This window comes from Actinomadura harenae (assembly GCF_003696215.1).
Classification (GTDB): Bacteria; Actinomycetota; Actinomycetes; order Streptosporangiales; family Streptosporangiaceae; genus Spirillospora; species Spirillospora harenae.
In genome coordinates, this window is the sequence record NZ_RFFG01000051.1 from 1 (window position 1) to 55,834 (window position 55,834).

The 55,834-nt window shown below is 72.6% G+C and carries 55 protein-coding genes, 2 tRNA genes and 1 pseudogene (1 of these 58 cut by a window edge); 35 read left to right on the forward strand and 23 right to left on the reverse strand.

Annotated elements, in window-relative coordinates:
- Positions 1-348, reverse strand: a pseudogene (locus EBO15_RS25550) (hypothetical protein); the annotation flags it as partial.
- The gene (locus EBO15_RS25555; RefSeq protein WP_233616429.1) at positions 345-1,592 is read right to left on the reverse strand and encodes a hypothetical protein; all 1,248 of its coding nucleotides are present in this window, start codon (positions 1,590-1,592) and stop codon (positions 345-347) included. The gene EBO15_RS25555 and the pseudogene EBO15_RS25550, both read right to left, overlap by 4 nt.
- 496 nt (positions 1,593-2,088) lie before the next feature.
- On the opposite strand from EBO15_RS25555, the gene EBO15_RS25560 reads away from it, so the two are divergent.
- The 4 genes from EBO15_RS25560 (at position 2,089) to EBO15_RS25575 (ending at position 8,285) form a co-directional block, all read left to right on the forward strand.
- Positions 2,089-3,594, forward strand: a complete 1,506-nt coding sequence (locus EBO15_RS25560) for a hemolysin family protein (protein WP_122196989.1) — start codon at positions 2,089-2,091, stop codon at positions 3,592-3,594.
- Positions 3,582-4,604 carry a hemolysin family protein gene (locus tag EBO15_RS25565; RefSeq protein WP_122196990.1) on the forward strand — a complete coding sequence of 341 codons (1,023 nt, stop codon included), beginning with the start codon at positions 3,582-3,584 and terminating at the stop codon, positions 4,602-4,604. The genes EBO15_RS25560 and EBO15_RS25565 overlap by 13 nt, the downstream gene beginning before the upstream one ends.
- Positions 4,605-4,791: 187 nt before the next feature.
- On the forward strand, positions 4,792-5,757 hold the full coding sequence (locus EBO15_RS25570; protein WP_233616430.1) for a cation diffusion facilitator family transporter: 966 nt from the start codon (positions 4,792-4,794) through the stop codon (positions 5,755-5,757).
- A 95-nt stretch (positions 5,758-5,852) separates the two neighbouring features.
- The gene (locus EBO15_RS25575) at positions 5,853-8,285 is read left to right on the forward strand and encodes a coiled-coil domain-containing protein (RefSeq protein WP_122196992.1); all 2,433 of its coding nucleotides are present in this window, start codon (positions 5,853-5,855) and stop codon (positions 8,283-8,285) included.
- Positions 8,286-8,361: 76 nt separating this feature from the next.
- Here EBO15_RS25575 and EBO15_RS25580 read toward each other — a convergent pair whose 3' ends face one another.
- Together EBO15_RS25580 and EBO15_RS25585 are read right to left on the reverse strand one after the other, a co-directional pair.
- Positions 8,362-8,742, reverse strand: coding sequence for a phage holin family protein (locus tag EBO15_RS25580; RefSeq protein WP_122196993.1), 381 nt, complete (start codon positions 8,740-8,742; stop codon positions 8,362-8,364).
- Between the two features lie 97 nt (positions 8,743-8,839).
- Positions 8,840-9,451: a hypothetical protein gene (locus tag EBO15_RS25585; RefSeq protein WP_122196994.1), complete on the reverse strand. Its 612-nt coding sequence runs from the start codon at positions 9,449-9,451 to the stop codon at positions 8,840-8,842.
- Positions 9,452-9,689: 238 nt separating this feature from the next.
- Between EBO15_RS25585 and EBO15_RS25590 the strand changes: the two genes are divergently transcribed.
- Both EBO15_RS25590 and recQ read left to right on the forward strand, forming a co-directional pair.
- Positions 9,690-10,361 carry an HAD family hydrolase gene (locus EBO15_RS25590; RefSeq protein WP_122196995.1) on the forward strand — a complete coding sequence of 224 codons (672 nt, stop codon included), beginning with the start codon at positions 9,690-9,692 and terminating at the stop codon, positions 10,359-10,361.
- 72 nt (positions 10,362-10,433) lie between these two features.
- The gene (gene recQ / locus EBO15_RS25595; RefSeq protein WP_267898432.1) at positions 10,434-12,446 is read left to right on the forward strand and encodes a DNA helicase RecQ; all 2,013 of its coding nucleotides are present in this window, start codon (positions 10,434-10,436) and stop codon (positions 12,444-12,446) included.
- A 39-nt stretch (positions 12,447-12,485) separates the two neighbouring features.
- Here the strand turns inward: recQ and EBO15_RS25600 are convergent, their stop codons facing one another.
- Genes EBO15_RS25600 through add form a run of 3 tightly spaced genes read right to left on the reverse strand, consistent with a single transcriptional unit; the run spans position 12,486 to position 16,576 of the window.
- Positions 12,486-13,244, reverse strand: a complete 759-nt coding sequence (locus tag EBO15_RS25600; protein WP_122196996.1) for an MBL fold metallo-hydrolase — start codon at positions 13,242-13,244, stop codon at positions 12,486-12,488.
- Entirely contained in the window at positions 13,241-15,544 is a 2,304-nt protein-coding gene (locus EBO15_RS25605) for a phage holin family protein (protein ID WP_199744804.1), read from the reverse strand. The genes EBO15_RS25600 and EBO15_RS25605 overlap by 4 nt, the downstream gene beginning before the upstream one ends.
- Positions 15,545-15,571: 27 nt before the next feature.
- On the reverse strand, positions 15,572-16,576 hold the full coding sequence (gene add, locus EBO15_RS25610; protein WP_233616431.1) for an adenosine deaminase: 1,005 nt from the start codon (positions 16,574-16,576) through the stop codon (positions 15,572-15,574).
- A 209-nt stretch (positions 16,577-16,785) separates the two neighbouring features.
- On the opposite strand from add, the gene EBO15_RS25615 reads away from it, so the two are divergent.
- The 3 genes from EBO15_RS25615 (at position 16,786) to EBO15_RS25625 (ending at position 19,540) form a co-directional block, all read left to right on the forward strand.
- Positions 16,786-17,286 (forward strand): hypothetical protein, encoded by a 501-nt coding sequence (locus tag EBO15_RS25615; protein ID WP_147481642.1) that lies wholly within the window; start codon positions 16,786-16,788, stop codon positions 17,284-17,286.
- A gap of 135 nt (positions 17,287-17,421) precedes the next feature.
- Complete coding sequence (locus EBO15_RS25620; RefSeq protein ID WP_122196999.1) at positions 17,422-18,108, forward strand: response regulator transcription factor; 687 nt, start codon at positions 17,422-17,424, stop codon at positions 18,106-18,108.
- 22 nt (positions 18,109-18,130) lie between these two features.
- Positions 18,131-19,540, forward strand: a complete 1,410-nt coding sequence (locus EBO15_RS25625) for a sensor histidine kinase (RefSeq protein WP_122197000.1) — start codon at positions 18,131-18,133, stop codon at positions 19,538-19,540.
- Here EBO15_RS25625 and EBO15_RS25630 read toward each other — a convergent pair.
- Both EBO15_RS25630 and EBO15_RS25635 read right to left on the reverse strand, forming a co-directional pair.
- Positions 19,525-20,001: a macro domain-containing protein gene (locus tag EBO15_RS25630; protein WP_122197039.1), complete on the reverse strand. Its 477-nt coding sequence runs from the start codon at positions 19,999-20,001 to the stop codon at positions 19,525-19,527. The genes EBO15_RS25625 and EBO15_RS25630 overlap by 16 nt on opposite strands.
- A 33-nt stretch (positions 20,002-20,034) precedes the next feature.
- Positions 20,035-20,892 carry a DUF6923 family protein gene (locus tag EBO15_RS25635; protein ID WP_147481643.1) on the reverse strand — a complete coding sequence of 286 codons (858 nt, stop codon included), beginning with the start codon at positions 20,890-20,892 and terminating at the stop codon, positions 20,035-20,037.
- 225 nt (positions 20,893-21,117) lie between these two features.
- Between EBO15_RS25635 and EBO15_RS25640 the strand changes: the two genes are divergently transcribed.
- The 3 genes from EBO15_RS25640 to EBO15_RS25650 all read left to right on the forward strand — a co-directional run bounded on the left by EBO15_RS25640 (position 21,118) and on the right by EBO15_RS25650 (position 24,563).
- Complete coding sequence (locus EBO15_RS25640) at positions 21,118-22,530, forward strand: LCP family protein (RefSeq protein ID WP_122197002.1); 1,413 nt, start codon at positions 21,118-21,120, stop codon at positions 22,528-22,530.
- A 29-nt stretch (positions 22,531-22,559) separates the two neighbouring features.
- Positions 22,560-23,183 carry an SMI1/KNR4 family protein gene (locus tag EBO15_RS25645; RefSeq protein ID WP_122197003.1) on the forward strand — a complete coding sequence of 208 codons (624 nt, stop codon included), beginning with the start codon at positions 22,560-22,562 and terminating at the stop codon, positions 23,181-23,183.
- A 264-nt stretch (positions 23,184-23,447) separates the two neighbouring features.
- Positions 23,448-24,563, forward strand: coding sequence for a hypothetical protein (locus EBO15_RS25650; protein ID WP_122197004.1), 1,116 nt, complete (start codon positions 23,448-23,450; stop codon positions 24,561-24,563).
- A 172-nt stretch (positions 24,564-24,735) separates the two neighbouring features.
- On the opposite strand, the gene EBO15_RS25655 is transcribed toward EBO15_RS25650, so the two are convergent.
- Positions 24,736-24,808: transfer RNA gene (locus tag EBO15_RS25655), tRNA-Arg, on the reverse strand.
- A gap of 256 nt (positions 24,809-25,064) precedes the next feature.
- On the opposite strand from EBO15_RS25655, the gene EBO15_RS25660 reads away from it, so the two are divergent.
- Entirely contained in the window at positions 25,065-25,493 is a 429-nt protein-coding gene (locus EBO15_RS25660) for a hypothetical protein (protein ID WP_122197005.1), read from the forward strand.
- A 90-nt stretch (positions 25,494-25,583) separates the two neighbouring features.
- Positions 25,584-25,673, forward strand: a tRNA-Ser gene (locus EBO15_RS25665).
- 341 nt (positions 25,674-26,014) lie between these two features.
- On the opposite strand, the gene EBO15_RS25670 is transcribed toward EBO15_RS25665, so the two are convergent.
- Positions 26,015-27,409, reverse strand: coding sequence for a type I glutamate--ammonia ligase (locus tag EBO15_RS25670; protein ID WP_122197006.1), 1,395 nt, complete (start codon positions 27,407-27,409; stop codon positions 26,015-26,017).
- A 115-nt stretch (positions 27,410-27,524) separates the two neighbouring features.
- On the opposite strand from EBO15_RS25670, the gene EBO15_RS25675 reads away from it, so the two are divergent.
- The 3 genes from EBO15_RS25675 to EBO15_RS25685 all read left to right on the forward strand — a co-directional run bounded on the left by EBO15_RS25675 (position 27,525) and on the right by EBO15_RS25685 (position 29,314).
- The gene (locus EBO15_RS25675) at positions 27,525-27,899 is read left to right on the forward strand and encodes a BlaI/MecI/CopY family transcriptional regulator (protein WP_122197007.1); all 375 of its coding nucleotides are present in this window, start codon (positions 27,525-27,527) and stop codon (positions 27,897-27,899) included.
- The gene (locus EBO15_RS25680) at positions 27,896-28,777 is read left to right on the forward strand and encodes a M56 family metallopeptidase (protein ID WP_122197008.1); all 882 of its coding nucleotides are present in this window, start codon (positions 27,896-27,898) and stop codon (positions 28,775-28,777) included. Before EBO15_RS25675 ends, EBO15_RS25680 begins: the two co-directional genes overlap by 4 nt.
- A gap of 72 nt (positions 28,778-28,849) precedes the next feature.
- Complete coding sequence (locus EBO15_RS25685; RefSeq protein WP_199744805.1) at positions 28,850-29,314, forward strand: hypothetical protein; 465 nt, start codon at positions 28,850-28,852, stop codon at positions 29,312-29,314.
- A gap of 161 nt (positions 29,315-29,475) precedes the next feature.
- Here EBO15_RS25685 and EBO15_RS25690 read toward each other — a convergent pair whose 3' ends face one another.
- Positions 29,476-31,182 (reverse strand): DUF1003 domain-containing protein, encoded by a 1,707-nt coding sequence (locus EBO15_RS25690; protein ID WP_158628355.1) that lies wholly within the window; start codon positions 31,180-31,182, stop codon positions 29,476-29,478.
- 276 nt (positions 31,183-31,458) lie between these two features.
- On the opposite strand from EBO15_RS25690, the gene EBO15_RS25695 reads away from it, so the two are divergent.
- A complete protein-coding gene (locus tag EBO15_RS25695) occupies positions 31,459-32,004 on the forward strand; it encodes an EF-hand domain-containing protein (protein ID WP_122197040.1) in 546 nt (181 codons plus the stop codon).
- A 689-nt stretch (positions 32,005-32,693) separates the two neighbouring features.
- On the opposite strand, the gene EBO15_RS25700 is transcribed toward EBO15_RS25695, so the two are convergent.
- Together EBO15_RS25700 and EBO15_RS25705 are read right to left on the reverse strand one after the other, a co-directional pair.
- Positions 32,694-33,092 carry an ATP-binding protein gene (locus EBO15_RS25700; RefSeq protein ID WP_158628356.1) on the reverse strand — a complete coding sequence of 133 codons (399 nt, stop codon included), beginning with the start codon at positions 33,090-33,092 and terminating at the stop codon, positions 32,694-32,696.
- A gap of 4 nt (positions 33,093-33,096) precedes the next feature.
- Positions 33,097-33,456, reverse strand: a complete 360-nt coding sequence (locus EBO15_RS25705; RefSeq protein ID WP_122197011.1) for a hypothetical protein — start codon at positions 33,454-33,456, stop codon at positions 33,097-33,099.
- Between the two features lie 332 nt (positions 33,457-33,788).
- Here EBO15_RS25705 and EBO15_RS25710 point away from each other — a divergent pair, with 332 nt between their 5' ends.
- The 3 genes from EBO15_RS25710 (at position 33,789) to EBO15_RS25720 (ending at position 36,072) form a co-directional block, all read left to right on the forward strand.
- Positions 33,789-34,652, forward strand: a complete 864-nt coding sequence (locus EBO15_RS25710; RefSeq protein ID WP_122197012.1) for a helix-turn-helix domain-containing protein — start codon at positions 33,789-33,791, stop codon at positions 34,650-34,652.
- A 5-nt stretch (positions 34,653-34,657) separates the two neighbouring features.
- Complete coding sequence (locus tag EBO15_RS25715) at positions 34,658-34,879, forward strand: DUF397 domain-containing protein (protein ID WP_199744806.1); 222 nt, start codon at positions 34,658-34,660, stop codon at positions 34,877-34,879.
- A 170-nt stretch (positions 34,880-35,049) separates the two neighbouring features.
- The gene (locus tag EBO15_RS25720; RefSeq protein WP_147481644.1) at positions 35,050-36,072 is read left to right on the forward strand and encodes a CinY protein; all 1,023 of its coding nucleotides are present in this window, start codon (positions 35,050-35,052) and stop codon (positions 36,070-36,072) included.
- Positions 36,073-36,103: 31 nt separating this feature from the next.
- On the opposite strand, the gene EBO15_RS25725 is transcribed toward EBO15_RS25720, so the two are convergent.
- Both EBO15_RS25725 and EBO15_RS25730 read right to left on the reverse strand, forming a co-directional pair.
- Positions 36,104-36,571, reverse strand: coding sequence for a carboxymuconolactone decarboxylase family protein (locus EBO15_RS25725; RefSeq protein ID WP_122197015.1), 468 nt, complete (start codon positions 36,569-36,571; stop codon positions 36,104-36,106).
- 96 nt (positions 36,572-36,667) lie between these two features.
- Positions 36,668-37,516, reverse strand: coding sequence for an SDR family oxidoreductase (locus tag EBO15_RS25730; RefSeq protein WP_122197016.1), 849 nt, complete (start codon positions 37,514-37,516; stop codon positions 36,668-36,670).
- An 88-nt stretch (positions 37,517-37,604) separates the two neighbouring features.
- On the opposite strand from EBO15_RS25730, the gene EBO15_RS25735 reads away from it, so the two are divergent.
- On the forward strand, positions 37,605-38,270 hold the full coding sequence (locus EBO15_RS25735) for a TetR/AcrR family transcriptional regulator (protein ID WP_122197017.1): 666 nt from the start codon (positions 37,605-37,607) through the stop codon (positions 38,268-38,270).
- A gap of 3 nt (positions 38,271-38,273) precedes the next feature.
- Here EBO15_RS25735 and EBO15_RS25740 read toward each other — a convergent pair whose 3' ends face one another.
- From EBO15_RS25740 to EBO15_RS25760, 5 genes are all read right to left on the reverse strand, one after another.
- Positions 38,274-38,528, reverse strand: a complete 255-nt coding sequence (locus tag EBO15_RS25740; protein WP_122197018.1) for a cell division protein SepF — start codon at positions 38,526-38,528, stop codon at positions 38,274-38,276.
- A 79-nt stretch (positions 38,529-38,607) separates the two neighbouring features.
- Entirely contained in the window at positions 38,608-39,471 is an 864-nt protein-coding gene (locus EBO15_RS25745) for an NAD(P)-dependent oxidoreductase (protein ID WP_122197019.1), read from the reverse strand.
- A 92-nt stretch (positions 39,472-39,563) separates the two neighbouring features.
- The gene (locus EBO15_RS25750) at positions 39,564-40,142 is read right to left on the reverse strand and encodes a TetR/AcrR family transcriptional regulator (protein WP_122197020.1); all 579 of its coding nucleotides are present in this window, start codon (positions 40,140-40,142) and stop codon (positions 39,564-39,566) included.
- 33 nt (positions 40,143-40,175) lie between these two features.
- Positions 40,176-41,081, reverse strand: a complete 906-nt coding sequence (locus EBO15_RS25755) for a 2OG-Fe(II) oxygenase family protein (protein WP_122197021.1) — start codon at positions 41,079-41,081, stop codon at positions 40,176-40,178.
- A gap of 301 nt (positions 41,082-41,382) precedes the next feature.
- Positions 41,383-41,946 (reverse strand): XRE family transcriptional regulator, encoded by a 564-nt coding sequence (locus EBO15_RS25760; protein ID WP_122197022.1) that lies wholly within the window; start codon positions 41,944-41,946, stop codon positions 41,383-41,385.
- A gap of 65 nt (positions 41,947-42,011) precedes the next feature.
- On the opposite strand from EBO15_RS25760, the gene EBO15_RS25765 reads away from it, so the two are divergent.
- From EBO15_RS25765 to EBO15_RS25780, 4 genes are all read left to right on the forward strand, one after another.
- Positions 42,012-42,683, forward strand: a complete 672-nt coding sequence (locus tag EBO15_RS25765) for an AzlC family ABC transporter permease (protein WP_122197041.1) — start codon at positions 42,012-42,014, stop codon at positions 42,681-42,683.
- Between the two features lie 11 nt (positions 42,684-42,694).
- Positions 42,695-42,979 (forward strand): AzlD domain-containing protein, encoded by a 285-nt coding sequence (locus EBO15_RS25770; protein ID WP_233616432.1) that lies wholly within the window; start codon positions 42,695-42,697, stop codon positions 42,977-42,979.
- A gap of 109 nt (positions 42,980-43,088) precedes the next feature.
- The gene (locus EBO15_RS25775) at positions 43,089-43,544 is read left to right on the forward strand and encodes a MaoC family dehydratase (RefSeq protein ID WP_122197024.1); all 456 of its coding nucleotides are present in this window, start codon (positions 43,089-43,091) and stop codon (positions 43,542-43,544) included.
- Positions 43,545-43,587: 43 nt separating this feature from the next.
- Positions 43,588-44,097 (forward strand): DinB family protein, encoded by a 510-nt coding sequence (locus EBO15_RS25780; RefSeq protein ID WP_122197025.1) that lies wholly within the window; start codon positions 43,588-43,590, stop codon positions 44,095-44,097.
- 59 nt (positions 44,098-44,156) lie between these two features.
- On the opposite strand, the gene EBO15_RS25785 is transcribed toward EBO15_RS25780, so the two are convergent.
- Both EBO15_RS25785 and EBO15_RS25790 read right to left on the reverse strand, forming a co-directional pair.
- Positions 44,157-44,648 (reverse strand): DinB family protein, encoded by a 492-nt coding sequence (locus tag EBO15_RS25785; RefSeq protein WP_233616433.1) that lies wholly within the window; start codon positions 44,646-44,648, stop codon positions 44,157-44,159.
- Positions 44,645-45,226 carry a TetR/AcrR family transcriptional regulator gene (locus tag EBO15_RS25790; RefSeq protein WP_233616434.1) on the reverse strand — a complete coding sequence of 194 codons (582 nt, stop codon included), beginning with the start codon at positions 45,224-45,226 and terminating at the stop codon, positions 44,645-44,647. Before EBO15_RS25790 ends, EBO15_RS25785 begins: the two co-directional genes overlap by 4 nt.
- Before the next feature lie 81 nt (positions 45,227-45,307).
- On the opposite strand from EBO15_RS25790, the gene EBO15_RS25795 reads away from it, so the two are divergent.
- The 9 genes from EBO15_RS25795 to EBO15_RS25835 form a co-directional block, all read left to right on the forward strand.
- The gene (locus tag EBO15_RS25795; RefSeq protein ID WP_122197027.1) at positions 45,308-46,450 is read left to right on the forward strand and encodes an FAD-dependent monooxygenase; all 1,143 of its coding nucleotides are present in this window, start codon (positions 45,308-45,310) and stop codon (positions 46,448-46,450) included.
- Between the two features lie 134 nt (positions 46,451-46,584).
- On the forward strand, positions 46,585-47,151 hold the full coding sequence (locus EBO15_RS25800) for an NADPH-dependent FMN reductase (RefSeq protein WP_122197043.1): 567 nt from the start codon (positions 46,585-46,587) through the stop codon (positions 47,149-47,151).
- Positions 47,152-47,153: 2 nt separating this feature from the next.
- Positions 47,154-48,641 (forward strand): DHA2 family efflux MFS transporter permease subunit, encoded by a 1,488-nt coding sequence (locus tag EBO15_RS25805; RefSeq protein WP_233616435.1) that lies wholly within the window; start codon positions 47,154-47,156, stop codon positions 48,639-48,641.
- A complete protein-coding gene (locus tag EBO15_RS25810) occupies positions 48,638-49,243 on the forward strand; it encodes a DsbA family oxidoreductase (RefSeq protein ID WP_122197028.1) in 606 nt (201 codons plus the stop codon). The genes EBO15_RS25805 and EBO15_RS25810 overlap by 4 nt, the downstream gene beginning before the upstream one ends.
- A gap of 82 nt (positions 49,244-49,325) precedes the next feature.
- Positions 49,326-51,365, forward strand: a complete 2,040-nt coding sequence (locus EBO15_RS25815) for a WD40 repeat domain-containing serine/threonine protein kinase (protein WP_122197029.1) — start codon at positions 49,326-49,328, stop codon at positions 51,363-51,365.
- Positions 51,365-53,308, forward strand: coding sequence for a WD40 repeat domain-containing serine/threonine protein kinase (locus EBO15_RS25820; RefSeq protein ID WP_122197030.1), 1,944 nt, complete (start codon positions 51,365-51,367; stop codon positions 53,306-53,308). The genes EBO15_RS25815 and EBO15_RS25820 overlap by 1 nt, the downstream gene beginning before the upstream one ends.
- Positions 53,309-53,411: 103 nt before the next feature.
- The gene (gene rodA / locus EBO15_RS25825) at positions 53,412-54,554 is read left to right on the forward strand and encodes a rod shape-determining protein RodA (protein ID WP_122197031.1); all 1,143 of its coding nucleotides are present in this window, start codon (positions 53,412-53,414) and stop codon (positions 54,552-54,554) included.
- Between the two features lie 55 nt (positions 54,555-54,609).
- A complete protein-coding gene (locus EBO15_RS25830) occupies positions 54,610-55,176 on the forward strand; it encodes a PadR family transcriptional regulator (RefSeq protein WP_122197032.1) in 567 nt (188 codons plus the stop codon).
- Between the two features lie 5 nt (positions 55,177-55,181).
- Positions 55,182-55,834 carry the 5' portion of an SGNH/GDSL hydrolase family protein gene (locus EBO15_RS25835; RefSeq protein WP_199744807.1) on the forward strand. It continues 127 nt past the right edge of the window, so only the first 653 of its 780 coding nucleotides appear in the window; the start codon lies at positions 55,182-55,184; the stop codon falls past the right edge of the window.

Here is a 55,834-nt window from a genome sequence, read left to right on the forward strand (position 1 = left end):
TGCGTCGCCCGATCCGCCGCCCGACCCGCCTGCGTCGCCCGATCCGCCGCCCGACCCGCCTGCGTCGCCCGCCCCGCCGCCCGAGCCGCCGCCGGACGTCCCGTTCCCGGGAGGCGCCTCGCCCGCCGGGCCCTCGACGCGTCCTCCGGCCATCATCGACCAGTCCGGCCCCCGGTTCGCCCGCCCGCCCGGGACCGTCGGCAGCGCCCCCACGTCCGGCCCCGGGGCCTCCCGCTCCGCGGGCGGCGTCAGCCCGCAGAGATCGCAGAAGCCGTCCGCCTGGACGGTCCCGGAGCAGTCGGGCTGGGCGCAGGGCGACGGCGTACTGGGCGGCTGGCTTGCGGTCATCCGCGGGTTCCCGTCTCGCTCTCGCACGCCCGGATGGCGCGCTGGTACTCGGCGACGGCGGCGGTCGCCGCGCGCAGGTCACAGGGGGCCGTCCACAGCAGGTCCCGCGCCCGGTCGTGCAGGACCGACAGCCCCGCCTCCTCGGCGAGACCGAGGCGCCCGGCCTTCGCCTGGTACGCCTGGAGCCGGCCGCGCAGCTCCGACCGGCGGTCGAGCAGCCCCGAGCTGAGCGCGTGATCGGCCTGGACGCGGTCCAGCGCCGTCGCGACCGCCCGGTCCAGCTCCGCCGACCGGACGGCCAGCTCCCGCCACCGGCTCTCGGCGCACAGCGTCGCGAGCGCGGCCAGCCGGTCCCGGAGCCCCGCGGACGGCTCGACCGGGTCCGGCAGGCCCGGCGAGTCGATCTTGGTGAGGACGGTCTCCCGGGACGTCCACGCCGCCCGCTCGGCCTCGGCGACCCCGTCGATCGCCGCGGTCAGCCGGTCGACGAGGGCGGTGTGCCCGTCCCGCGCCGCGACCGCGTCCGCCAGCTCCACGCGGACCCGGTCGAGCGCGGCGCGCAGGACCTCCAGCCGCGAGGTGTCCGCCTTAGCCTCGCTGCCCGAGCCCGTGACCAGCGACAACGGATCGGTCCGGACGGTCCGTCCGAGCGCGGTCAGCTCCCGGCCGATGCGGTCGAGCTCCGGATGCCGGACGCCGTCCAGCTCGTGCGCGACGCGCGCGGCGTCCCGCCAGCCGTCCTCCACCTCGTCCAGGGGCAGGAGCAGGGCCGTCCAGGCGTTGTCGGCCGCGACCACCACGGCCGCCGCCTCCTCGTAGGCGTCCGACATCAGCCGGACGGCCTCGTCGAGCGACACGCGCCTGCGGTCCGGCCCGAGCAGCGACCGCTGGTCGAGCGGGACCTCGCCGTCCGGAAGATCGACCGACGGCCCCGTCAGCATCCCCGAGAGGATCAGCAGCGCGTCGGCGTCCGGACGGGACGACTCGCCGCGCAGCGCGGACGCCTGGTCCAGCACCCGGCTGTAGGCGTCGAACAGCTTCCACAGCGTCGCGGCCCGGCGCTGCGCCTCGTCCCAGCGCCGCCAGGTCTCCCCGGTCAGCCGCGCGCCCTTCAGAAGCCTCGACCCCGCGTGCGCGTCCAGATCGAGAAGCGCCGACGAGATCCTCTCCGCGTCCGCGCGCAGCTGGGCGAGGGCGTGGTCGACGCCCTCGCGGCTCATGGGCGCCGCCCCGGTCCCGCTCACGTTCACCTCGGCCCCGTGTCCCTGCCCGTCCTCGCACCGGCACCGTCTCGGCACCGGACGCACCCGACACCGTCTTCGATTCGCGCCGCGGCCCGCGGGTTCCCGACCCGCGCTCCGGCCGCCGTCCGTCCAGGATCGGGCCTCCGCCTTCCGTTCAGTGTGATCCGGGGCACTTTCCGGCACAAGCGCGTTCGCCGCTCCCGACATTCCGGGAGCTTCGCGAGTCACCTGGGTGAAGCAGGAGGAAATCGGGATACGTCCGCCGCGCCGCGCCGTCCGGGGCGGCCCCGCTGGCCGCCTTCGGCCACCTCAGAGCGGTCGCGTCCGTTAGCAAAAACACACAGAGTCACGGCAGGACGACTTGTGCGCGGGGAACGTCGTGGTGTGAAGTGACGTTCTGTAGATGACGTCTCCCCGCGGGGGACGTGGGCTGAGCAGTCGATCGAGAGGAGTGAGTGTCCGCAGTGTCGGACCCCAGTCATAGACCCGGTGCACCGTGCTGACCGCCGCACTGGGCCTTTTCGCCGTCATCCTGCTCACCGCCGCGACGGGCTACTTCGTCGCCCAGGAGTTCGCGTTCGTCGCCGTCGACCGGGCCCGCCTCTCCGCGGCCGCCGACAACGGCGACCCCGCCGCACGCCGCGCCCTCAGGGTCGTCGGACGGCTCTCCTTCATGCTGTCCGGCGCGCAACTCGGCATCACCATGACCACCCTGGTGGTCGGGTTCATCGCCAAACCCGCCCTCGCCGGGCTGATCGAACCGCTGCTCCCGCCGGCCGGCGTCCCGTCCGGCGCGGTCGACGCGGTCGCGCTCGCCGCCGGGTTCGTCCTCGCCACGCTGATCCAGATGCTGCTGGGCGAGCTGTTCCCCAAGAACCTCGCGCTCGCCCGGGCCGAGGGCCTCGCCCGCGCGCTCGCCGGGTCCACGCTGGCCTACCTGACCGTGGCCGGGCCGCTGATCAGGCTGTTCGACCGGGCCGCGGAGAAGCTGCTGCGCGCCGTCGGCGTCGAGCCCGTCGAGGAACTGCACAGCGGCGCGACCCTGGAGGAGCTCGGCGACATCATCGACCGCTCCGCCGGGGCCGGGCACCTGCCCGCCGACCTGTCCCGCCTCCTCGACCGCGCGCTGTCGTTCGGCGACCGGACGGCCGACGAGGTCATGGTGCCGCGCCCGCAGGTCCGGTCGCTCGCCTCGGACGCCACGGTCGCCGAGCTGATCACCCTGATCCGGGAGAACGGCAACTCCAACTACCCGGTCTACGGCCAGGACATGGACGACGTCATCGGCGTCGTCGGCGCCCGCGAGGCCGCGGCCGAGCGGCTCGCGCCGTCCACGCCGGTGTCGGCGATCGCCCGTCCCGCGCTCATGATCCCCGGCAGCCAGCCGCTGTACGGGGTGATCGACCGGATGCGCGAGGCGGGCGAGGAGTTCGCCTGCGTCGTCGACGAGTACGGCGGCCTCGCCGGGATCCTCACCTTCGAGGACGTCGCGGAGGAGCTCGTCGGCGAGATCACCGACGAGAACGACGCCCGCGAGGAGGCCCCGGTCGGCTCCGCCGACGGCTCCTGGCTGCTGGACGCCGGGCTCCGCGTCGACGAGATCGAGCTGACCACCGGCCTCGCCCTCCCCGAGGGCGACTCCTACGACACGGTCGGCGGCCTGGTCATGGCCGAGCTCCGCCGCCTCCCCCGGCCCGGCGACCGCCTGGTCGTCCCGCTGGGCGAGGACCCGGCCGAGCCCGACGGGCACGCCGAGATCGAGGTCGTCTCCGTCGCCCGCCGCGTGGCCCGCCACGTCCGCGTCCGTGCCCTGACCACCCCCGACGCCGTGAGCACGGCCGCGTCCGACGGGGCGACCGGGGATGCCGTGGGCCCGGCTGAGCGCGAGAACGTTCAGGTTCCGGCGCAGGGGCGGGCGGACGACGCGTCGCCGCCGTCCGCGGTGGCCGGGGACGACGAGGGCGCCATGGCGGCGTCCGGGGAGGGACCGTGGACCCGCTGACCTCGCTTCTGATCACGGTGCTGCTGCTGGTCGGGAACGGGTTCTTCGTGGCGGCCGAGTTCGCGCTCGTCGCCGCGCCCCGCCCGCAGCTGGAGCGCGCCGCCGCCCGCGGCAGCCGCCCGGCGGCCGCCGCGCTCGCCGGGACCCGGGAGCTGTCCCTGATGCTCGCCGGGGCCCAGTTCGGCATCACGATGTGCTCGCTGGGCCTCGCGATCGTCACCGAACCGGCGTTCGAGCACGTCCTGGAGCCGCCGCTGCACGCGCTCGGCGCCCCGGACGCGGTCGCCAAGACGATCGCGCTCGGCTTCGCGCTCGGGGTCGTGACGTTCCTGCACATGGTCATCGGCGAGATGGCCCCCAAGTCGTGGGCCATCGCGCATCCGCGCAGGTCGGCGCTGCTGCTGGCGCTGCCGTTCCGGGCGTTCGCGAAGGTGTCGCGGCCGGTGCTCGCGGCGCTCAACACGCTCACCAACGGGCTGCTGCGGCTCTGCCGGATCACCCCGCGCGACGAGCTGGACGCCCCGGCCGACGTCCGCTCGCTCGGCCACCTGGTCGGCGAGTCCCGGCGGCTCGGCCTGATCGGGCGGCACGACCACGAGCTGCTGCGCCGGGCGATCTCGGCGCGGGAGGTCACGGTCGCGCACCTGGTCGTCCCGGCCGCCGAGGTCGCCATGGTGCCGTCCGACGCGACGGCCGCGGACGTGCGGCGGGTCGCGACGGCGAGCGGGCACAACCGGCTGGTCGTCCTCGGCGCGGACGGCGCGGGCCCCGGCATCGTGCACGTCCGGGCCGCCGTCGCCGAGCCGGACGCCGGGCGCCGCGCCGCCGAGCTGGCGCACCCGGCGCCCGTCCTGACCGGCGCGACGACCGTCCTGTCGGCGGTGTCGCTGATGCGCCGCTCGCGGGCCCAGCTCGCCGTCGTCGGCGGGCCCGGCGAGGGCGACGCGATCGCCGGGATCGTCACCCTGGACGACCTGCTCGCCGAGCTCCTGGCCGCCAACCCGCACTAACGACCACGCATCCGCAGTCGCGACCCCGTCGCGGCTGCGGATGATGCGTTTCTGTCGAGGTGCTGCAACGGATTTCGTGGTCCATGGTGGGGTCATGGGCACCCAACACGGTCATGGCCATGGGCACGGCCACGGGCATCCGCATCCGCATCCGGGTGGGCGCGGGCTCCGGGGTCGGGTCGCGCATGTGGTCCGGCCGCACTCGCACGAGGCGGCGGACAAGGTGGACGCGGCGCTGGAGGCGAGCGCCGAGGGCATGCGGGCCCTGTGGATCTCGCTGCTGGCGCTGGCCGCGACGGCCGTCCTCCAGGCGGTGGTCGCCGTCCTCTCCGGGTCGGTCGCGCTGCTCGGCGACACGCTGCACAACGCGGCGGACGCGCTGACGGCCGTCCCGCTGGGGATCGCGTTCCTGCTCGGCCGCCGTCCGCCCACGCGGCGCTACACCTACGGGTTCGGGCGGGCCGAGGACCTCGCGGGCGTGGTGGTCGTCCTGGCGATCGCGGCGTCCTCGGCGGCGGCCGGGTACGCGGCGCTCCAGCGGCTCGCCCATCCCCAGGCCGTGACGCACCTGTGGACGGTCGCGGCGGCGGCCTTGATCGGCTTCGCCGGGAACGAACTGGTCGCCCGCCACCGGATCCGGGTCGGCCGCCGCATCGGGTCGGCCGCCCTCGTCGCGGACGGCCTGCACGCGCGCACCGACGGGTTCACGTCGCTGGCCGTCCTGCTGGGCGCGGCGGGCGCCGCCCTCGGCTGGACGTGGGCGGACCCGGTGGTCGGGCTGCTGATCACCGCCGCGATCCTGGCCGTCCTGTGGCAGGCGGCCCGCGAGGTGTGGCGGCGGCTCATGGACGCCGTCGACCCCGAGCTCGTCGCGACCGCCGAGCACGCGTTGCTGCACGTCCCGGGCGTTCTGGGGGTCGGGACCGTCCGGCTGCGGTGGATCGGGCACCGGCTGCGCGCCGAGTGCGACGTCCTCGTCGATCCGGGCTCCACGCTGGTCGCGGCGCACGACACGTCCGTCCGCGCCGAACACGCTCTGTTGCACGCCCTGCCCCGGCTGACCGGCGCCCTCGTCCACCCGGATCCGCAGCCGCGCGACGGTGTCGATCATCACGCGGTGCTCGCTCGGCACCGGAGCGCTCCCGGCCTGTGAGACGTTAGACATGGACGGAGAGGGAGAAAACCGGAGGGGACCGGTCCCCTCGCGGAGCGACCGGATACCGGGATGGCACAACGGTGGAGCAGGCTGTGGACGAGACGGAGCGGCTGCGCGAGCGGGTCGGCGAGCTGTGCGCGACGCTGACCGAGCGTTACGAGCGCCTGGAGGCCGAGCTGCTCGAGGCGGTCCCGCCGGAGGCCGAGCAGCCGCTGGGCTGGTCCGGGCGGATCGCGACGCTGCGCGTGTTCGCGATGCGCGAGCCGACCGACGACTGGACGGACCTGGCCCGCCTCATGGTCGAGCCGGAGACGCTCGACGAGCGCGTCGCGTCGATGATCGACCTGTCCGGCGAGGACGCCGGGGCCGCGGTCCGGCAGATCACCGACGCCCTGGACGGCCGCATCCTGCTGCTCGCGCCGTCCCGGGACGAGGCCGCCGAACTCCTGGAGGCGCTCGCCGGCCGGGAGCTCCCGCTGATGCTGGAGGAGGTCGTCCCGCCGCCGCCGTTCCGCCGCCGCGTGCACAACGGGACCGTCGAGTTCCGGTCGATGACCGAGAGCGCCACCGAGGCCCTGCGACCGGTGCCGGACGATCCGGACGTCACGGTCAGTGACCTCGGCACCCTGCGCCTGGAGGTGATCCCGGACGCCGTCGCCGACGCGCTGGACGGCACCCGGGCGGATCCGGTCCCGGCCGCGGAGAAGACCCGTCCCAACAAGATCGTCTCGGACGAGGCGCTCGCGTCCGCGGTCCCCGTGGCTCCTGAGGTCCCCGGGCCTGAGGAGGAGGCGGCGGCGGACGATCGTCCGGTGGAGGAGGTCGTCCGGCGGATCGTGGTCCGGCCCGTCGGGGGCGTGTGGCGGGAGGACTGGGAGCGCGAGCTCCGCGGGCTCCAGCTCGGCCTGCTGTGGCTGGAGCAGTGGCCCCGGGACGTCGCGACGGTCGAGCGGCTCGAGGTGGAGGGCGTCCAGCGGCGCGAGGAGCGGCGCGCCGACATCGCGGCGCTGGAGGCCGCGCTCGTCGACCGCCGCGCCGAGCTCGTGACCGCCGGGGAGGCCGTGACCGCCGCCGAGGCTGAGCGCGAGCGGACGGCCGCCGAGGAGGAGCAGGTCGCCGGGGAGGCCGTGGAGCCCCGGCAGGAGGCCGTCCGGCTCCGGGCCGAGGCGGACGGGATCGCGGCGAAGGCCGCCGAGGCCGCGGGCGTCGCGGACGAGGCGTACGCGCGCGTCACGGCCATCGACCAGCGGGCGTCCCAGGCCCAGTACGAGCTGAGCACGGCCAGGCAGCAGGAGCAGCAGCTGATCGCCGACCTCGCGCGGGCGCGCGAGGAACTGCCCGCCGCCCAGGCCGAGACCGAGCGGCTGGTGTCGGAGGACAGCACCGCCATGGCGGAGGGGCACGCGTCCTACTACCGCGTCCGGGCGGCGGAGTCGGCGGTCGCGGCCGTCCGGGGCAAGATGACGCTGACGCAGCGCCTGCACGTCGCGCCCGGCCCGCCCGAGCTGAAGCAGCTGCGCGCCGACCTGAAGGCCAAGGTGCAGCAGGCGGACGACGCGGTGAAGCGCGCGCACGAGACCAAGGAGGCGGCCGAGCGCGCCGCCCACCACCAGGCCGGACTCGAGCATTTCCTGGAGAACGGGGCCGAGCGGCTCGCGGCGGCCAAGCACGCGCAGGTGCGCCTCGCGGACGAGCTGACCCGCCTCGCCGAGGAACGCGAGGGCGCCGTCGAGACCCATCGCGAGCAGGCGCGGACCGCCGCCGAGGCCGCCGACCGGGCGACGCAGGCGGGGGCGTCGGCCCGCTACGCCGAGCAGACGGCCCGCGCCGCCGAGGAGCGCCTCGCCGTCGCCCGCACGGCGAGGGAGATCGCCGAGGCCGCGCTCGAACGGGCCGAGTCGGACGTCGCGTCGTCCACGAACCGGATCTCGCAGGGTGAGACGGCGCTGGCCGAGCGCCGGGCGAACACCGAGACCGAGAACGCCGAGGACGAGACCGACCTCGCCGTCGCCATCGAGGCCGAGGCCCGCTCGCGGGACCAGGTCGCGGCGATCAGCGGCGAGGACGAGCCGGACACCGGCGGCCTGCCGGACGTCCAGGCGCGCGCGATGACCCGGATCGAGGAGCTGACCGGCCTCCTCGCCGCGCTCGCCGACAGCCCGCACGACGCGGAGTCCGCCTTCGCGCGCACGCTCCTCGGCCGGGCCAGCGTCGTGGGCGGCTCTCCGTTCGCGATCTCGTCCGGCGACCCCGGGCAGTTCGACGAGCTGGTCGTCAGCGGCACCGAGCGCCTCGGCCCGGACGACCTGCTCATCGGCGCCACCCACGCCCGCCGCTGGACGCTCCTCACGACGCCCACCACCCCTGAGCCCGCCCCGGAGCCCGCGGCGAACCCTCTGGAGGAGACGGTCACCGACCCCGTCGAGGACACCGTCACGGACGCGCCGTCCGAGCCGACGTCGGTCCCCGAGGAGCATCCGCAGAACGACGCCCCGAAGCCGGATCCCGCGGACGAGACGGCCTGACACGGCGAAAGGAAAACCCGCGCGGCCCTGATCCGCAGGGCCCACGCGGGTTCTCTCATGCTTGAGGGGGCGGGGATCAGTCGTCGTCGTCACCCGGGATCAGGATGTGCAGGACCCAGCCGACGACGCCCACGACGATGGCGCCCCAGAAGGCGGGCCAGAAGCCTGCGACGTGGAACGGGAGGTCGAACCTGCCGGCCAGGAAGCTGGTCAGCAGCAGCAGCAGGGCGTTCACGACCAGGCCGATGAGGCCGAGGGTGAGGATGTAGAACGCGCACCCGAACGTCTTGATGATGGGCTTGAGGACGGCGTTCACCACGCCGAAGATCACCGCGACGCCGAGCAGCGTCAGCACCCGCCTCCCGGCCGTGTCGCCGGTGACGGTGATCCCGTGGACGAGCAGTTTCGCCACCCACAGCGCGGCCGCCGTGATCGCAACCTTGATGATGATTCGCACGGTTACGATCCTCCGTCCTGGGACACCTCGCGGTCATCCCTCCGCACGGCGATATCCAGGGCTCCCGTCTCGTCTCCTAGGACGACCCGGACCCCCATCAGTCGGCCCTGTCGAAGAACGGCGAGGCGGCGTCGATGCGCGGCCCGCCCGACCCGCCTGGTCCCCCCGGTCCAGCGGGGCCGCCTGGACGCGACGGCACGCCGCGTCCGCCGGTGCGGGTGGCGGCGGGCTCACGCGGCGGAACGGGCGTGGGACCGGTGCGTCCGCGAACGGGGCCGGCTCCCGCGGGCACGGGAACGGTGACGTCAGGGCGCCGCGCACCGGTACCCGGGTCCTTCCGGGGGGCGTTGTCGCGGGGACCGGCGTCGTCGTGGGGGCGGGGCCGGGGTGGGGCGGCGGGGGCGGCGCCTCGGCGGGCGCTGGCCAGCTGCTCCTGGAGCTCCTTCTTCTCCATCTCCAGGGTGGTCAGCGAGTCGCGCAGGTCGCGGCGGTTGGTCAGCATCCGGCCGAACCCGACCCACAGCATGATCATCGCGACGACGAACAGCGCGGCGGTGACCGCGCCGGCGAGGAAGACCTGCCAGACCGAGGTGATTCCGGGGACCTGCTGGTCGAACAGGGTCAGGTGCGCGGGGCCGGTGTCGAAGATGACGACCGCCACCGCGACGGCGACGACCGCCGCGGCGAGGATCAGTCCGAAGAACAGCATCTGGGCGTTCTCCTCTCCAGTAGCGGGGGGCTGCCCCGCCCTGTCTCCAGAGGCGGGGGTGCCCCGCCCTGTTTCCAGAAGCGGGGGGTGCCCCACCCTGCCAGAGTCGCCTGATTTATGCCTGTTTTCGACTAACAGTGCAGGTCAACCGGGTTCGCCCGTGCTCCGGAGGGGTAAAGATCGTCCGCGAACGCCCGCTGCCGCCGGCCGCTCACGGCCGGGAAGGAGGAGCCCCCAGATGACGACCCCGCAGGCCATCGTCTTCGACCTGGACGGAGTGCTGGTCGACTCCGAGCCCGTGTGGGAGGAGGTCCGCCGCGGCTATGTGGCCGACATGGGCGGCACCTGGCGTCCCGACACGCAGGACCGGCTCATGGGCATGAGCACCGACGAGTGGGCCGACTACCTGGCCGGTGACCTGATCGGCGGTGACGTCACGTCCGACCAGGTCGCCTACGAGGTCGTGGACCGGATGTCCCGCCGGTACGCCGTGGAGGTCCCGATCATGCCGGGCGCGGTCGAGGCCGTCCGGCGGATGGCGGACTTCCGGCCGCTCGGCCTCGCCAGTTCGTCGCCGCGCGCCCTGATCGACCTCGTGCTCGGCCGTCTCGGCATCGCGGGACTGTTCCGCACCACGGTCTCCACCGAGGAGGTCGACCTGGGCAAGCCCGCTCCGGACGGCTATCTCGCCGCCGCCGCGCGGCTGGAGGTCCCGGCCGGGGAGTGCGTGGCGATCGAGGACTCCAGCAACGGGCTGCGCTCGGCGCACGCGGCCGGGATGCGGGTCGTCGCCGTCCCGCATCCGCGCTATCCCCCGGCGGCGGACGCGGCGGCGCTCGCGACCCTGAAGATCAAGAGCCTGGACGAGCTGACCCCGGACGTCCTGACGGGTCTGGAGGGGCGCGCCTAGAGAGGTGTGGGGGTTATCCACAGGAGTGCCGGAAGGGCCTCGGCTGTCGGCGGGCGCTCATAGTATGAGCCGGTGGCTTCTCCCGAGGACGTTTCCCCTGAGGACGACGGGTTCCCGCCCCCGTACGACGATCACCTGAGCGAGGCCGACCTCGCCTTCGCCGACGCGTACGCCTACGGGGACGAGGGTTTCGTGCCCCCGGATCCCGAGGCGGACGGCGGGTACGGCCCCGCCGACCTGGGCGAGGTCCCTCCGCCGCGTCCCGAGTACGGGACGCCGATCGAAGTGCTGAACCGCGTCTTCGGGTACGACGCGTTCCGCGAGGGCCAGCAGGAGATCATCGAGCACGTCGCGAACGGCGGCGACGCGCTGGTCCTGATGCCGACCGGCGGCGGCAAGTCGCTGTGCTACCAGATCCCCGCGATGGTCCGGAAGGGCGTCGGCGTGGTGATCTCCCCGCTGATCGCCCTCATGCAGGACCAGGTCGACGCCCTCCAGGCCGCCGGCGTCCGGGCCGGGTTCCTCAACTCCACCCAGGACTTCGAGGAGCGCCGCGTCGTCGAGGCGCAGTTCGTCCAGGGCGATCTCGACCTGCTGTACCTGGCGCCCGAGCGGCTGCGCGTCCCGGCGACGGTCGAGCTGCTCGACCGGGGCACGGTCTCGCTGTTCGCGATCGACGAGGCGCACTGCGTGTCGCAGTGGGGGCACGACTTCCGGCCCGACTACCTCATGCTGTCCCACCTGCACGAACGCTGGCCGGACGTGCCGCGCATCGCGCTCACCGCGACCGCGACCCCGGCCACCCGGCAGGAGATCGCGACCCGGCTCAAGCTCACCGACGCCCGGCAGTTCGTCTCCTCCTTCGACCGGCCGAACATCCAGTACCGGATCGTCCCGAAGAACGACCCGAAGCGGCAGCTCCTCCAGCTGCTGAAGGCCGAGCACGACGGCGACGCGGGCATCGTCTACTGCATGTCCCGCGCGTCGGTGGAGAAGACGGCCGAGTTCCTCACCGAGAACGGCGTCGAGGCGGTCCCGTACCACGCGGGGCTCGACGCGTCCGTCCGCGCGGCCAACCAGTCCCGCTTCCTCCGCGAGGACGGCCTGGTCGTGTGCGCCACGATCGCGTTCGGCATGGGCATCGACAAGCCGGACGTCCGGTTCGTCGCGCATCTCGACCTGCCGAAGTCCGTCGAGGGCTACTACCAGGAGACCGGACGCGCCGGGCGCGACGGCCTGCCGTCCACCGCCTGGCTCGCCTACGGCCTCCAGGACGTCGTCAGCCAGCGCAAGTTCATCGACTCGTCCGACGGCGACGAGCAGCACCGGCGCCGCCAGGCGCTGCACCTCGACGCGATGCTCGCGCTGTGCGAGTCGGTCGAGTGCCGCCGCGTCCAGCTGCTGAACTACTTCGGCCAGCCGTCCGAGCCGTGCGGCAACTGCGACACCTGCCTGTCCCCCCCGGAGTCCTGGGACGGGACGGTCCCGGCGCAGAAGGTGCTGTCCACGGTGTTCCGGCTCGACCGCGAGCGGCGCCAGAAGTTCGGCGCGAGCCACATCGTCGACATCCTGGTCGGCAAGAAGAACGCGAAGGTCATCCAGTTCGACCACGACGCGCTGTCGGTGTTCGGCGTCGGTTCCGACCTGCGCGACGTGGAGTGGCGCGGGGTGATCCGGCAGTTGCTCGCGCAGGGCCTGCTGGCCGTCGAGAGCAACCACGGCACGCTCGTCCTGACCGAGGGCAGCTCGGCCGTGCTGCGTGGTGACCAGCGGGTCATGATGCGCCGCGAGCCGGAGCGCGCCCCCGCGAGGGCCGGCACCCGGTCGTCCCGGGAACGCAAGGCCGCCGTCGAGCTGTCCGCCGAGGCCACGCCGGTCTTCGAGCGGCTGCGCGCCTGGCGCGCGGCGACCGCGAAGGAGCAGGGCGTCCCGGCCTACGTGATCTTCCACGACGCGACCCTCCGCGAGATCGCCACGGCCGGCCCCGGTTCCCTGCTCGAGCTCGCCTCCGTCAGCGGCGTCGGCGAGAACAAGCTCGCCAAGTACGGCGACCAGCTCCTCGATGTCCTCTCCATGGAGGCCTGACCACGCGCTGAAACGAGCGAGACCCGCCCCGCCCGGCGGTCAGGGGAGGGTCTCGCCCGGGGTGAGGATGCAAACGGTCGTGTCCGGGGCGGCGATGCGGGCGTGGATGGCGAAGGCCTGTTCGGGGCCGAGGAACAGGCCGGGCCTGACGCGTTCCATGCCGATCGGCCAGAACGTCCCGTAGTGGATCGGGACGGCCAGGCTCGCGCGGACGCGGCGGACGGCCTCGGCGGCACGCGCCGGGTCGAGGTGTCCCGGGCCGAGCGTCGGCCCCCAGCCGCCGACCGGGACCAGGGCGGCGTCGACCGGTCCCAGGGCGTCCATCTGCGGGAACAGGTCGGTGTCGCCCGCGAACCAGACCCTCCGCCCGCCCTCGATCACGTAGCCGAGGGCGGGCGCCTCGTACCGGGACCAGGGGGTGCGGCGTCCGCTGTGCAGGGCCGGGACGGCGCGGACGCCCACGCCGTCCAGCGCGGTCTCGCCGCCGGGGCGCGTCTCGACGCTGCGGTCGGCGAGGTCGGCGCGTCCGGCGTCGGCGAGGAAGCGGGCCGTGCCGCGCGGGACGATCAGGGGCACGTCGTCCGGGAGCAGGGCCAGTGACGGCAGGTGCAGGTGGTCGGCGTGCAGGTGCGAGATCAGCACGGCGTCCGCGCGGCGCGCCGCCACGTCCGGCGCGGGGCCGCGCCGCCTGCGCAGATGCCCGATCCGCCCGGTCAGCACCGGATCGGTGAGCAGCCGCACCCCGTCGACCTCGATCGTGGCCGTCGCGTGCCCCCACCACGTGATCGCCGCGCTCACCCGTCCCGCCGATCGGCCGCCGGGGTGTCGCGGGCCGGCAGGTCCCCCTCGCGAGCGGGCAGGTCCTTCTCGCGAGCGGGGAGGTCCTCACGGGCCTGGTCCTCGCGGGCGGGCAGGTCCCCCTCGCGAGCGGGCAGGTCCTTGCGGGCGGGCAGGTCCTTGCGGGCGGGGAGCTCCTTGCGGTGCCCGAGGTGCTCCAGCCAGGTGACGAGCTGGCGGTGGACGGTCTCGGCGCCGACGAGGCCGGAGGCGTCCAGCGGCCAGCCGGCGGGGTGGACGAGGACGGCCTCGGTCTGCCAGCCGCCGAGGCCGCCATGGCTGCCGACCTGCTCCTCGAACGCCGCGACCTCGCCCGTCGCGGGGTCGAAGACGCCGTGCAGGTAGAGGTCGGGGGCGTTCTCGAGGGCGGCGATCCGGGCGAAGTCGGCGGCGGCCTGGCCGGGCAGCCCGCGCAGGGGGTCGGCGCCGTCCACCCGTCCGGACGCGAGGTGGTGGACGCCGTCGCGGCCGACGGCGAGCGGCCCGTGCGCCCCGGACACGACGACCACGACGGCGATGCCCGGATGCGCCGCGAGGCCCCCGACGAGGCCGGGCCAGCGGCGTTCGATCTCCTCGTGGCGCAGGCGCCCGGGGTGGCGCGGGAAGGAAATGAGGCCGAGGCTGCCGGACGCGCACACCACCAGGTCGTTCTTCGCCTCCTCCGGATGGTCCGGGCCGAAGCCCGACTCGGCGCGGTCGCCGAGGACGCGGCGGGCGATCTCCGCGCTGACGCCGTCCTGCTGGACGAGCTGGTTGAGGAACGTGTTGACCGGCCCCCAGTCCTCCACGCTCTCCGTCCCGGCGCTGACCCCGGAGGATCCGCCCATGAGGTTCCGGACGACGTCCTCCAGCGGCGTCCCGAAGCGCTGCCGGAACGTCGCGCCCTGCGTCTGCCCGTGGTCGGACAGCACGACGAACGCGTACGGGCGCGGCGTCTGCTCAGCGACCCGTTCGAGCACGCCGAGGACGCGGTCGAGTCCCTCCAGCGACCGCATCGACTCGGGCCGGACGGGCCCGGCGTGGTGCGCGATCTCGTCGTAGTCCACGAAGTCCACGTAGATCGACCGGGCGCCGCGCATCATCTGCTCGACGACCAGCGCGATGTTGAGGTCGCGCAGCATGACGTTGGTGATCCCGCGCAGCGCCACGTACCACCCGGCGCGGCGGATCCGTGGCTCGATCCCGCGTTCGCGCTGCGTGCGGGCCTGCCACAGCTCCTTGACCATCTCCCCGGCGGTGAGGATCAGCGCGCGGGAGAAGCCGAACGGGTGGGTGAAGAACGACGCGTAGGACGCCGCCGGTCCGAGGCTGCCGCCGCGCGCGGGGCCGCTGCTCATCGTGAGCAGCCGGACGGGCGCGTCCCCCGAGAACAGGTTGCTGACGCTGACGCCGTCGTCGGCGAGCAGGCCCCGGCCGTCCGTCAGCCGGTCCTGGAGGACGGCCGCGTCGGCGGGACGGTTCGCGACCAGCATCCGCCCGGACGCCTTCTCGAACCAGCGGAAGGCGGGGATGCCCTCGGTCGTCCCGTGCAGCAGGCCCGCCTGCGAGACGGGCGTCGTGGACGGGACCCGCGCCGTCCAGCCGCGCACGACGTGCCCGCCGGACCGCACCCAGCGCGACAGCGTCGGCAGGTTCCCGGCCCGCAGCGCCCACTCCAGGACGGGCCGGGGCAGCCCGTCGAGCTGCACGAACACCACCCCGGTCAGGCCGTCGTCCACGGGTTTCGCGCGGCGGCGGCCCCGGGTGGCGTGGCGCATGACGTAGCCGACGAACTCGTCCTCCTGGTTGACCACGAGCAGCCACGAGAACACCGTCGTGAACAGCGCGGACAGCCAGGCCGCGACGATCGCGGACCCGAACCCGCTGATCGACACGCCGGGGGTGAGCCGCAGCCCGACGTAGGTGACGACGGCCTGGGCGAGCAGCCCGATCACGAACACCCCGAACCAGGCCAGCGCGACCGCGAGCGCCGTGAGCAGCGGCCGCAGCACCACGCTGACCGCCGAGATCACCAGCGCGGCGAGCAGCACCGACCCCGCGCCGTCCCGGACGGAGATCCCGGGATGCAGCGCGATGATCACACCGAGGACGGCCGCGTTGAGCGCCCACGACCCGAGCAGCCGTCCGACGTCTCCCCAGGTCGGACGGCGTCCGCGCAGCAACCAGGCGGCAAGGTGCCGCCGCTGCCCGGCCCTGGGCCGCTCGTCCGGCTCGGCCCGCTCGTCCGGTGGTTCGGCCCGCTCGTCCGGCTCGGTCGCCAATGCCGTTCTCCCTGGTGGAGCCCGGTCTCAGGCGGACGCGGCGTACTCGTCCAGCTCGGTCAGGAAGGCGTCCTTCGTGGCGCGCGGCAGCCAGGCGATCTCGAAGGCGTTCCGCTCGAACTGCACCAGTTCGTCCCTGCCGAGCCCCAGCTTCTCCTGGACGGCCTGGAGGTTCTCCGACACGTAGGCGAGGAAGTAGGCCGGGTCGTCGGAGTTAATCGTGACCTTCAGCCCGAGGTCGAGCATCCGGCGGATCTCGGCGGCCTTCATGTCGGACGTCACGAACCCGTTCGACACCGGGCAGACGGTGAACCCGAGCCCGCGCCGCGCGATCTCGGCCGTGAGCTCCTCGTCCTCGAGGGCGTTGGAGCCGTGGTCGATGCGGTCGACGCCGATCACGTCCAGGCACTGCCGGATGTGCTCGTGGGTGTTGGGCTGGTCGATGTCGCAGTGCGCGGTGATGAGGTAGCCCTCCTCGCGCGCCCGCGCGAAGACCTTCGCGAACTTCACCGGCGGGTTGTCGCGTTCGTCCGAGTCCAGCCCCACGCCGACGATCCACTCGCGGTACGGGAGCGACTCCATGAGCGTCGCCATCGCGTACTCGGCGGAGAAGTCGCGCAGGAAGCACATGATGAGCTGGGCGCGGATGCCGAGCAGGCGCTCGGCGTCCAGGACCGCCCGGCGCAGCCCCCGGATCACCAGGTCGAACGGCACGCCGCGCGAGGTGTGCGCCTGCGGGTCGAAGAAGATCTCCGCGTACCGGACGTTCTGGGACGCGGCCTTGGTCAGGTACGCGGTCGCGAGGTCGTAGAAGTCCGGCTCGGTGAGCAGGACGTTCATGCTCTCGTAGTAGCCGACCAGGAACGATGTGAGGCTGTCGAACTTGTAGGCGTCGCGGGCCTCCTCGACCGTCCGGTAGGGCATCCGCACGTGGTTGCGCTCGGCGAGCCGCATCTTCAGCTCGGGCTCGAGGGTGCCCTCGATGTGCAGGTGCAGCTCGCACTTCGGCATTCCGGCGATGAACGCGTCCACGGCCATCCTCCTCGCGGGATTCGTCCCATCGCGGTTCGTCCTGTCCGTCCCGAGAATATCCCGGCAGGTCAGGACCCTCTCGGGGCGGTACCCACCCGACCTCCGCCTCGACCCGGCGCGCCAGACTTGGGTAACTTTGCGGGCATTCTCAGCTTTCTCTCAGGGACCTCGGGGCCGAACTCCCAGACGCCCCCGGTTAGGTGATCGTCATGAGAGCCAACAAGAAGACGATGGCGGCCGGTGTCGCCGCCGCCGGTTTGCTCGGTGCAGGGCTGTACGCCGCCGTTCCCGCCTTCGCGGCGAGCCCGTCCCCGTCCCCGTCCGCGCACCCGTCGGCGTCCGGCAAGGGACACGGCGGCCAGTGGCGGCACGGCGGCAAGAACGGCGCGCACGGGCACCGCGGCTTCCGCGGCGGCATGCGCGGCGTCCACGGTGAGGCCACCGTCAAGGCCAAGAACAACACCTTCAAGCTCGTCGACTGGCAGCGCGGCCAGGTCACCGGCAAGACCGGCACGACCCTGACCGTGAAGAGCGCCGACGGCGTGACCTGGACGTGGACGGTCGACGCCAAGACCCGCGTCATGAAGTCCCGCGCCAAGTCCGCTCTGAGCGCCGTCGGGAACGGCGACCAGGTCGTCGTGTTCGGCGACCGCAGCGGCGACACCCGCACGGCGGCCGCCGTCCGCGACCCGCAGAAGAAGGCCGACTGAACCGGCGGACGTGCCGGTTCCCGTCCCGCCGCCGTCCCCTTCCCGGAGGGGGCGGCGCGCGGTACGGGACCGCAGTAACGTCGATGAGGGCGCTGCGGATGACCTGCGGAGGCCGATGAACGAGGAGCGGCGCCGATGAACGAGGAGCGGCGGGTGCTCGTCGTCGACGACGAGGCGAACATCCGGGACCTGATCGACACCGCGCTGACCTTCCACGGGTTCGCGGTGGAGACGGCGGACGACGGCGTGGGCGCGCTGCGCGCCGCGGAGAGCGGGCGCCCCGACCTGATCCTGCTCGACGTGCTCCTCCCCGACCTGGACGGGTTCGAGGTGTGCCGGCGGCTCCGCGCGGCCGGCGACCGGGTGCCGATCATCTTCCTGACGGCCCGCGACACCCCGTCCGACACCGTCACCGGCCTCACCCTGGGCGGCGACGACTACGTGACCAAGCCCTTCTCGATCGACGCGCTGGTGGCGCGGGTCCGCGCGGTGCTCCGCCGCACGGTCCCGGCCGCCGCCCCGAAGGAGGACGACGACCTGCTGCGCGTCGCCGACCTCGAACTGTCGGAGTCCCGCTGGACGGTCCGCCGCGCGGGCGCCGACATCGACCTGTCCCCGACCGAGTTCCGCCTGCTCGCCTGCCTGATGCGCAACGAGGGCCGGGTCCTGACGCGCGCGCAGCTCCTCGAGTCCGTCTGGGGCTGGGACGGCAACCCGCAGGTCGTCGAGACCTACATCAGCTACCTGCGCCGCAAGCTCGACCCGCTCGGCCCGCCGCTCATCCACACCCGCCGCGGCGTCGGCTACACCCTGCGGCCATGACGACCCCCGCGGGCGGCCGCCGATGACCCTGAACGCGCGGCTGCTGACCGGGCTGCTCGCCGTCACCTGCGCCGGGCTGCTGCTGATGGGCCTGGTCAGCGCGCTCGTCCTGCACAACTACCTGATGCGCCGGGTGGACGGCCAGCTCGAGGCGACACGCGACCGGGCGGTCACCCGGCTCAAGCCGGGCCTGCCGGACGACGGCATGGCCCCGGCCCGGTTCGTGGTGATCAGCGTCGCGCCGTCCGGGCGGATGAAGGTGCTCAGCGGCGACGACCCCGACCCGGGAGTCGCCGAGGACGAGCTCCAGCGGCTCGGCCCGTCCGAGCTGGCCCGGCGCGCCGCCGACCGCAGGCCGTTCGCGCTGCCGGGGATGCGGGCGGTCGCCCGGGTCCGCCCGCCGCGGACGGAGGTCGCTAGCCTCCCGCCGCGCTCCGGCCACGGGGACGACGTCGTGGTCGTCGCCGCGCCGCTGGCCGAGATCCGCGCGGCGACGCTCAGCCTGGTCGTCACCGAGCTCGCCACGATCGTCCTGCTGCTGATCGCGCTCGCGCTGGTCGGCCGCTGGCTGATCCGGCGCGGGCTGCTGCCGCTGCGCCAGATGGCGACGACGGCGCAGGTCATCGCGCTCGGCGGCAGCCTGGACGAGCGGATGCCCGGCGCCGACCGGCGCACCGAGACCGGACGCCTCGCCGGGGCGATCAACGTGATGCTCGGCCGGATCGAGCAGGCGTTCGCGGCGCGCGCCCGGTCGGAGGCGCGGGTCCGCGAGTTCGCCGCGGACGCGTCGCACGAGCTGCGCACGCCGCTCACCACGATCCAGGGCTACGCCGAGCTGTACCGGCAGGGCGCGCTCGGCCCGGACCGGCTGCCCGACGCGATGCGGCGCATCGAGGAGGAGGCCCGCCGGATGAGCAGCCTGGTCGGTGACCTGCTGGAACTCGCCCGCCTGGACCGCGAGGCGTCCCTCGAACCCGCCCCGGCGGACCTGTCCGCGCTCGCCCGCGACGCCGTCGCCGACGCGCAGGCCGCCGATCCGGACCGCCCGGTGCGGCTGGAGGCGCCGCCGGGCCTGGTCGCCACGGTGGACGAGGGACGGTTCCGCCAGGTGCTGGCGAACCTGCTGGCCAACGTGCGCGTCCACACGCCGTCCGGCACCGCGTCGACCGTCCGGGTCGAGCGGGCGCGCGACGGCGGGATCGTCCTGGAGGTCGCGGACGAGGGCCCCGGCATGTCGCCGGAGGACGCGGCTCGCGCGTTCGAGCGGTTCCACAGCGGCGGCGCGTCCGGCGCGGGCCTGGGCCTTCCCATCGTCGCCGCGATCGCCGCCGCGCACGGCGGGCACGCGGAGCTCTTCTCGGCCCCGGGCACCGGAACGACCGTCCGTGTGACCCTTCCCTCGGACGACGCCGCAGGTCAGTCGAAGTCGTAGACGGTGACGGGGACGCCGCGTCCGACGAGGTGGCGTTCGATGAGCGGCTCGACCTCGGACCAGCGTCCGCCCGCCAGCCCGCATCCGATGCGCGGCATGTGCACGGACGCGTCCAGTTCGGCGGCGCGCGCGCCGACCTTCTCCAGGCAGACGGCAAGCGCCTCGTACCGGATCGGGACGCCCTTGCTGCCGCGCTTGATCCCGCGCTGCGCGACCATGTTCGCGACGTGCACATAGGGCTCGACCTGGACGAGTTGCACCGCGCCTAGCCCGAAGTCGTTGGAGGCGCGGTTCCGGTGCCACTCGCGGTAGGCGCGTTCGGGCTCGTCCCAGCGGCGGGACACGGCGAGCACGAACCCCTTGCCCCACCCTCCGAGGTCGTTGCAGACGTGCGCGATCACCTTCACGCCCTTGGCCTGCGGAGACGTCGCGTCACCCTTCACATACCGGATCTCACTCACGAACAGGACGATAGACAACAGGTCCGACATTCCTCATCCGCTTTTCGCCGCCGTCGAGGGCGGCGCGATCTTCGGGGGCGCCGCGTCGCTCACGAGTTTCGGCACGCCCTTAAGGCAGCCCGCGCCGTCGAGCAGCTTCGGCGGACGCACCGGGAGCACCCCGACGCGGCGGACGTCCAAGTGCTTTGAGCGTGACGGGAGTTTCGCGACGTCCACGCTGGCTATGCGCGCGCCCGCGACGCGCAGCGTCCCGCTGGTGTCGAAGAAGGCGGCCGTCACGCGTCCGAGCGCGAGCCCCCCGAACCACTTGACGACGCCGGTCCGCGGGCTGATTCGGACGAGGTCGCCGGTCGCGTTGTCCACACCGTAGATCCGGCCGTCTGCGGGCCGCACCGCGAAATCGTCCAGCTTCACGTCCGAACTCAACACGAACGACCGGACGATGCGAGCCGGCTTCGCCTTGACGTCCATGACCGTGACGTCATCGCGGCCGCGCACGTAGAACAGGCCGTCACGCGAGATCGCGCCCGCCGTGTAGGCGTCCGGCGGAAGCGACACGGACGCCAGCGTGGCGCCGTCACGCGGATCGATCGTGATGAGGTTCGGCGAACCCCCGTCCACAGGGCTGTTCTCGACCCCATAGAGGAGCCCGTCGCGCGTGTTGTAGCCGAGCGCGTCGAGACCGGGTTTCGGTGCGATCGGCCTGACGGCGCCGGTTCGCATGTCGAGCCGTCCGAGCACCCGCCGTCCATCCCCGCGCCGCCCCTTCGACCGCTGCGCGTCGCGCGTGCCCGCGACACGCTGCCGCGCGACCACGTAGGCGACGCCGTCGCAGTGCGCGGCCCCCGCCGCGACCGCCGAGGGCGCCGCGACCGCGGGCGTCTGTGACACGAGGACGGCGAGCACCGTCCCCGCGGCCGCCCACCGGGCGCCAGTCCGGACCTTCGACAAGGTGTCCCCCCGTGCTCCCGCCAACGCTCTGCGGTCAGGTGGTTCCCGATCATGAAAGTCGGCGAACCCAAGGGCCGGTCAAGGCACCCGCCCGGGACAACAGTTGCTCATTTGCGCGAATGTTTGACAATATGCGGGACCTCGGACAGGGGGAAGGCGGGGCGGATGGTGTTCACCGAGCCGGACGTCCGGCGCGACACACCCCACAGGGAAGGACGCGCCTGGCGCGTGCTGGGTTGGCTGTCGGTGATCGTCTCGGCGGTGCTGGTCGTGACCAGCCTGACCGCCTACGGCTTCTACTGGCGGCTGCAGAACAACATCCACCACGAGGACAGCGACCGCCTCATCGGCGACAACCGGCCGAAGAAGCTCAACGACTCGCTCAACATCCTGCTGCTCGGCACCGACAGCCGCGCGGGCGCGAACGCCCGGTACGGCAAGTCCATGAAGAACGACCCGCCCCGCTCGGACACGATGATCCTGCTGCACCTGTCCCCCGGCGGACGCGAGGCCCTGGGCATCAGCTTCCCCCGCGACCTCATGGTGCCGATCCCCTCCTGCGCGAAGCCCGGCGGCGGACGCACCGCGCCGGTCCGCGTCGGCATGCTGAACTCCGCGTTCACGGCGGCCGGAGCGTCCTGCACGATGAAGACCCTCGAGAACGTCACCGACATCAAGATCGACCACTTCATGCAGGTGGACTTCACCAGCTTCAAGAGCATCACCGACGCCGTCGGCGGCGTCGAGATCTGCCTGCCGAAGGCCGTCGACGACAGGGACTCCAAACTCCACCTCGGAGCCGGCCGCCACCTCATCAAGGGCGAGACGGCCCTCGCCTACGTCCGCAACCGGCACGGCCTCGGCGACGGCTCCGACCTCGGCCGCATCAAGCGCCAGCAGCAGTTCATGGGCTCGCTCGCCAAGAAGGTCCTCAGCGCGGGCACCCTCGCCAACCCGGGCAAGCTGCTCCCCCTCGCCGAGGCCGGCACCAAGTCCCTCACCACCGACCGCGGCCTGGACCTGTCGTCCATGACGAAGATCGCCGAGGGCATGCGCGGCCTCACCGCCGGAAAACTCCGCTTCGTCACCGTCCCGGTCGCCCCGTACGCCCCGGACCCGAACCGCGTCGCCTTCCGCGATCCGGACGCGTCCCGCTTCTTCACCGCCATCCGCGACGACCACCAGATCGACACGCCGTCCGCCGCCGCCGCCACGAAGAAGCCGTCCAAGCTCCCGCCGGCGCAGGTCCGGGTCCGCGTCCTCAACGCGACCGGCACCACCGGACTCGCCGGACGCGTCGCCGACCAGCTCCGCACCGCGGGCTACCAGGTCATCGGCACCGGCACCACCGCGGCGTCCGCCACGTCCCAAGTGCGCTACGGCGCGGGCGCGAACGCCCAGGCCACCGCCCTCACGTCCCTGCTCCCGGGCGCGACCGCACGTCCAGGCTCCGCGCCGTCCGGAACGGTCGACCTCGTCCTCGGCCGGGACTTCCAGAACCTGCACCTCCCCAGCAAGGCGATCCCCAAGCTCCAGGGCGAACTGAGCGCCGAGGACGACGTCTGCAAGCAGCCCTGACCGTCCGACGCGCCTGCCACGATGCGTCCGTGACCGACCACGACGACCTCCTGGACCGCGTCGCCACCCGCGCCGGCGGCGACCTCCCCTGCGCCACCTCCACCCAGATCGAGGAGGCCGAAGCCGCCCTCGGCTTCACCCTCCCCCCACTCCTGGCACGCCTCTACCAGGACGTCGGCAATGGCGGCTTCGGCCCCGACTGCGACCTCATGCCCCTCATCGGCCCGCGGTCCCCCACGGCCGTCACCACCTACCAGGCCAAACACGCCCTGGGCGACTGGCCCACCGGCGTCCTCCCCATCCTCGACTGGGGCTGCGCCATGTACGCCGCCATCGACTGCGCCGCCCCGGACGCCCCCGTCCTCCTCTACGAACCCAACGCCGTCACCGACGACCCGTCCCACGCCTGGTTCCAGGACGCCCCGTCCCTCGCCACCTGGCTCACCAACTGGCTCACCAACGAAGCCTGGTACGACAACGACGCCCCCAACCTCCCCCTATGGCCCCAAGCAGGCCCCCGACTCCCCTCACCCCCGCCGAGCGACCACCACCGCCAACAGCACAACCCCAACAACGGCCAAGACCCCAAGCCCCAAAATCACCAGCAGGATCAAAGCCTCAACAAACCCCAACGACAACATGACCACCCCTAACCACCCATACAAGTCACCACATCCTGCCCACACCCGTCCGCGTGACGCCATCTCGCCTGCCCATGTCTCGAGCCCGGCCATATGAAGCACGCGACAGGGAACAACTCGTAATACCGGGGCAGTGGACGCATCGGTCATCGAACGACCGCGCACCTGCGACGCTCTGGGGACAACACCCGGAGCAGACCCACTCGAGGAACTCGGCGACCCGCTCGCGATGATGTGGGCGGCTCACACCCGATCGCCTCTGGAAAGGACCACGCCGTGACGCTGTACGCCTACGACGAGCAGGGACGGTCACTCCTGGCCGTCTGGGGGTCCGGGACCGGCCACCGAACCGCGCAGATCGCCTCCGTACCGGAGACGGTCGAAGAGGCAAGCGCACGGAGCCTGGCACAGGCGATGTCCGCCCTATCGGACGCCATGTGGCGCACGTACACCCACCCGCCGGAGGCTGCCAAGAGCCTGGAGGAGAACACCGAAGGCTGGCGCCGCGCGCAAACGCAGGCCCTCCTGCCCAAGGTCCCCGACATCCTCCGAGACCCGAACCTCCTCCTCGACCGGGTCGTCTCCTACAACCCGGTCGAGGAGTCCGCCCACCGCGTCGGCAGGGCACTCCACAGGGCCGGCGACGCCCGCCTCTCCGAGGCCGTGATCCGCGAGGCGCGCACCGAGCTCGACGCCATCGAACGAGCCGGACGCGGCGACCTCACCGGCCGCGCGGCCCACGCCGTCACCCTCACCCGGGCAGGAGCGTCCCCATCCCAGATCGCCGCCGCGGACGACCTCCTCCGCACGAGCCTGCTCAGCGGCCACGAGCCGTTCACCGACCTGGACCCGGCGGCGGCGTCGGTCGCGGCCGCCCACTGGCTCCAGGCCGCAGCCGACGCCACCGCGAAACTCACGGGAGTCCCTCCCACGGCGATCGTCCAGGAAGCGGACAACATCGAGGCACTCCCCTACCGAACCCCGACGACCGTCCTCGAACTCATGGAACAGGGCCTCTCCCCCTACGGCGCGGTGACCCGCCTCCTCGCCGAGGCCATGGCCGTCGCGGAGGGACTCGTCCACGACGTCGACGAACTCCAGGACAGGTTCACGGAACTGGAGGAACTCGCCGCCCGCCACTCCGACCGCGACCCGAACTTCCGCGCCGTCCTGTTCTCCGAAGTCAGACTGACCACCCTCGACCCCGCCCGCCCCGCCCAGGACCTCCTGGAAGACCTCCTCTACGGAATCCGAGCCTGCTGGCTCCTCTACTCAGAAAGCGCCCACGAAGACTTCGACGACCAAACCGAAGAGCCCGCCGAACACCTCCACACCGATTTCCTCGAAGCCGTACGAGCAGAGGCCCAAAACACGTCCAACAGACTGCACTAACCGCCAGGCGACCACCGATGCGCGCTCGCGGACCAGAGGATCTCGGCCGACCCGCGAGCGCCGCCCACAACCGAACGCCCACCCGCACTCGAGATCACCGACAACTCCGCCACATCTCCACGAGAAACGCCAAAAGCCCTCCCCGATAACCGGGAAGGGCCTATGAGCTGTGCGCACCCGAAGGGATTCGAACCCCTAACCTTCTGATCCGTAGTCAGATGCTCTATCCGTTGAGCTACGGGTGCTCGCTTCAAGTCTGTGACCTGCTGCGTTGTCGCCGTCGGGAAGTCTACCAGCATCGCACCGGGGTGCTGAGGCGGTGGGTTTCCGTCCTTGCGACATGCACCAGTGTAGGGCACCGGGGCCGGTGGTCGCGCCTGGGATACGGGGGAACCGATCGGGGGCGATGTGCGCCAAAGGGGGGACCGAGTCGGAAGTCGACCGGACGGCCCCAGTCTCGTCCGGTGCTCCTGCTCCCCCCGAACAAGGAGAAGCATTCAGATGCGTATGTCCGCCCCCCGGCTGATCGGAACCCTCGCCCTGGGCGGCGCCCTGCTCGCGTCGGCCGCCTGCGGGCCCCTCGACAGCATCACCGGCGGGAACAAGAAGACCGCCTGCAACAACATCAAGGCGGACCTGACCGCGATCAAGAGCAAGGTCAGCCAGCCGGACGCGTCCAACCTGCGGTCCAGCTCGGCGGCCAACGCGCGGCTGTACCGGGAGACCGCCTCCAAGATCCGCAGCGAGGGCGCCAAGGCCGGCGGGGACGTCAAGTCGTCCTCGGACAAGGTCGCCAGCGACCTGGAGTCCCTGGCGACGGTGCTCGGGAACATCGGCTCGGGCAGCACCAGCACCCCGAACATGAGCGGCAGCCGGAACTTCATCCAGGACGCGGCGGACCTCGGCCGGGCCTGCGGCTACACCGGCTGACACCACCCACGGCCGGAAGAGGCTATCCTCGTATCGGCTTTGCCGGTTGGCCCGCCGACCGGTAGCCTGTGCTGAGCCCGAAGGGCTTCTGGAGGATTCGCCTAGTCCGGTCTATGGCGCCGCACTGCTAATGCGGTTTGGGCTTACCGCCCATCCGGGGTTCAAATCCCCGATCCTCCGCCTCTGACCTGTGGGGTCGCGTCACACGACGCGGCCCCACAGGTCGTTTCAGGGCCTTCCGCGTGGTTTGAGCACTGCGATCTTGCGCCTCGGCCACCTGGGACGCACGCGCCGTCCCTGCGGGTCTTCTGCGTCCTGGTCGGCATGCCGTGGCCTTCCTTGCGGCATCTGCTGCCGCCGCCTCGGTGATGGTCGCGTGGATGGGCCAAGACCTTCTGGCGTGGGCTCATCGAGACGCCCAGAGACTCGTTCACCGCGGCCGTCCGGGGTTGTTGTGGCGTTGCTCAGGTGCGTGTGGGGGCTTGGGGCGCCGGGGGACGGGGCTTGTGCCAAGCGTGGGGTTAGTGGCGCCAGCGGGTTTTTTTGGTTATTTGTTCTGGGGTGGCGTTAGTAAGGAGGGTTATTTCACCTCTGCGGACTACGGAGATGGTGTCCATTACGGCGTCGCCCAGGGATTGGCGGAGGATGGGGTCGGATTCGAAGGCGGTTACGGATTCTTCCAGGGTGGACGGGAGTGGGGTGATGTCGGCCTTTTCACGGTCGGTGGGGGTGAGGAGGGCCGGGTCGGTGGTCACGGGGGCGGGGAGGGTGTCGTGGGTGTCCAGTCCGGCGCGGCCGGCGGCCAGGAGGGCGGCGAGGGCGAGGTAGGGGTTGGCGGACGGGTCGAAGCATTTGACCTCGACGTTGGCGGCGCGGTGCTGTTCGCCGTGGGAGCCGGTGATGAAGCGGAGGGCGGCTTCGCGGTTCTCGGGGCCCCAGCAGGAGTAGGCGCCCGCGCGGCCGGACGGGACGAGGCGCAGGTAGCTGGCCACGGACGGGGCTCCGATGGCGAGGAGGGCGGGGAGGCGGCGGAGGATTCCGGCGGCGAAGGCCTCGCCGGGGCGGGTCATGCCGGACGGGCCGTCGCCGCCGGCCATGGCGTTGGTCGAGGGGACGCCGGCCTTGTGGTGCCAGAGACTCAGGTGGACGTGGCCGCCGTTGCCGAGGGAGTCCGGTTCGGTTTTGGGGGAGAAGGACGCGACGAGTCCGTGGCGGAGTGAGGTCGCGCGGATGGTCTCGCGGACGAGGACGGCGGTGTCGGCGGCGCCCAGCGGGTCTTCGGCGGCGACGGTGAGTTCGTATTGGCCGGGGGCGTATTCGGGGTGGATCTGCTCGACCTGGACGCCCGAGGCGTCCAGGATCTGGAGCAGGTCGCGGAGGTAGTCGGACAGTTCGCTGATGCGGGTCATTCCGTAGGCGGGGCCGTTGGTGGCGGGGGTGAATTCGTCCTGGCCTTTTTCGGAGACGACCCATTCCATTTCGAAGGCGGCGAGGGTGGCCCAGCCTTGGGAGGAGAGCCGGTCCGTCTCGCGGCGGAGGAGGGCGCGGGAGTCGAGGGGGTGGACGGTTCCGTCCTGGGCGTAGCGGTCGGCGGGGGCGATGGCCCAGCCGGGGAGGGCGGCGAGGGGGCGGAGGCGGTCCAGGTCGGGGTGGAGGCGGAGGTCGCCGACGGGTGCTCCGCCCGCGTACCGGCCCGTGACGACCGAGTCGTCCAGGAGGAAGGCGTCCAGGCCCGGGGGGACGCCGACGCCCCAGGTCGCGGCGTGTTCGAGCCGGGTCAGGGGGACGGCCTTGACGCGGGCTATGCCGCTGGTGTCGACCCAGACGAGGACGACGGCGACGATGTCCTGCGCGGCCAGGCGGGTGGCCGCGGCGGCGGCTCGGGTGCCTTGCAGCGTGCGCTCGGTGAGGTCCATCACCACCCCCTGGGCTACGTTATGTAGCCAATCATTACGGTATGTATCCAGGTGGGGTGGGGGTTAATCGGGGTCCGATCCGGCACAATTCCAGGGGTGACGAGAGGAGTTCGAGGTGGCGCGACGTCCTCTTGGGCGGCTGGAGGCCGAGGTGCTGGCCGTCGTCGCGGCGGCGGACTCCTTCATCAGCACCGTGGACCTGTGGGAGCGCATGGACGGCGCGCCCACGCGGTCGACGGTGAACACGATCCTGAACCGGCTGCTCGACAAGGGGATGCTGCAGCGGATCCGCGTCGGGCGCCAGTACGAGTACCGGCTCGCGGTGGACGAGGCGGACGTCGTCGCCGGGCGCATGCACGAGCACCTGAGGCTGGCCAGCGATCAGCAGTACGTGCTGAGCCGGTTCGTTGAGACGCTGAGCGGGGAGCAGGCGCGGATGCTCCGGGTCGTCCTGGACGATCTGCCGTCGGCGGGCGGGGGGCGGTCGTGAACCCGTTGACCTTCCTGCCGGTCGCGGTGACGTTGCCGCTCGCGGTCCTGCTCGGGTGGGTGCGCGTGCCGCTGCATCCGGTGTGGACGGCGCGGATCCTCGCGACCGTCGCGGGCACGGCGATCACGTCCGTCGTCGGGACGGCCCTGTTCGTCGGGGTGAACTTCGCGGCGACGCTGGCCCCGGACGCCGCGAACCGGTTGCCGGAGTGGATGCTGTTCGGTGACGACGAGCCGGTTCCGGCCGTGCTCGGCGTCCTGGCGGTGATGGTGTTCGCGTTCGCGTGCGCGGCGGGGGGACGGGTCGTCCAGCGGAACATCGCGGGGACGCGGCAGGCTCGGCGGCTGAGCCGGGGCGTGCTCGAATGCGATGAGCCGGTGGCGATGGCCGTCCCCGGTCGGCGGGACGGCGGGGTGCTGGTCTCGCGGGGTCTTCTGCGGAGGCTGACCGGGCCCGAGCTGGCGGTCGTGTTCCGGCACGAGCAGGTTCATCTGCGGCACGCGCATCACCGGTATCTGCTGGTCGGGGCGTTGACCACGGCCGTCCTGCCGTTCGCGCGCCCGTTGGGGGCGCGGCTGCGGCTGGCGCTCGAGCGCTGGGCGGACGAGGACACGGCGAAGGCGACCGGGGATCGGATCCTCGTCGCCCAGACGATCGCCAAGGTCGCCCTCGCGAGCACGGCGGAGGGCGGTGGTGGTGGTCTTCTGGGGTTCGCCGAGTCGCAGACCGTCGAGCGGGTTCGGGCGCTGCTGGCCGCGGCTCCGGCACGGAATCCGGTGAGCGGTCCGATGGCGCTTCTGGGCAGCGGGCTGACGACCGGTCCGTTCGCCGCCGCGGCGCTGCAGCTGGACCGGGCGCTCGGCCTGCCCTTCCTCTGAGCCGATCCGCTTGATCAACTTCGGATCATCTACGACACTTGTCGTACATAACTCGATCCGGGGAGTGCCCTCATGACGTGTTTCTTCGACGCCGCGCACGGTCCGGGCGTCCACTCGATCCTGTGGACGCCGCAGTGGGGCGCCGCGCGCAACGTGACCGCCTGCCCGGCGTGCGCGCAGCGGTGGGCCGTGCACCAGCAGCAGATGGCGTCCGGCCAGCAGGGGTACCCCGCGCCGCAGCCCGGATACCCGGCCGCCGGCCACCCGCAGCCCGGGTATCCGCAGCCGGGCTACGCGCAGCCCGTGTACGACGATCACCACCACTACGACCACCACGACCGCGACCAGCACCGCGAGCGGCGCGGTCCCGGCTGGGGCGGCGTGGCGGCGGCCGGCGCGGCGGGCCTGGTCGGCGGCGCGCTCATCAACGAGATGCTGGACGACGACGATGACAAGCCGCAGCAGGTGATCTACGAGGTCACCAACAACGAGTACAACGACTTCTCCGGCGGGGACGACGAGGACGGCGGCTGGTAGGCGGACCGCCGCGCCCGGCGCCTTGAGCCGCGCCCGGCGCCTTGAGCCGCGCCCGGCGCCTTGAGCCGCGCCCGGCGCCTTGAGCCGGGCCCGGCGCCTTGAGCGGGGCGGCGGCTCGTCGATGGGTGGTGGTCGGGACGGACCCGGCCGCCACCTGCGGATCAGTGGTCTTCGGGGTGGTGGGTGGCCTTTCTGATCGCTTCCATGGCGGCGGCTTCGGCGGGGACGCGGGGGCGGGCGCCGAGGCCGAAGAAGCCGCCCTCGTCGTTGGCGTCCGCGACGGTGTCGGCGATCTCGGAGACGAGCGCGCGGAAGGCGGCCAGCTCGGACGGGGCGGTGCGGGCGACGATCGCGGTGGCCTGCCGGATCGTCTCCAAGGCCGGGCCCGCGTACTGGGCGTAGCGGCTGTCCGGCTGGAGGCCGGTCTCGAAGGGCGTGGTGGCGGCGAGTTCGCGGACGAAGCGGCGCGGGTGGGTGACGCCGGTCTCGCGGAGCAGGGTGACCAGCGCGAAGATCTCCTCGGCGTCCGCGACGCCCTCGGCGAGGGCGACCAGGACGCCGGCGGCCATGAGCGCGCGGTGCAGGGTGTCCCAGTCCTCGGGGGTGAAGTCCAGTTCGCCCGGTCCGTCCGCCAGGTGGTCGCCGGACGGCAGGACCTGGAAGCCGATCTCGGCGAGCAGGGCCGGGATGCGGAGGACGTCGCCGACGGCCTGGTCGCGGACGTCGTCCGGGAGGTGGTCCCACGGGACGGCCTCGCCGAGGGCGGCGTCCCGTTCGTCCAGGCTCTGCCCGTGTTCGAGGCGGGCCAGGGTCTGCGCCTGCTGCTCGTCCAGGACGACGGCCGTGACCGCACCGGTCGCCGGGACCATCAGGTAGCCGATCACGGCGAGGTGCTCGCCGAGCCGCCGGGCGCGGCGCCGCTGGGCCTCGCGGTGGTGCTCGGGCAGCTCGTCCCATCCGGGGCGGACGGTGTCGGGGCGGCGCTCGTGGAAGTTCCGCGCGAGGTGCTCGGTGAGGTGGGACGAGGTGTAGTCGGCGAGGCTGTCGATGACGCGGCCCTGGGCGGCGAGGCGGGTCTTCATCCGGCGGCACTCGTGCAGGATGGCCTCGGCGTCCAGGAAGGTCTGCTCGGACCGGCGGTCGGCGGCGCGGCCCAGGACGTCCTGCCCGACCATGATCACGATCATGAAGAGCAGCTGCGCGAAGGTGGACAGGAACGACATGAACGCGAACGGGTAGGGGTCGAACCGCTGGATGCCGAGTTCGGCGGCGCCGATCCACAGCACCTGCGTCCCGGCGGAGATGTAGAAGGCCCACATGCTGCCGAGGCGTTCGGTCAGCCAGGCCGCGATCCGGCCGTTGACGCCGACGGCGTGGTCGAGGGCCTGCGGCGGCGACTGGACCCGGTGCCGCTCGATCCAGGGGTGCGGACGGGATTCCAGCAGGCTCACCCCGCGGCTGAGCGCGCGGTCGTGCCGGTCGAGGTTGGCCTGGAGGTCGGAGATCCGCGCGAAGATCGCGCCGGTGTTCTCGTAGGTCTGGACGGCGCGGCGGTCGGCGGCCTGGCCGAGCACCCGCTGCCCGACGAGGATCACCGAGCACAGCACGAGCTGGACGACGTTGTTGAGGAACAACAGGAAGCCGAACGGGTAGGGGTCGATGCTCCGCAGCGGTCCCCACGCGGCCAGCGCCATCCAGACGGTGATGATCACGAGGACGACGTACAGGGCGCCCATCGAGCCCACGCCCCGGGTCAGCGCGGCGGCGATGGCCCCGTTCAGCCCGACCCTCTCGTCGGCGATCGTCGCCGGAGCCTCTGGCAGCTCGGCGGCCTGCGGTAGTTCGGCCGCCGTCGCGGTTGCGCTCACCGTGATTCCCATCCTCTGGTCGCCTCGGACGGCGGCGCCGTCCCCTTGTGTTGACGACCAGATCCACCCATGAGTTGCCTGATTGCGCAAATGGAGGATGTCTCCCCTTCTCATGCCCGGCCCGCCGAACCGAACACCGGGGAGCGTCAAGGCGATGGGCGGCGCGGCGTCCGGCGCACGCGGGCCGCCGGGACCTTGACCGCGGCACGTGGGGATGACCCATCGTTTGATTACTGTTAGTAACGACAATATGCCTTTATGCATATGGTCGGCTGTATGAGCGATCTACGCACACGCAAGTACCACCAGTGGTTCCAGGGCGCCGACGTGGACAGGGACGGCGTCCTCACCCGCGACGACCTCATGCGCATAGCCGAGCGCGCCGCGGCCGCCCAGGGGATCGCGCCGAACTCGCCGCACGCCCGCCAGCTCAACGAGTCGATGGACTGGTTCTGGACCGACATCATCGCCCCGCACGACAGCGACGGCGACGAGCGCGTGGACCGCGCCGAGATGACCCAGGGGTTCCTGATCTCGCTCAACGACCGGTCCCGGTACCCCGAGCAGATCAAGTGGATCGCCGACCTCGTCTTCGACCTCGGCGACACCGACGGCGACGGGAAGATCTCGCTGGACGAGTTCACCCAGGTCTTCGGGGCGGGGATGCAGGTGCCCACCGCCGACTGCACCCACGTGTTCAACCGGCTCGACCTGGACGAGTCGGGCACGCTGCCCCGCCTCGGCTACCACGACGCCGTCATCGAGTTCTTCTACGGCGACGACCCCAAGGCCGCCGCCAACCACCTCTTCGGCCGCATCTGACCCGCCGCCGTCCGCCCGTCCGTCCGTCCGGCACGACGCGGCCCCCGAGGCCGCCACAACTCGGGCCGCCGACGCGCCGAACGCCGTGGGACGGGGTGCAGGGTCACCCCCGTCCCCTTTCGGGTTCGCCGACGCCGACGCCGGACGTTCAACAAAGCCGGTCACGCGCGAAACGTCGTCGGACGCGAGAAAATCCTCGCCGCCTCACTCATCACCACGTGCCGCGAGCGGCGGATAGTCTGACACTTGATCGGACGACTCCCGGACAGGAATTCCGCCGGGGCATGGGGCCCGTCCCCTTTCCGGCGGCCATGCGCCCGCCTCCGACACCTCTCCGAACCCGCAGGTCACCAGGGAGTGGCCGGGGATCCGACCAGCCGACCTCGGTGGCCGAGCGACGGGGAAGACCGCGCCGAAACGGCGACCATCGCGAACGCCGAGCGGGCCGATAAGGCCGCCAACGCGAGGGAGGAAATCCATTCCCCCTGAAAGCACTCTGCGATGACGCCACCAAGACATGGCGGGAGTTCCGGCACGTCCGCATTTGACGCGCCGCACCGTCCACCGGGTCCCGTGCCCTGCCCGCCGGGGCCCCTTCCGGGGACGCTGGGCCGTTCGCCTTCAGCCCACCGTCCCGCGCCTCCCCGGGCCGTCGGATCCCCCACGGATCCGGGGAGGCGCCGCTGGGGTCAGGGCGCGTTCGGGTCGAGGACGAACCAGACCCGCAGGCGTCCGTCGGGGAGGCGGCGGCATCCCCAGGTGTCGGTCAGGGCGCGGAGGATGAGGAGGCCGCGGCCTGTCTCGCCGTCCGGGTCGTCGACGAGGTGCGGCACGGTCTCGCCGCCCGCGTCCACGACCTCGACGCGAACCGCGTGACCATCGGCGTAAGCGCTGACCTCGATGGTGTCGCCTTGGCCGTACCGGACGGCGTTGGTGAAGACCTCTGACACCAGCAACTCGCAGTCGTCGTAGGCGGGATGACCCGGTCCGAGTGCTTCGGACACCCACGCGCGCGCCCGGCTCGCCTGGTCGGGTGCGGACGCGAACTTCTTGGTCCCGAGGCGCGGCAGGTGACCGCGCGTAGTCACGTGCTCAGGCGGCATCCCGTCCCCCGTTCGAGGGGTGCAGCAGCCCGGCGAGCCGTCCGAGGAGACCGTGCCGGACGTCCTCCCGCATGCAGCCGCAACCGCAGATCTCGCCCCAGCCGTCCGTCCTCGGTACGGCGGCGACCGTCGCCTGGTGGATCGCGGCTTCGAGCTCCCAGGGCGTGCCCGCCTCAAGGAGCCGGTCGCCGACCATGGCCCACCAGTGCCCCGTGCTCTTGCCGTACCAGGTGATGACCTGCGGATACCGCGCGACGATCCGTCCGGCGGCGGCACGAACGGCGTCCTGCGGGACCCCGTCGTGTGGGACGGTCCCAGCCTGGAAGATGACCGGTCCGCGTATGCTCATCCTCGCCTCCCATGTGGGGGTGAAGCCGTGTGGCCGGGCGGGCCTGGACTCCTGCACCCGGCCACACGGCGGCTCTTTTTTGCGCGTCGGTCGAGGTCATGCCCCTCCCGGCGCCTGCGGCGACTCACGTCGGAAAGTCGTCGCCCCCAAACTTCTCGAACGCCCCGAAGGCTTCGATCACGCTTGGTACTGTTCTGGTCACATCATGGAGTGGCGGCCTCGAAAACGGAAGCTCCATCCTGGAAGTCGTCCACTTGGTGAGCGAATGTCCGCCCCGGGCGTCGACGATGCCGACGTACCGAAGAGTTCAGCCGCATAGGACGGAGAGGCCGATGCCCGCTCAACCCGACCACCGCCGAAGCCCGTCCATCCGTCGCCGTCGCCTGTCCAGGGAACTCCGCAGTCTCCGGACCGCGTCCGGCCACACAGCGGAGGAGGTGTGCCGCACCCTCGAGTGGTCGCAAGGCAAGATGAGCCGCATCGAGCAGGGCGACTGGCTTCGTCCCAACCCGCGCGACGTCCGCGACCTGCTCGACTTCTACGACGTGCAGGACGTGCCCAAACGCGAGTCGCTGATCAGTCTCGCGCGGGAGTCCCGGCAGCGCGGGTGGTGGGAGACCACCGAGTTCGCGGGACTGTTCAACAGCAGCCTCGCGGGCTTCGAGGCCGAGGCGAAGAGCATCCACACCTACCAGCCGCTGGTGGTCCCGGGCCTGCTCCAGACGCCCGCCTACACCCGCGACCTCTTCCGCCGTTCCATGCTCCGCGACCCCAGCGAGGTCGGCCGTCGGGTCGAGTTTCGGATGAACCGGCAGAAGCTCCTTCAGCATCATGACCCGCCCACGCTCTGGGCGGTCATCGACGAGAGCGTGCTTCGCCGCCCGTTCGGAACGGTCGCGGATCGAGCCGAACAGATTCAGCGCCTGCTCGCCACCGGCGACTCCGACCACACCACGGTGCAGGTCATCCCCTTCGAGGCCGGGCTGCATCCTGGGCTGAACTATGCGTTCACGCTGATGGACTACGAGCTGGACCCGTCGGTGGTCTACATCGAGCTGGGCACGAATGCGCTGTATTTGGAGAAGCCGAAGGACCTCGAGTCTCATAGTCTGAAGTTTCAGCATCTCCTCGGCGCGGCCTTGGACAAGGACGCGACCTTGCAGTGGCTGTCCGACCTGCACCGCGAACTGAGATGAGGACCATGCAGCACACCACGCCGTCCCGCTCCGCGCTCGCCAACGCATCCTGGCGAAAGTCGTCCCGGAGCCAGGCCGAGGGTGCCGAGTGCGTCGAACTCGCGCGCATCGCGGCGACGGTCTGCGTCCGAGACTCGAAGGACGCCGACGGTCCCGCGCTGGCCCTCTCCCCCGGCCACGCCCGGACGCTGACCGCCCGCATCAAGAACGGCGAGCTTGACCTCTAAGCGCTCCCTCTGAACTCCAGCGCTCCGCGAACGGCGTCGTCCGTGCGCCTGGTACGCGGGACGGCGGGTGAGATCAGAGTGGCGGGTGGGGTCGCGTGGGGTTCGGTGATCCGCTCCGGTGGGATGACTTTCGGTGGCCGAACGGCTACCACGAGTCCAAGGAGCGTGTGATGTACAAGTCCACGGCGTTGACCGCCGCGATCGCCGGAGCCGTCGCGTGTGCCGCGCTGGCCGGAGCCGCCCCCTCCGCCTATTCCTTCGGGACGCTGGACGGCAAGCTCGGGCAGCGGGCCGAGCACGAGCGGATCACCCGGGCCGCCTTGGCCTGTCCCTCTGGGAAGGCGAGCGACAACTACTGCTTCGAGTCCGATTCGCTGAGCGAGCTGGCCGGGGCCAAGGGGAAGGGCGGCGGCATCGGTGCTCCCGACCTGGGCACCGAGGCTCTGGTGCAGGAAGCGCACTGCGACAACGCCGACTACCTCGCGGACAGCGGTTACCCGCAGAGTCGCGCCGATGCCACCAGCCACCTGCTGGGCTGCGTCAGGCACGCGCACGATCGCATGACCAAGGCGGTGGCCGAGGCCGCACGCCTGCTGGACGGCAAGGGCCAGGTCGACTCGAAGCAGGTCAGCCTCACCTTCCGCTGCTTCTTTACCGACACCCAAGGCCGCGCGAAGTGCGACGCGATCGAGCAGTTCGGCCGGGGCCTGCACGCCGTCCAGGACTTCTACTCCCACAGCAACTGGGCCGACACGGCCGGGTCCGGCGCCATCGGGGCGACCAACCCGCCAGGGCTCGGACACTCCGACGTCTCCCCCTTGTTCCGCCTGTTCGCCGAGCCCCGGCCCACGTCCACCGACGTCCCCGAGAACCTCACCACCGGATGCTTCGACAAGGAGGCCGCCATCTCGGGCGAGAAGCTCGGCTGCATGGGCGGCAAGCGGATCAGGCATCACGTGGTCAACAAGGACCTCGGCCTGATCGACCCGGCGACCGGGCACACCTCGGACCCGACCACCGACCGGGGCAAGGTCGCCGACAACTTCGCCCGCGCGGTCACCCTCGCCATCACCGACACCCGCGGCCAGTGGCGGGACCTCGTGAACGCGCTGGAGCAGCACTACCCCGACGGAAGAGGCACCCGGATGGCCTGCGCCATCACCCACGACAACCCCACCAAGGACTGCAAGTAGGGATCAGCCGAGTGAGCTCGTCGGGGTGACGTCAGCAGGTGCTGTCGTGCGGGACGCGCCTGGTCGGCTTGGGAGGTGGGCGGTGGCGCAACATGTCACCCATGCGGTTGGTGGTGTTGATGAGGGCCACGAGCGTCACCAGGTCGGACAGGCCGTCCTTGTCGAAGTGCTCGGCGGCGGCCGTCCAGTCGGCGTCGGGGACGCCGCCGGTCGTGATGCGGACGCCGTGCTCGGTCAGCTCCAGGGCGGCGCGTTCGGCCTCGGTGAACACCGACGACTCGCGCCAGGCGTCCACCTGCTCGATGCGGGTCGGGCTTTCGCCGGATCGTGCGGCGTTCTGGCGCCATGTGTCGGTGGCGTCGGTGTCGCCCGTGAGCTGGCTGGCGCGGAGGAGGACGAGGTTGCGTGTCGCGGGGGGCAGCGTCGATTCGGTGAGGATGGTCCTGGCCGCGGGGCCGACGTGGGTCGGGTGGTCGGGGAAGGTCGAACGAGCCGCCATGGTGTGCTCCCGGGTTCGTAGCCGTTCGCACTGATGACGTCGTCGATCTGTTCTTTGTGACGTGGCGGGTGGATGGGATGCGCCACATCGCTTCGGTCAGCGCTTGGGCGCCGGCATCAGGGCGTCCCAGAGCGGGGTGGACTCGCCACGGTTCCGGGCGCTGAACTCGTCCCAGTACCAGTCCTGGCCGAGGAGCCGCTTGACGCGCGGGATGGCCTCGCCGTCCGGGCCGCTGTAGTAGCGGACCTTGCGGGTGTCGCCGTCGGTGACCATCCGGAACATGACGTCGGCGGTGATCTGCGGGTCGGAGCGGACGAGGTTCTGCGCGCCGAACGCCTCCCATGAGGCGAGGTAGTCCTGCGGGACGTCCTCGGCGCGGTCGACCTTGCTGAAGATGCGCGTCTCCATGTTCCCGGGGAACAGGGCCTTGACGGTGACGCCGAACTCGGCGAGCTCGGCGTGCAGGCCCTCGCTGAGGACGGCGACGGCGGCCTTGGACGCCTCGTACGCCGAGGTGTACGGGTATCCGGCCTCGGCGCTGATCGAGCTGACGTTGACGATGACGCCCGACCGCTGCTCGCGGAAGATCGGGATGAACGCCTTGGTGAGCGCGATCAGCCCGAAGACGTTCGTCTGGAACTGGCGGTGGACCTGGTCCATGGTCGTGGCTTCGAGCGGGCCGCCCTGGAAGTACCCGGCGTTGTTGATCAGGGCGTCGACCCGGCCGAACTGCTCCTTGGCGAGGTCGCCGAAGGCGAGGTCGGCCTGCTCGTCGTCGACGTCCAGCAGGAGCGTGCGGACGTTCGCCAGGTCGGCGTGGACGTCCAGGTCCGTCTTCTTGCGGACGGTCGCGACGACGTTCCAGCCGGCCGCGCTGAACCGCCGCACGGCGAGGTTTCCGAAACCGCTCGAGGTGCCGGTGATGACGATCGTGCTCGCTGACATCGGAGTACCCGCCTTCCGTTCTGGGCTCAGGGCATTAGTGAAACACGGTTGCGTTATTAGTGCAACCAGGTTGCGGTAACATGGGGGCATGCCCCCGCCCAAGTTCGAGCGAGCCCGGAGCGCCGAGGCCAAGCGGATCCGTGAGACCGCGATCCTCGAGGCGGCCGCGCGGCTCGCCGGCGAGCACGGCGTCCGCGCGGTGACCCTCACCGACATCGCCGGGGACGTCGGCATGCACAAGTCGGCGATGCTCCGCTACTTCGAGACGCGCGAGGAGATCTTCCTGCGCCTCGCCACGGACGAATGGACCCGCTGGTCACGGGACGTCCGCGACCAGTTGGAGCGCCTGGACGCGGAGCACTCGCGGGCCGAGGACGTCGCGGGGGTGCTCGCCGAGGCGCTGGTGGCGCGGCCGTTGTTCTGCGACCTGCTCGCCCACACGCCGCTGAACCTTGAGCGCGGGGTCTCGTTCCCCGCGGTGCGGGCCTTCAAGGTGGGCGCGATCGCGGAGGCCGAGGCGGTCGGGGCGGCCGTGTGCGAGGTGCTCCCGCTGGCCCCGGAGCAGGGGGGCGACGTGGTCGCGACCGCGACGGCCATGGCGGGCGCGCTGTGGCAGATGGCGGCGCCGGGGACGGAGCTCCGCCGCTTCTACCAGGACACTCCCGAGCTGGCCCACGCCGTCGTCGACGTCGGGCCGCGGCTCACCGGCATCCTCACCGCGCTGCTTCGCGGGTACGCCGCCCCCGGACGCTGAGCGTCAGTCGAAGTCGGGCGGGAGGACGACGGCGAGGCGGTTGATCCCGCCGGGGACCAGCAGGAAGATCTTGGATTCGAGGCGCTCCATGTCGCCGCCGCGCCCGAAGACCAGGCCGGCGGCGAAGTCGACGAACTGCCGGGCCACGTCGTCCGAGACGTCCGTCAGGTCCATCACGACGGGCACCCGCTTGTTCCGGAAGAAGTGCCCGACATGCAGAGCCTCGTTGTAGTCGCGCGGCCGCAGCGTCTTGACCATCACCCCGCCAGTCTCCCCGAGCCCCGCGCCACGTCAAGCCGTGGTCGCGGTTCGGGCCGCGGCCGCGCGCCAGGGTCGGTCAGGAGAAGCTCGCGTGGTAGGTCGCTGACATGTCGAGGTCGCCGTGGCCCTGGTCGAGGGCGCGCCGGAAGCGTTCGCGGGCGGCCTCGGCCATGTCGAGCCGGACGTTCGCGGACGCGGCGGCCTCGGTGATGAGGCGCGTGTCCTTCTCGGCGTTCCGGAGGGCGAAGCTGGGCGTGAAGTCGCCGGCGAGGACGGACACGAGCTTGGCCTGGAGGTAGGGGCTGTCCATCGGGCCGCCGGTGACGACCTCGCCGAACAGGGCCGGGTCGAGGCCGAGCGCCTTGGTCAGCGCGAGGGACTCGGCGAGGATCGAGGTCAGCGTGATGCCGTAGGCGACGGCGGCGAGCTTGAGCCGCGTGCCCGCGCCGGACGCGCCGTCCTCGTCCAGCCAGAGGGTCTTCTTGCCGACCGCGTCGAACACGGGCGCGAGGGCGGCGCGCGCGTCCTGCGGACCGGCGGCGAGGATCACCAGCGCGCCCTGCTCGGCGGGCTGCCGCGTGCCCTGGACGGGGGCGTCCACGAAGGTCAGGCCGTGGTCGGCGGCGAACGCGGCGAGCGGGGCGACCGCGTCGACGCCGATCGTGCTCATCTGCGCCCAGATCTGGCCGGGGCGCAGCGCGGGGGCGGCGGCCTCCATCGCGGCGAGGACGGCGTCGCCGTCGGTCAGCATCGTGATGATCACGTCCGCGTCCCGGACGGCCTCGGCGGGCGTGTCCACGAGGGTCGCGCCGTGCGCGGCGAGCGGCTCGGCCTTGGCGCGGGTGCGGTTCCAGACGGTCGGGCGGATCCCGGCGCGGGCGAGGTTCGGGGCCATCGCGGCGCCCATGATCCCGGCGCCGAGGAGGGCGGTGGTCGTCATCGGTGGAGCTCCATTCTTGACTGAACGTTACACAAAACGAGCGCACGAGGACCGGGCCCGGCGCGGGGCGGGGCAGGTCGGGGCGGGTCGGCTCAGAGGACGGTCAGGGCGGTGTCGACGACGGCGGTGAGGCGGCGGCGGTCGGCGCCCGCCTTGCCCTGGACGCGCAGCCCCTGGATCGCCGTCACGAAGAAGTCGGCGATCGCGGCGACGTCTGCGTCCGGGCGCAGGTCGCCGCGGTCGCGGGCGCGGCGCAGCACGACGGTGACCGCCTCGGCGGTCCCATCAAGGGAGGAGCCGACCACGCGGGACGCCGGCCGGTCCCGGGGCAGGCGCTCGACGGCACTGTTGGTGATCATGCAGCCGCGCCGCTCGGGGTCGTCCACGGTCTCGTCGACCAGGGCGAGCAGCAGGTCGCGCAGGACGACGCGGACCGGCTCGTCCCGGTCGAGGCGTTCGGCCATCACGGCGCCGGAGCGTTCCGCGTACCGCTTCAGCGCCGCCTCGTACAGGCCGTCCTTGCTGCCGAAGGCCGCGTAGAGCGACCCGCGGCCGATGCCGGTGGCGGCGACGAGGTCCTGGACCGACGTCGCCTCGTAGCCGAGCCGCCAGAAGACCTCCATGGCGCTCTCGACCACGGCGTCGGTGTCGAACTCCCTGGTCCGTCCCATGTCCGGGACGCTAGCGGTTTCTGTAACGGATGGTCAAGTTATCCGGAGCGGGTTGTCCAGGGCGCGCTTCTCGTAGTCGACGGCGAGGTCCTCGGGCATGCGCTCGAAGTCGGAGCAGCGGACGAAGTCGCGCAGCGTGGTGCCCGTGCAGGCGGCGTCGACGTTCGGCGCGCCGCGATGGGCGCGGACGTCGTCCAGGTGGACGGTGCGGAAGTCGATGCTGAAGCGCGTCCGCCCGGAGGTGTTCGGGACGGTCGAGTGGAACTGCGCGCCGGAGAAGACCAGCACGCCGCCCGCCTCCGGGACGACCCGGATCTGCGGGTCCAGCTCGACCGGTTCCTCGGGTCTGGGCTGGTCACGGGTGTCGGAGCCGATGTGCCGCGCGGCCGTCAGGCGGCTCGTCCGGTTCCATTCGGCGTAGTCGTAGCGCGCGCTGCCGTTCCTGACCGGACGGTCGAAGTACCGGGGGTGGAAGGCCATCACGTTCTCGGGGACGACGCCGAACACCGGGATCCACCAGTTGACCTGGTTGAACGGCGCGGAGTACCAGCAGTCCCGGTGCGGATGGAAGGCGTAGGAGATGCCCGTCGTGAGGTAGTCGTCGGACGTCGAGGTGCGCAGCCTCGGCACGTCGAAGTAGGTGCGGGACGGGTCGCAGCCCATCTCCTCGAGCAGCGCGGGCAGCAGGATCCGGCAGTGCGGATGGTGGATGAAGCGGGGTTTGAGGTCGGCGAGGAGGGCGGCGAACGCGCCGACCTCCATCTCGTGCTGCGCCGTCTCCGGGTCGCGGCCGTCGAACGCCTCGGCGACCAGTTCGCGGGCGAACCCGACCAGCGCCCGGGACGCCGGGGTGGCCGAATAGGCGAACACCTCGCCCTGGAAGAGCAGCCCCCGCCGGGTGTCGTCGTCCAGCTCGGGATTGGAGAACACCGAAGTCACCGCAACACTCCCCCTTGCCCCCGTTCACCATCGTTCCGGACGAATAGTGACTCACCGGCCGACGTTTTTCTCCTGCCCGGCGGGCAACTGACCAGAACAGGACATCACGGGCGGCAAGGGTGCTCTGAGCTGCGCGGTCGACCCCGGGCGGGCGGGGCATGACGGGCCCGGCGAAGGGTATGAGTTCAGCTGGCGCAACCATTCTGGACGGCCTGGATCGGCCATTCGTTACGGGTTTCGCGATTCCCGCAACGGAATGCCGACCAGGTGAACTCGGAGAGCGAACACGCCCGGGGACCGGTCAGATGTGCTCGGAGATCAGCGTGGCGCGGGTGCCGGGGTCGAGGGCCTGGAAGATGTGCGCCACGTCGCCCGGGTAGCCGATGTAGTCGCCGGGGGCGAGCTCGACGGGGTCGTCCAGGAGGCCGACGAGGGCGCGGCCGGTGCTGAGGACGACGTGCTCGACGACGCCGGGCATGTGCGGGTCGGACGCGCGGGGCGGGCCGGGCTCGACGGTGAGCTGGTAGATGTCGCGCCGCGCGCCGGGCGGGCAGGACGCCAGGACGGTCGCGTGGTAGTCGGCGCGGTCGGCGGTGATGGTCGGCCCCTCCCCCGCCCGGATCACCTGGACGCGCGGGACGGGCTGCGCGACGAGCTGCGCGAACGGGACCTCCAGCGCGACGGCGAGGGCCCACAGCGTCTCCACGCTGGGGTTGCCCGAACCCGACTCCAGCTGGGACAGCGTCGACTTCGCGACCCCGGCGCGGCGCGCGATCTCGGTCAGGGACCGGCCTCCCCGGGCGCGCTCGCGGCGCAGCGCGGCGGCGATGAACTCCATGGGCGGACGGGCGTGCGACTCGCTCATGGCGTTCATCCTAGAGAACACGGTTCGATTTGACGAACGCTCACAAATCGTTCATTTTGGACTACGTGCGTTCGATAAGAAGAACACCGGACCGGGACATCGTGCTGGTGTGCCTGGCCGTGGGGGCCACCGCGGTGTCCTACGGCGCGATCTCGGTCGCGTCCGGGCTGCCGTTCTGGTTCCCGGTCGTGATGGGGACGCTGGTCCTCGCCGGATCGTCGGAGTTCCTGTTCGTCGGGATCGTCGGGGCGGGCGGCTCGCCGGTCGCGGCGGTGCTCGCCGGGCTGCTGGTCAACTCCCGGCACCTCCCGTACGGGCTGGCCCTGCCGGACGTCCTCGGCGGCGGATGGCGGCGGTGGCTCGGCGTCCACATCATGAACGACGAGTCGGTCGTGTTCGCGCTCACCCGCAAGGACCCGGCGCGCTCCTACTGGGAGTGCGGCATCGGCGTCCTGCTGTGCTGGCCGCTCGGCGCGCTGCTCGGCGCGGCCCTCGGCTCGGCGGTCAGCGACCCGAACGACTTCGGCCTGGACGCGATGTTCCCGGCGGTCATCCTCGCGCTGATCCTGCCGCAGCTGCGGGACGCGAAGGCCCGCCGTCCGGCGCTGCTCGGCGCGGTGATCGCGCTCGTCTGCGTGCCGCTGCTGCCCGTCGGGCTCCCGCTGCTGGCGAGCCTCGGCGCGCTCGCCGTGGTCCCGTTCCTCGACCGCACGACCGTCGAGCAGGGGCAAGCATGATCGTCGCCGCGATGCTCACACTCGCTGTCGGGACCTACCTGATCCGGCTGGCCGGGCCGCTGCTCCGGACCCGGATCACCTTCCCGCCGGGCGCCGAGCGGCTGCTCGACGTGTCCGCCGTGGTGCTGCTGACCGCGCTGGTCGCGGTCACCGCGCTGACCGAGGGCGGGGGTCCGGCGGACGCGGCGCGTCCGGCGGGAGTGCTGGTCGCCGGGGTCCTGGCCTGGCGCAAGGCCCCGTTCATGGCGATCGTCCTGGCCGCCGCGGCGACCACCGCGCTGCTCCGCCTGCTCTGAGGGGATCCGCCTGCGCTGAGAGATTCGGTGGATCCCGGACAAGGCGCGGGGCGCGGGTTTGTCGGATGCCGCATTGCCGCAGGTGGGGCGGACGGCCAAGGATCGTCCCATGAGGCGTTTCGCGAGTGTGGACGAGTTCGCCGCCGCCAAGGGCGAGCATCTGGGATACAGCCCGTGGCGGACGGTCGAGCAGAAGCAGATCGACCTGTTCGCCGAGGCGACCGACGACCGGCAGTGGATCCATGTGGACCCGGAGCGGGCGGCGGCGGAGGGCCCGTTCGGCTCCACCATCGCGCACGGCTTCCTCACGTTGTCGCTGGTCAGCGCGCTCGTCCCGGAGATCTTCCAGATCGACGGGCTGTCCATGGCCGTCAACGTCGGACTGAACCGGGTGCGCTTCCCCGCGCCGGTGCGGGTCGACTCACGGATCCGCGGCGGCGCCGAGCTGGTCGACATCAAGAACTCCCCGGCCGGACGGCTCGCGACGGTCAAGGTGAAGGTCGAGGTCGAGGGCGAGCGGCGCGCCGCCTGCGTCGCCGAGACGCTCACCCTCTTCGTCTCCTGACCGGGGCGGTAGTAGGCGGTATCCGTGCGCTAACGTCCCTGGCGTGAGCGCTTCGGACGGCACGGGACGACGGGAACCCCCGACGACCGCCGGCGAGCGCGACACGCTGGCCGGGTTCCTCGACTGGCAGCGCGACACGCTCGCGATGAAGTGCGCGGGCCTGGACGCGGAGCGGCTCCGGCGCAAGGAGATCCCGCCGTCCGACCTGTCGCTGCTCGGGCTCGTCCGGCACATGGCCGAGGTCGAGCGCGGCTGGTTCCGGCATGTCGTCTGTGGCGAGGAAAGCGGAAGTCACTGGCCGCGAGTGAACGGTGGGATGGCCGACTTCCTCGTCGCCGACGCGGACGCCGAGGAGGCGTTCGCGGTGTGGCGTGCCGAGTGCGAGAACTCGCGCGCGATCGTCGCGTCCCGCGACCTGGACGAGCGGGTCCACCGGCGGGACGAGACGTACACGGTGCGCTGGATCGTCACGCACATGATCGAGGAGTACGCGCGCCACAACGGCCACGCCGACCTGCTGCGCGAGCGCATCGACGGCGTCACCGGCGAGTAGCCGCGCTCCGCCTCACGCCGCCTCACGCCGTCGAACGTCGGGACCCGTCAGTTCGACCTTCATCGGTCCACGGTGACCGGCACCCCGTCGATCGCCGCGCGGAGGACCTCGGCGTGGCCGTTGTGCCGGGCGTACTCCTCGATCATGTGGCAGAGGATCCAGCGCAGCGAGACCGGGCCGCGCCGGGGGTGCGTGCCCGTCGCCTCCAGGCCGGGGGCGGCGGCGACGATCTCGCGGGACCGCGCGCTCTCCTCGTACCAGGCGTCGTAGGCGGTGTCGGCGGGGCCGTCGAACCCGAAGTCGTCGCCGGGGAACCGGGACCAGCGCATCGGGACGTCCTCACCTGCGAGAACGCGCCGGAACCAGGCGCGTTCGACCTCGGCCATGTGGCCGACGAGGCCGCCGAGGGTGAGTGTGGACGGCGGCACGGCGGGCGTCGCCATCTGCGCCTCGCTCAGCCCGGCGCACGTCATCGCGAGCACGTCGCGCTGGGTTTCGAGGACGGCGGCCAGCATGTCCCGCTCGTCCTGTCCCGGACCGGATTCCCTCACGTGACGAGCCCGGTCTCGGGGAGGATGCCCGCCAGGAAGTCGGCCGTGGCCCGGCGGAGGTCGTCGAGGGACGGCACGTCGCCCGCGCCCGCCAGGGCGTCGAAGAGGACACCCTCGTGGAAGGTGACCAGGCGGCGGGCGTGCCGGACCGGGTCGGGCGAGCCCGCGGCGGCGACGAGCGCGATGAGGGGTTCGCGGAAGCGGCGTCCGGCGCGGTCGTAGATCGCGCGGAGTTCGGGCCGCCGGTTCGCTTCGAGGGCGAGTTCGTAGCGGGCGAGCGCGCGGCGGCGCGCCTCGGTGAGCTGGACGTCGAGCGCGTGGGCCACGATCTCGGTGAGCTGGTCGCGGGTGAGGCTCGGGGGGACGGGCAGGTCGGCGAGCAGCGCCGCGTCGTCCAGCTCGGTGAGCCGGGTGAGGGTGAGTTCGAGCAGCGCGAGGCGCGTCCGGGCGATGTTGGAGGTCGAGCCGGGGGCGAGGCCGGCCGCCTCGTCCACGGCGCGGTGGGTGAGGCCGCGCATGCCCCGGTCGACCAGCAGGGCGATGGCGGCGTCGGCGACCAGCTCGGATCGTGATGTCACCCACTCAAACTACCGCTGTAGTGAAGTACGCGCTACAGTCGGATCCAGGCGAACTACAGGCGTAGTGAAGGGGAGGCCGGCATGGCCACGCGTACGGCGATCGTGGTGGGCGGCGGTATCGGCGGGCTGACCGCGGCGGTCGCACTCAGGGACAAGGGCTGGGAGGTCACGCTGGTCGAGCGCGCGCCCTCCCTGGAGCCGGTCGGCGCGGGTCTCGCGCTCGGGCCGAACGCGCTGCGCGCCCTGGACACGCTCGGACTCGGCGACCCGGTGCGCGAGCTCGCGGCGTTCCAGGGCGACGCCGGGATCCGGCGGGCGAACGGGGCCTGGCTCAGCCGGACGAGCGCGGAGGCCGCCGCCGCCCGGTACGGCGACCCGACCGTCCTGCTGATGCGGTCCGCGCTGGTGGACCTGCTCACCGCGCGCCTCGACCGGGACGCGATGCTGCTCGGCACGCCGGTGACCGGCGTCGATCCGGACCTCGGGACCGTCCGGACCGAGGACGGCCGGGAGCTGCGGGCCGACCTGGTCGTGGCGGCGGACGGCATCCGCTCGGCGATCCGCGCGACCGCGTTCCCGGACCACCCCGGGCCGGAGTACGCGGGCGTGACGGCGTGGCGGTTCGTCGTGGACGTCGACGAGCCCCCGATGCCGTCCGAGACCTGGGGACGCGGGCTGGTCTTCGGCGTCATGCCGCTCGCCGGGAACCGCGTGTACTGCTACATGACGGCCGCCGTCCCGGCGGGGGCGTCCGCGCCGGACGGGGAGAAGGCCGAGATCACGCGGCTGTTCGGGACCTGGCACACGCCGATCCCGGAGCTGGTCGCGAAGGCCGGGCCGATCCTGCGCAACGACGTCCACCACCTGCGGCGGCCGCTGCCCGCGATGCACCGGGGCAAGGTCGCGCTGCTCGGCGACGCGGCGCATCCGATGACGCCGAACCTCGGGCAGGGCGCGTGCCAGGCCGTCGAGGACGCGATCGTCCTCGCGCACGAGGTGACCGGGGGCGGCGGGCTGGAGGCGTACAGCGCGGCACGGCTGCCCAGGACGTCCGCGATCGTGAAGCAGTCGGCGGGGATCGCGCGGATGACGCGGCTGAGCAACCCGCTCGTCGTCGCGGCGCGGGACGCGGCGATCCGCGCGGTGGGGCTGCTCGGCCCGACGGCGCTGCTGCGGCAGGGCGACGCGGCCTTCCTCTGGACGCCGCCGGGCACGGCCGGGTGACGGCGAGCAGGGCCGCGACCAGGTGAGACGGTCGTCACGTGGGGGCGGTGGTTGACCTCAAGCATTGTTGAGGTCCCAGAGTGGAGCACGTCGCCCCGGTCGGCGGGGCGCGCGACCCCCGGGAGCAGGCAACCATGAGCGAGACCCCGCCCACAGCACCGCCGCCGTCGTCCCAGGCCCCGCCGCTGCGGGTCGCCACGATCCTCGGGAGCACCCGGCGCGGACGGTTCGGGCCGACGATCGCCGACTGGTTCACCGGGGTCGCCCGCACCCGGGACGACATGGAGACCGAGGTCATCGACCTCGCCGAGACGACGCCGGAGGACGGGGCGGCGGCCGGGACGCTCGGGCGCGCGGACGCGTTCGTGGTGGTGACGCCCGAGTACAACCACAGCTTCCCGGGCGGGCTGAAGGACTTCATCGACGCGCACCGGACGCAGTGGCTGGCCAAGCCCGTCGCGTTCGTGTCGTACGGCGGGATGTCGGGCGGGCTGCGCGCGGTGGAGCACCTGCGCCAGGTGTTCGCCGAGCTGCACGCCACGTCCGTCCGGAACGTGGTCAGCATGCACAACCCGTGGACGGCGTTCGACGCCGACTGCCCGCACGCGCGCGCCGCCGCGCACCAGATGCTGGACCAGCTCGGCTGGTGGGGGCACGCGCTGCGCGACGCCCGCGCCGCCCGCCCGTACGAGGTGGCCTGACGATGGCCACCACGATCTCGCGGGACGGCGGGGCCGCCGCCGGCACCGACATGGACACGGACGCGCCGCGCGCGACGCGGCCCATGACGATCGCGCTGGTGCTCGTGCTCGGCGGGGTGATGGTGTCCCTGGACACCACGGTCGTGAACGTCGCGCTCAACCGGCTGTCGCAGACGTTCGACGCGTCGCTCGCAACCATCCAGTGGATCGCCACGGGGTACTCGCTGGCGCTCGGCGCGATGGCGCCGGCCTCGGCGTGGACCGTCGGGCGGTTCGGGGCGAAGCGGGTGTACCTGACGGCCGTCTCGGCGTTCGCGGTCGGGTCGGTGCTCGCCGGGCTGGCCTGGGACGTCCCGTCGATGATCGCGTTCCGGGTGGTGCAGGGCCTGGCGGGCGGGCTGGTGATGCCCGCCGGGATGACCATCCTGATCCGCGCGGCGAGGCCGGAGGAGCTCGGCAGGCTGATGGGGACCAACGGCCTGGCGATCCTCGTCGGTCCGCTCGCCGGGCCCGCGCTCGGCGGCTGGCTGATCGACCGGGTGTCGTGGCACTGGATGTTCTTCATCAACCTGCCGGTCGGGATCGCGATCCTGCTGCTGGCCGGACGACTGTTCCCGGCCGACGTCCCCGGCGCGCGGCGGGCGCTCGACGTCCCCGGACTCCTGCTACTCTCCCCCGGGCTCGCCGCGCTGATCTACGGCGTGAGCCGGTTCGGGGACGGCGCGTCCGGCGCGGCGCCGCTCGCGTGGATCGCGGCCGGGCTCGTCCTGGCGGCGGCGTTCGTGGTGCGGGCGCGGTTCGCCGCGCATCCGCTCATCGACCTCGGGCTGTTCCGGTCGCGGACGTTCGCCGCCGCGACCGGCACGATGACGGTGTTCTGCGCCGGGTACTTCGGGACGATGATCCTCGCGCCGCTGTACTTCCAGGTGGTGCGCGGCGAGTCCGCGCTGGTCGCGGGGCTGCTGGCGATGCCGGGCGCGTTCGCGTCCGGGACGGCCATGCAGGTCGCCGGGCGGCTCGCCGACCGAATCGGGCCCGGACGGATCGTCCCGGTCTCGATCGCGGTCGCCGCGACCGGGTTCGCGCTGCTCGCCGTCCAGCTCACCGCGGACGGCTCGTACTGGGGCATCGGCGCGGCGACCATGCTGATCGGCGCGGGCGGCGGCGCGACGATCATGCCCGCCATGACCGCCGCGACCAAGGGCGTCTCGCACGACCAGGCGCCCGCCGCGAGCACGACCGTCAACCTGGTGACGACCACGATGGCGGCGGTCGGGACGGCGTCGTCCGCCGCGCTGCTGTCGGCCCGCCTGCCGGACGGCGGGCTCCAGGCCGTCCACCGCATGACCGGCGCCGCGCGGGAGGCCGCCGCGCCGGCCCTCGCGCACGCCTTCCAGTTCACCTATCTGCTGCCCTTGTCGCTGGTCGTGGCCTCTCTCGTGCCCGCCCTGCTGATCCACCACCGTTCCACCGTGAAGGAGTCGTCATGAAGGTCCGCATTGAGATGACCCAGGACGTCGCGTGCGTCTGGTCCGCGCTGGCGCACGCCCGGCTGGAGAACGCGCTGGAGGAGTTCCGCGCCGAGGGCGGCGAGGCCGAGGTCGTGTACCGGCCGTTCCAGGTCGCCCCGGACGCGCCGGTGGACGGGGAGCCGCTGAGCGAGGTGCACCGCCGCGTGTTCGGCCCGGACGTCGAGCGGAACATCGCGCGGATGGCCGACCTGGCCGCCAAGGACGGGTTCACGATGCGCTTCGACCGCGCGGTGTTCGCCAACACGCTCGACGCGCACCGCCTGCTCGCGGTCGCGGAGTCGCACGGGAAGGGCGAGGAGGCGGCCGGGCGGATGTTCCGCGCGTACTTCTCCGACGGTCTCAACGTGGCCGACCCCGCCGTCCTGGCCCGGCTGGCGGGCGAGCTCGGCGTGCCCTGGCTCCCGGAGGACGCGTCGGACGAGGTTCCGGCGGCGATCGCGCGGGTGCGCGCGGAGGGCGTGACGAGCGTTCCGCGGTTCGTGATCAGTGAGCGGACGCTGCCGCCGGGCGCGCCGTCCACCGGTGACCTGCTGAACGCCCTTCGCGCCGCCGCCGGGTGACGCGCCGACGCCGCCCACCCTGCGAATGGGGTCCGTCACAAAGGGCAGCTAAAGGACAAGCACGTCTGCTAGAACTGCCCCCGTGGAAGCCCTGCGGCCCGGCGATCCCGGGCAGATCGGCCCCTACCGCCTGGAATCCCGCCTCGGCTCGGGCGGCATGGGCCGCGTGTTCCTCGGCGTCTCCCCCGGCGGACGGCGCGTCGCGGTGAAGGTCATCGAGGCCGCGCACGCCGAGGACCCGCGCTACCGCCACCGCTTCGCCCGCGAGATCGCGTCGGCGCGGAAGGTCGGCGGGTTCCACACCGCGCAGGTCGTCGACGCCGACCCGGACGCGCCCGAACCGTGGCTCGCCACCGCGTTCATCCCCGGCCCGTCGCTGCGCCGCGTGGTGGCCGAGAAGGGCCCGCTCGGACGGGACGACCTGCGCGCGCTCGCGGCGGGGCTCGCCGAGGGCCTGGCCGCGATCCACGCCTGCGGGCTGGTCCACCGCGACCTCAAGCCGGAGAACGTGATCATGGCGGCGGACGGGCCGCGGATCATCGACTTCGGCGTCGCGCGGGCCGCCGACGCGACATCGCTGACCTCGGCGGGCGTCGTCGTCGGGACGTACGCGTTCATGGCGCCCGAGCAGGTGCTCGCCGGGCCGCCGGGGCCGCCCGCCGACGTGTTCTCGCTGGACTGCCTGCTCGCGTTCGCCGCGACCGGGCGGGGGCCGTTCGACGCCGGCAGCATCCCGGCGATCGTGCACCGCGTCCTCCACGAGGCGCCCGTGGTGGACGGCGTCCCGGAACCGCTGCGCGCCCTGATCCCGGTCTGCCTCGCGAAGGACCCGGCGGCGCGTCCGACCGTCGCGCAGGTGCTCGCGCACCTCACCGACCCGGACGCGGGCGCCCTCCCGAGGCCCAGCCTGGCCGCTCTGCTCACCCCGCCGGCCGCGGAGGAGACCACCGCGGGGGCGACCGTCGTCGAGGAGGGGCCGACGCGGCTCGCGGCGACGATGGTCGCGACGCACGAGCACGTCCCGCCGACCACCGTCCCGGCCGCGCCCAAGCCGGTGGACGTCCGGAAGCGGGCGCTGCTGATCGGGGGTGGCGCGGCCGTCGCGGCGGCGGCGCTCGGGATCCCGGCGGCGCTGCTGCTCAGCGGCTCGGGCGACGACAAGACCGGCCACGCGGTGAACGACCGGACGCCGCGCCTGACGTCCTTCATCGCGCCGGCCAAGACCCTCGCCGGGCACAAGCAGGGTGTGCACAGGGTCGCGTTCAGCCCGGACGGACGGCACCTCGCCAGCGGCAGCGACGACATGCTCGTCCTGATCTGGGACATCGCCGCCGGGCATCCCGTCCAGACGTTGCGCGGCCACACGTCCGGCGTGCTCGGCCTCGCGTACGCACCGGACGGGCGGACGGTCGCCAGCTCGGCGCTCGACGGGACCGTCCGGATCTGGGACGTGGCCTCCGGGACGGTGAAGCACACCCTCCCGACCGACCAGTACGGCGTGAGCGCGCTCGCGTTCAGCCCGGACGGGCGGTTCCTCGCGGGCAGCAACCCCGACGTCCGGATCTGGGACGCGGCGAGCGGCCGCAAGCTCCGCACGCTCACCGGAAGCGGGCACGCGGGCGTCACCGACGTCGCGTTCAGCCCGGACGGGCACACGGTCGCGGCCACCACCGACGGCTTCTACCGGAAGGCGCCCGGCAGCAGCGTCCTCATGTACGACCCGGCGACCGGGCGGCGCACCGGCACGCTCAGCGGGCACACCAACAGCGTCCAGGCGCTCGCGTTCCTCCCCGACAACCGCACGCTCGTGAGCGGCGGGAACGAGGGGATCGTCCGGATCTGGGACTACCCGGCCGGACGGACCACCGCGACGATCGCCGTCGGCGGCGGCGTGATCCACAGCCTCGCGGTCACCCCGGACGGCCGCACGCTCGTCGTCGGGAACACCGACCGGACCGTCCGGCTGTTCGACCTGGCGACCCGCGCCCCGTCCGGGACGCTGACCGGCCCGGCGTCCGCGCTCCAGTCCGTCGGCGTCAGCCCGGACGGGACGCTCGTCGCGGCGGGATCCGGCTCGGGGATCGATTCCGACAGCGACGTCTACCTGTGGAAGGTCCGCTGATGCGGCCACTGACGCGACCACCGATGCGGCCACTGCGTCCCGAGGACCCGCGCGAGGTCGGCCCGTACCGCCTGGAAGGACGGCTCGGGGCGGGTGGCATGGGCGAGGTGTTCTTCGGCGTCTCACCGGGCGGACGGCACGTCGCGGTGAAGCTGATCCGCGCCGAGTTCGCGGCGGATCCCCGGTTCCGGTCGCGGTTCGCGCGGGAGATCGAGGCGGCCCGGAAGGTCGGCGGCTTCCACACCGCGCAGGTCGTGGACGCGGACGCCGGCGCCGAGGCGCCCTGGATGGTCACGGCGTTCGTGCCGGGGCCGTCGCTGCGGCAGGTGGTCCTCCAGCGGGGCCCGATGCCTCCGCACGAGGTGCGCCGCCTCGGCGCGGGCCTCGCCGAGGGGCTCGCCGCGATCCACGGCAGCGGCCTGGTGCACCGCGACCTGAAGCCGGGCAACGTCATCATGTCGCCGGACGGCCCGCGCATCATCGACTTCGGCATCGCGCGCGCCGCCGACGCGACATCCCTGACCTCGGCGGGCGTCGTCGTCGGGACGTTCTCGTTCATGTCGCCCGAGCAGGTGTGCGCCGAGGAGACCGGCCCGCCCGGCGACGTGTTCTCGCTCGGCTGCCTGCTCACCTACGCCGCGACGGGGCACGGCCCGTTCGACGCGCCGACCATCCCGGCGATCGTGCACCGCATCACCAGCGGCCCGCCGACCCTGGACGGCCTGACCGGCGACCTGCGCGAGATCGTCGCCGCGTGCCTCGCGAAGGACCCGGCGCCGCGTCCGTCCGTCCCGGTGCTCCTCGACCGCCTGACCAGCCCCGAAACGCACCCCGCCGCACCACCGCAGCCCACGGCACCGGCACCGGCACCGCAGGCGGCGGCACCGGCAGAGAAGCAGGTGTCGCGGCGGGCGCTGCTGGTCGGGGGCGCGGCGGCCGGGGCCGTCGCGGTCGTCGGGGTTCCGGCGGCGGTGATGCTGTGGCCGACGCGCGGCGCGGCGGGCGAGGCGGGCGTCCCTGTGACGCCGATCGGGGTGCCGGTGGCGAACACGCTGCCGAACACGGCGGTCGACATGGTCCAGCTCGCGTACAGCGCGGACGGCAAACGACTGACCGGCGCGGGCTTCGACCAGATCTGGCAGTGGGACCTGGCGACCGGGAAGGGCACGTCCACGAACCTCGGGTTCGACGACTGGACGCGTCCGCAGACGCTCAGCGCGGACGGGCGGATCGCGGCGGGCGCCACCCGGAACGGCCCGTTCACCATCCGGGACGCGCTGACGGGGAAGGCCATCGGCACCCTCCCCGCGGCCACGAAGCCCAGGGCCGTCGCCCTCAGCCCGGACGGGCGGCTGCTCGCGTACACGGGCGACGACGGCACGCCCCAGGTCTGGGACGTCGCCGCGAAGCGGATCGTCAAGACCGGGCCGGCGGGCACGTCCGGCGGCAGCACCCTCCGCCTGCTGTTCAGCCAGGACGGACGGGACGTCCTGCGCGTCGACCAGGGCAAGGTCACACGGACGCGGGTCACGGACACCCCGGTCAAGGGCGCCACCCGCGGCGTCCCCAGCATCACGGCGCAGATCGGGGCCACGGTGGTGGCGCTCAGCCCGGACGGCTCGACCCTGGCGACCACGGGCGACTTCGACTCGTCGATCGTCCTCGCCCCGCCGGACGCCCCGTCGGCGTCCTCGGGCCGGAAGCTGACGGGCCACACCGGCCGGATCACCTCGGCCGCGTTCAGCCCGGACGGGAAGGTCCTGATCAGCGGCGGGGAGGACGGCATGGTCCGGCTCTGGCACGTCCCGACCGGGCGCGAGGTCGCGTCGGTGAGCGGCGATCCGAACAAGGTCGAGTGCGTGACCTTCGGCCCGGACGGCCAGACCTTCGCCAGCGGCGGCGCGACCGGCGTGACCAGGATCTGGACCCTCCCGGCGTCCTAGAGCGCCCCTCTCGCCACGCCCGGCGGACGCTCCTGCCGACCCTCTCCTCTCCACGGCGCGATAATCAATCAATTGCGCAACTACTGAGCGCCCGGGAGGGCCGATGGCGGTCGCGACCGAGGACGTGCGGACCGAGCTCGCCCGCCGCTGGGACCTGGTGCTGCTCGCGGCGGTGCTCGCGCTCACGGCGGTCGGGGCGCTGCTGGTGTGGTCGGCGGCGCGCAGCGCGCCCGACCAGATCGGCAGCCCGTCCGCCCTGGTGAAGAAGGACCTGCTCACCGTCGCCGCCGGTCTCGTCGTCCTCGTGCTGGTGAAGGCCGCCGACTACCGGACGCTGCGGGCCTACGCGCCGATCGCCTACGGGGCGTCCTGCGTGGCGCTCGTCGCGGTGCTGTCGCCGCTGGGCTCGTCGGTGAAGGGGCACCACTCGTGGATCCAGGTCGGCGGCGGGTTCCAGCTCCAGCCGTCCGAGTTCACCAAGGTCGGGCTGATCATGCTGCTCGCGGCCGTCCTCGGCGAGCTCCAGGACGGCGAGCAGGTGCCCGCCGACCGCGAGCAGGCGATCGCGCTGGGCGTCGCGGCCCTGCCGATCGGGCTCGTCCTGCTCCAGCCGGACCTCGGGACGATCATGGTCCTGTCGGTGATCACGTTCGGGATGCTCGCGCTGGCGGGCGTCCAGCCGATCCGGCTGTTCGGGCTGGTTGCGACGGCCGTGGTCGGCGCGCTGGCCGTGTGGCAGCTGCACCTGCTGAAGCAATACCAGATCAACCGGTTCATCGCGTTCGCGGATCCGGCGGCCGATCCGGCCGGAGCCGGGTACAACGCGCGGCAGGCGAAGATCGCCGTCGGGTCGGGCGGGCTGTTCGGGCAGGGCGTGCTGCACGGCCAGCAGACCGGCGGGCACTTCGTCCCCGAGCAGCACACCGACTTCGTGTTCACCGTCGCGGGCGAGGAGCTCGGCTTCCTCGGCGCGGCGGGCCTGGTGCTGCTGCTCGGGGTCGTGCTGTGGCGCGGGCTGCGGATCGCGACGGCCTGCGCCGACCCGTACGGACGACTGCTGGCGACCGGCGTGACCTGCTGGTTCGCGTTCCAGGGGTTCGAGAACATCGGGATGACCCTCGGGATCACGCCGATCACCGGCGTCCCGCTGCCGTTCGTGTCGTACGGCGGCTCGGCGACCATCGCCAACCTCGCCGCGATCGGGATCCTCCAGAGCGTCCACGCGCGGCTCCGCATGTTCTCCTGAACGACGATCGGCCCCTAGTCAACGAATTGAATAATCGCCGGGTACGATCGGCCGCATGTCCCTGCGCAACGCGGTGCTGGCCGCGCTCCTGGACGGCGAGGCGTCCGGGTACGACCTGGCCAAGAACTTCGACGCGGGCGTCGCCAACTTCTGGATGGCCACGCCGCAGCAGCTCTACCGGGAACTCGAGCGGATGTCCGGCGAGGGGCTGATCGAGGCGCGGGTCGTCCAGCAGGAGCGGCGGCCCAACAAGCGGGTCTTCTCGCTCACCGGGGCCGGACGCCGCGCGCTGCGCGAGTTCACCGCCGCGCCGCCGCGTCCGGGCGCGATCCGGGACGAGCTGATGGTCAAGGTCCAGGCCGTGGACGACGGCGACGTCGCGGCCGTGATGGAGGCCGTCCGGGAGCGGATGACCTGGGCCGAGGCCAAGATCGCGCGGTTCGAGCGGCTGCGCGCGCGGCTGCTCGCCGGCCGCAGCGAGGACGAGCACCTCGCCGAGGCCGAGCGCGTCGGCCCCTACCTGACCCTCCTGCGCGGCCTGGAACTCGAACGGGAGAACCTGCGCTGGGGCGAGCGGGTCCTCGCCGTCCTCGCCCGCCGCCACGACGCCCGAGTGGAGTGAAGAGCGTGTCCTACCTGCGGTACGTCGCGGTCGGCGACAGCCAGACCGAGGGACTCATGGACGGCGACGAGGCGTCCGGTTACCGGGGCTGGGCCGACCGGCTCGCCGGGAAACTGGCCGCCGACGCCGGGCCGGACTTCCGGTACGCGAACCTGGCCGTCCGGGGGCATCTCGCGGCGGCGATCCGGGCCGGGCAGACGGAGGCGGCGCTCGCCCTGAAGCCCGACCTCGTCACCGTCCTCGCCGGGATGAACGACCTGATCAGGCCGGGGTGCGACGCGGACGCGGTCGCCGCCGACCTGGACGCGATGCTCGCCGCGTTCGCGGCGTCCGGCGCGACCGTGGTCACCTTCACCCTGCCGGACGTCGGCGCGATCTCGCCGCTGGCGGTGCGGTTTCGGCCCCGGGTCATGGCGTTCAACGACCGGGTGCGCGCGATGGCCGGACGCCACGGGACCGTCCTCGTGGACACCTGGGGGCTGCCGTTCCTCACCGATCCGCGCATCTGGAACGCCGACCGCCTGCACGCCTCGCCCGTCGGGCACGCGCGGATCGCCGCCGCCGTCGCGGACGCGCTGGACCTGCCGGGCAGCGACGGGAGCTGGGCCGATCCGCTGCCGCCGCTGCCGGTCCGCATCACCTCGGCACCGGCGTGGCG

Excerpts from the sequence above, each read along its gene's own strand:
- EBO15_RS25660 (WP_122197005.1), top strand. The coding sequence starts at position 25,065 with ATGCGTATGTCCGCCCCCCGGCTGATCGGAACCCTCGCCCTGGGCGGC.
- EBO15_RS25760 (WP_122197022.1), bottom strand. The coding sequence starts at position 41,946 with ATGAGCGAGTCGCACGCCCGTCCGCCCATGGAGTTCATCGCCGCCGCG.
- EBO15_RS25725 (WP_122197015.1), bottom strand. The coding sequence starts at position 36,571 with ATGGCGGCTCGTTCGACCTTCCCCGACCACCCGACCCACGTCGGCCCC.
- EBO15_RS25640 (WP_122197002.1), top strand. The coding sequence starts at position 21,118 with ATGGTGTTCACCGAGCCGGACGTCCGGCGCGACACACCCCACAGGGAA.
- EBO15_RS25820 (WP_122197030.1), top strand. The coding sequence starts at position 51,365 with ATGCGGCCACTGACGCGACCACCGATGCGGCCACTGCGTCCCGAGGAC.
- EBO15_RS25795 (WP_122197027.1), top strand. The coding sequence starts at position 45,308 with ATGGCCACGCGTACGGCGATCGTGGTGGGCGGCGGTATCGGCGGGCTG.
- EBO15_RS25745 (WP_122197019.1), bottom strand. The coding sequence starts at position 39,471 with ATGACGACCACCGCCCTCCTCGGCGCCGGGATCATGGGCGCCGCGATG.
- EBO15_RS25720 (WP_147481644.1), top strand. The coding sequence starts at position 35,050 with ATGTACAAGTCCACGGCGTTGACCGCCGCGATCGCCGGAGCCGTCGCG.
- EBO15_RS25620 (WP_122196999.1), top strand. The coding sequence starts at position 17,422 with ATGAACGAGGAGCGGCGGGTGCTCGTCGTCGACGACGAGGCGAACATC.
- EBO15_RS25670 (WP_122197006.1), bottom strand. The coding sequence starts at position 27,409 with ATGGACCTCACCGAGCGCACGCTGCAAGGCACCCGAGCCGCCGCCGCG.
- EBO15_RS25705 (WP_122197011.1), bottom strand. The coding sequence starts at position 33,456 with ATGAGCATACGCGGACCGGTCATCTTCCAGGCTGGGACCGTCCCACAC.
- EBO15_RS25740 (WP_122197018.1), bottom strand. The coding sequence starts at position 38,528 with ATGGTCAAGACGCTGCGGCCGCGCGACTACAACGAGGCTCTGCATGTC.
- EBO15_RS25590 (WP_122196995.1), top strand. The coding sequence starts at position 9,690 with ATGACGACCCCGCAGGCCATCGTCTTCGACCTGGACGGAGTGCTGGTC.
- EBO15_RS25800 (WP_122197043.1), top strand. The coding sequence starts at position 46,585 with ATGAGCGAGACCCCGCCCACAGCACCGCCGCCGTCGTCCCAGGCCCCG.
- EBO15_RS25730 (WP_122197016.1), bottom strand. The coding sequence starts at position 37,516 with ATGTCAGCGAGCACGATCGTCATCACCGGCACCTCGAGCGGTTTCGGA.
- EBO15_RS25770 (WP_233616432.1), top strand. The coding sequence starts at position 42,695 with ATGCTCACACTCGCTGTCGGGACCTACCTGATCCGGCTGGCCGGGCCG.
- rodA (WP_122197031.1), top strand. The coding sequence starts at position 53,412 with ATGGCGGTCGCGACCGAGGACGTGCGGACCGAGCTCGCCCGCCGCTGG.
- EBO15_RS25585 (WP_122196994.1), bottom strand. The coding sequence starts at position 9,451 with ATGCTGTTCTTCGGACTGATCCTCGCCGCGGCGGTCGTCGCCGTCGCG.
- EBO15_RS25710 (WP_122197012.1), top strand. The coding sequence starts at position 33,789 with ATGCCCGCTCAACCCGACCACCGCCGAAGCCCGTCCATCCGTCGCCGT.
- EBO15_RS25805 (WP_233616435.1), top strand. The coding sequence starts at position 47,154 with ATGGCCACCACGATCTCGCGGGACGGCGGGGCCGCCGCCGGCACCGAC.
- EBO15_RS25830 (WP_122197032.1), top strand. The coding sequence starts at position 54,610 with ATGTCCCTGCGCAACGCGGTGCTGGCCGCGCTCCTGGACGGCGAGGCG.
- EBO15_RS25625 (WP_122197000.1), top strand. The coding sequence starts at position 18,131 with ATGACCCTGAACGCGCGGCTGCTGACCGGGCTGCTCGCCGTCACCTGC.
- EBO15_RS25695 (WP_122197040.1), top strand. The coding sequence starts at position 31,459 with ATGAGCGATCTACGCACACGCAAGTACCACCAGTGGTTCCAGGGCGCC.
- EBO15_RS25810 (WP_122197028.1), top strand. The coding sequence starts at position 48,638 with ATGAAGGTCCGCATTGAGATGACCCAGGACGTCGCGTGCGTCTGGTCC.
- EBO15_RS25685 (WP_199744805.1), top strand. The coding sequence starts at position 28,850 with ATGACGTGTTTCTTCGACGCCGCGCACGGTCCGGGCGTCCACTCGATC.
- EBO15_RS25735 (WP_122197017.1), top strand. The coding sequence starts at position 37,605 with ATGCCCCCGCCCAAGTTCGAGCGAGCCCGGAGCGCCGAGGCCAAGCGG.
- EBO15_RS25615 (WP_147481642.1), top strand. The coding sequence starts at position 16,786 with ATGAGAGCCAACAAGAAGACGATGGCGGCCGGTGTCGCCGCCGCCGGT.
- EBO15_RS25750 (WP_122197020.1), bottom strand. The coding sequence starts at position 40,142 with ATGGGACGGACCAGGGAGTTCGACACCGACGCCGTGGTCGAGAGCGCC.
- EBO15_RS25715 (WP_199744806.1), top strand. The coding sequence starts at position 34,658 with ATGCAGCACACCACGCCGTCCCGCTCCGCGCTCGCCAACGCATCCTGG.
- EBO15_RS25775 (WP_122197024.1), top strand. The coding sequence starts at position 43,089 with ATGAGGCGTTTCGCGAGTGTGGACGAGTTCGCCGCCGCCAAGGGCGAG.